The sequence below is a fragment of the Paraburkholderia sp. SIMBA_030 genome, from assembly GCF_046535245.1.
Lineage (GTDB): Bacteria > Pseudomonadota > Gammaproteobacteria > Burkholderiales > Burkholderiaceae > Paraburkholderia.
In genome coordinates, this window is record NZ_JAWRXB010000018.1 from 114,651 (window position 1) to 172,151 (window position 57,501).

The following is a 57,501-nucleotide window of genomic DNA, read 5'->3' on the forward strand; positions in this document are numbered from 1 at the left end:
AACGCGTGAAAAAGCGCCTAGAACAGCTCACGAATCCGGTGGTACATCATGCCGAGTTCGAGCGCCGGCCCGCGCAATGCCGGGCCGCCTGGAAAGCGCGCATGCCGCAACTGCGCGAACAGATCGAAGGCTGCCGTTTCGCCCGCCATCGCTTTCGCAACCACGCGTCCGGCGACGCCGGTCAACGCGACACCGTGGCCGGAAAAGCCCTGCACGTAAAAGTAGTTCGGATCGATCGAGCCGAAATCGGGCGCGCGATTGCGCGTCACGTCGACGAAACCGCCCCACGCATAGTCGATCCGCACGTCCGACAGTTGCGGGAACACACCGATCATGCGCTTGCGAATCTCTGCGCCGAGTTGCACGGGCGACGCGCCGGTCGAGCTCGCCCGCCCACCGAACAGCACGCGATGATCGGCCGAGAGGCGGAAGTAATCGAGGAAGAAATTGTTGTCGCAAATCGCCTCGCGTCCGGCGATCAGCGCGTCGGCACGCGCTTGACCGAGCGGCTCGGTGGCGACGATGTACGACGCGATCGGTGCGATGCGCGCGGCGACCGGCGCAGGCAACACGTCGCCGATGGTCGCGTTGCCGCACGCCGCGACGAAACGGCAACGCACCTCGCCGGCAGCGGTACGCACGATGGGCCGCGCGCCGCGCACCACCTCGATCGCCGGCGAATGCGCGAACAGTTGTGCGCCTTCACGTCGCGCCGCATCGGCAAGACCGAGGCAGTATTTGAGCGGATGCAGGTGGCCTGAAAACGGATCGTAGACACCGGCCAGATAACGTTGCGAAGCGACGCGCGCGCGTACTTCGTCGGTGTCGAGCCACGCGAGTTTCGTATAGCCCCAGCGCTGCGATGCCGAGTCCATCCACGCGCGCAAGTCCGGCACGCGCTTCGGTTTGGTCGCCACCGTCAGGTAGCCCGCGGTGAAATCGCAATCGATCCCGCAGCGTTCGATGCGCTCGCGCACCAGCGCAACGCCTTCCACCGACATCGCCCACGCGGCGCGTGCGCCGTCGAGACCGAGTTGCTTTTCGATGATTTCGTCTTTCGCGAAACCCACCAGCGTCTGCCCGCCGTTGCGGCCCGAGGCGCCCCAGCCCGGGCGATGCGCATCGAGCACGACCACCGACAAACCGCGCGCCCGGCATTCGAGCGCCACCGACAAACCGGCGAAACCCGCGCCGATCACGCAGACGTCGGCGTCCAGCGTGCCGTCGAGCATGGGATCGTCGACGAGCGGACGGGCGGCGCTCGCTTCATAGTAGGAGTTGGCGATCAGCGCATCGGCGCGGCGGTCGAGCGTGTTAAAGCCAGGCGTCGGCGCATTCATCAAAGCAGGTCCTTCATTCGATACCAGGCCATCGCGAGCACGAGGGCAGGGGTGCGCAGTGTAGCGCCGCCCGGAAAGTCACGGTGACGGATCTTGCCGAACAGATCGAAGCGCGACGCCTGACCGTCGATCGCCTCGGCGATCAGTTTACCCGCGAGACCGGTGGTGTTCACGCCATGGCCCGAGAAGCCTTGCGCGAAATAAACCGTCGGCGACAGGCGACCGAAATGCGGCGCGCGATTCATCGTGATATCGACGAAACCGCCCCATGCATAGTCGATTTTGACGTCGTCGAGTTGCGGGAAGGTTTTGAGCATGTCGCGGCGCATCGCTTCGCCCAGGTTGCGCGGCGCGAGAGTCGAGTAGCTGACTTTGCCACCCCACAGCAGGCGATTGTCGGGAGCCGGCCGGAAATAATCGAGCACGAAGCGGCTGTCGCACACCGCGGCTCGCGCGGGCATCAGCGCTTCGGCGCGGTCGGGGTCGAGCGGTTCGGTGGCGATCACGTAGGTGCCGACCGGCATGATTTTGCTGGCCACGCCGGGCGCCAGTTGACCGAGGTACGTGTTGCACGCGAGCACGACGAATTGCGCATGCACCTTGCCGCGCGCAGTCTCGACCGCATGCCGGCCGTTTTCCGCGCGCAACGCGGTGACGCAGCTGTCTTCGAAAATCCGCACGCCGGCCGCGCTTGCCGCGCGCGCAAGACCCAGCGTGTAATTCAACGGATGCAGATGGCCGCTGTCCGGATCGAACAAGCCGCCGAGGTAGCGTGACGATTCGACGTATTCGTCGAGGCCTTCGCTCTCGACATAACGAAAGCGGTCATAGCCGAAGCGCTGTTGTGCTTCGTCGCGCCATTTTCGCAGCGCGTCCGTGTCGCGCGGTTTGTTCGCAGCGGTCAGATAACCCAGGGTCAGGTCGCAATCGATCTGATGCTTCGCGATGCGTTCCCTGACGATATCCAGTGTCTCGAGCCCCATGTCCCAAACACGCTTCACGTCATCCGCAGGCATGAACTTCGCAAACGTATCGATATCGCACGCAAAGCCGCCGATCAACTGGCCACCATTGCGGCCGCTGGCCGCCCAGCCGACTTTCGATGCTTCCAGCACCGCGACCGAATGGCCGCGTTCAGCGAGGTTCAGCGCAGCGGAAATGCCGGTGAGTCCGGCACCGATCACGCAGACGTCGACGCTCAGCGTTTCTTCGAGCGGGGGATGGCGAGTGGTGTCGTTAGCGGTTGCTGCGTAATACGAGGCGACGTGAGGCTGGTTCGAGAATGGGAGCATAGGCAGAACATGCGGAAGAAGCCTGAACGCGCGGCCTTCGGTCAGGCCAGGCCGCGCGCTCAGGCGGCACGGATTAGAACGAGTAGATGAACTGCGTCGCGAGCAGGTCGTTGGACTTGCCGTACGAGCCGTCGTTCTTCAGGAACACCTGTTTGTTGGCCCAGTCGTGACGATATTCGACCTTCACCGTGATCTGCTGAGTCGGATAGAACAACAGATCGAGCGAAACGTCCTGACGGGTGGCGCCCTTGCACTCGAAGCCGAGACCGCCGTTCGCCTTCGAATTGGCCAGGCAGTCCGCGCCGATGCCGAAGCCGTCCGCCGTGTCCATGCCGTTCGAATTCAACGCGATGCCGCCGCCGCCGCCGCCGTTCTTGCTGTCGACCAGCAGGTCATAGCGCACCGTCGCGCCCATGCGGCCCACCACCGGCAGGTTGAACTTGCGGTGCGCGAGCAGCGACAGGCCGTACCACTGCGCCTGGCCTCCGTTGAACGCGGCGTTCTGCTGCTGGCCGTAGTCGAGTTCGGCGTTGTACTGCACGTCGGCGAGCGTGTAGGTCAGGTCGGCTTCGGTGAAGAAGAACGTACCGCCCGCACTCGGCGACTGGCCGCCCACGCCGTAGCTGACCGCGCCGGTAGTCGGATCGATCGCGCTAGGCAGGGTCTGCCGGCCGATGTTGAACGAACCGCCGATATCCAGTGCGCTCGACCAGGTGTAGTCCGTACGCGCTGTGAAGGTCGGGATCTTGTTGCTCGTGGTGATCGGATCGCCCAGCGAGTTGGTGCCGACCTGCGTGGTCGCGCCGTACGTACGGTACTGCTCGTTGCCGAGGAAGAACTTCCACGCCCAGTTACCCGCCGTGTAGTTCGCGCCGATACCGATGTAGCTGCCCGGATCGGAGAAGTCATACAGCAGGTTGTGCGTCAGCGTCAGCATCTGATTCGATTGCTGCACTTCGTAGCCGCCGAAGCTCGGAATCAAACCGGCAACGAGTGTCGTCGTCGCCGTCAACGGCACATTGACGACCGCCGTGTTCAGGATGTTGTTGCCGATATTGCCATGCTCGTTCGTCAACAGCGTAATACCGTTGCCTCGGTTCGGCATCAAGGTGATTTCGGCCGAGGGCGCCATCGGGCCGACACCGAAGGTCTTCTTGATGTCCAGGTACAGATCGCCGAACGTACTGTTGAAGTAGTTGTAGCTGCTCTCGTGGTTCGCGAACAGGAACGACGAGCTGCTCTGCGCGCGGTTATAGAGGTAAGTCGGATCGATATAGCCCGTGACCGACAGACCCGCGATCGGACCGGTATTGGCCGCGTCCACCAGCGAGTCGACCTTCAACTGCTGATTGGCGATCTGCTGCTTCATCGACGTGACTTCGTCGTTGGTCAGCGTCGCGCGGGCGCTGCCGTACTCAGGCGACGAGATGTCGACTGGCGCGGCTGCCGTTGCCGGGGCAGGGGCCGCTGTTGCAGCCGCTGCCGCCTTCGGTTTGCTGGCGACTTCCGCCCGCAGCTGCTTCACCTCCTTTTGCAGCGCGTTGAGTTGGGCCTGCAGCGCCTTGATCTGGTCGCTGGTGGTATCTGCCATGGCAAAGCCCGGCAAACTCCCCGCCACCAACAGACAGATGAGCTTCTTTCTCATGCAAATTCTCCTTATTGTTTGTATTGCAAAGGACTTCTTATGCGCGCGCCGGATCGAGCGATTGTCGTGCGGTGGCTTGTTGTGGTGCGGCAGGCAACGGGTCGGCGGCTTCGGCGAGCGCGAACGCCATCTGCATGTCGCGGTTACGCTTGCGTTCGCGCAGCTGCATCCAGCGGTTGACCGCGATCACGCCGATCGTCACCGTGGTGATGAAAATCGTGGCGAGCGCGTTCATTTCCGGATTCAGGCCGAGGCGCACCCGCGAAAACACCACGAGCGGCAGCGTGGTCGAACCCGGACCGGACAGAAACGCCGACAGCACGAGGTCGTCGAACGAGAGCGTGAACGACAGCAGCCAGCCGGACATCAGCGCCTGCGAGATCAGCGGCAGCGTGATCAGGAAGAACACCTTGAAGGGCGTGGCGCCGAGATCGAGCGCGGCTTCTTCGAGCGACTTGTTCAGTTCCTTGACCCGCGATTGCACGATGATCGCAACGTAGGACACGCACAGCATCACGTGACCGATCCAGATCGTGAAGAGGCCGCGGCCCTTCGGCCAGCCCAGCATCTGTTCGAGCGCGACGAACAGCAGCAGCAGCGAAATGCCCTGGATCACTTCGGGAATCACGAGCGGCGCGTTGATCATCCCGGCAAACAGCGTGAAGCCGCGAAAGCGGCCGAAGCGGGCGAGCACGAAGCCGGCCCACGTACCGATCACCACCGACGCACAGGCGGTCAGCAGGCCGATCTTCAACGAGAGCCACGCGGCGCCCAGCAGTTCCCCGTCCTGCAGCAGCGCCCCGTACCATTTGAGCGAGAAGCCGGACCAGATCGTGACGAGCTTCGACTCGTTGAACGAATACACCACCAGGCTGATGATCGGGATGTACAGAAACAGGAAGCCGAAAGTCAGCACACCCGTGGACAGCGTTCTATTCGGCTTGATCATTTCGTGCCCTCCAGTTCCTTGACCTGGTAGTACTGGAACACGGCCATTGGCACGAGCAGCAGCAGAACCATCGCGACGGTGACGGCGGATGCCATCGGCCAGTCCATATCGTTGAAGAATTCATCCCACATCACACGGCCGATCATCAATGTATCGGCGCCGCCGAGCAGTTCAGGAATCACGTACTCACCGACCGCCGGAATGAACACCAGCAGGCTGCCGGCGATGATGCCGTTCTTCGACAGCGGCAACGTGATGCGCGTGAACGCGGTCCACGGTTTGCAGCCGAGGTCGTAGGCGGCTTCGAGCAGCGTCAGATCCATCTTCACCAGGTGCGCATACAACGGCATCACCATGAACGGCAGATACGAATAGACCATGCCGATATACACGCCAATATCAGTGTGGTAGAGGCGCAACGGCGAATGAATCATGCCGATCGCCATCAGCGTGTGATTGAGCAGGCCGTCGTCCTTCAGAATGCCGATCCATGCGTAGACGCGAATCAGGAACGACGTCCAGAACGGCAGCATCACGCCCATCATCAGCAGGTTGCGCCTGGCCGGCTCCGAGCGGGCGATGTAATACGCAATCGGATAGCCGATCAACAGGCAGAAGAAGGTCGAGATTGCGGCCATCTTCAGCGAGCTGATATACGTCGCGACGTACAGATCGTCCTGCAGCAGGAACGCATAGTGGCTCAGCTGCATCGCGAAGTGCACCATGCCGTCCTTGACCGTCACGAGATCCGTGTACGGCGGAATGCCCAGCCGCAGATCGGCGAAGCTGATCTTCAGCACCAGCACGAACGGCAACGCGAAGAACACCGTGAGCCAGAGGAACGGCACGCCGATCACGGTCGAGCGGCCCGACGGCAGCAGCATCGACAGGCGTTTTTTCAGCGAGCCGGGCAGGCGGCTGCCGGACGGCGCGCCGAGCGCCGCGGGGGAGGAGGTAGTGGGATTGCTCATTGCGTCAGCACCACGCCGCTTGCCGGCGACCAGTGAACGAACACGTCGTCGTTATAGGAAGGCGCACCTTCGCTCATCAGGTGCGAGCTGGAGAGATTCGACACCACGGTCTTGCCGCTCGGCAGGCGCACGTGATACAGCGAATAGCTGCCCATGTACGCGACATCCGAGACCACGCCGCGCGCCCAGTTGTGCGGCGTGCCCGGCTTCTCGAGCGACACCTTCACGCGTTCCGGACGCACCGAGATGCCGACCGGCATGCCGAGCGGGCCGGTAATGCCGTGGCTCACATACATGCGCGTTTCGAGGTCTTCGCTTTCGACGAAGATATGGTCCGGTTCGTCTTCGACCACCGTGCCTTCGAACAGGTTGGTCGAACCGATGAACTCCGCCGAGAAGCGGCTGTTCGGGAATTCGTAGACCTGGCTCGGCGAGCCGATCTGCACGATGCGGCCTTCGCTCATCACGGCCAGGCGCCCGGCCATCGTCATCGCTTCTTCCTGATCGTGCGTGACCATCACGCAGGTCACGTCGACCTTCTCGATGATGTTGACCAGTTCGAGCTGGGTCTTCTGGCGGATCTTTTTATCCAGCGCCGACATCGGCTCGTCGAGCAGCAGCAGCTTGGGGCGCTTCACCAGCGAGCGGGCCAGCGCCACACGCTGCTGCTGGCCGCCGGAGAGCTGATGGGGCTTGCGCTGCGCGTATTTGCTCATCTGCACGAGATTGAGCGCGTCGGCGACGCGTTCCTTGATCTCGTTCTTCGGCGTGCCTTCCTGCTTGAGGCCGAACGCGATGTTCGCTTCGACGCTCATGTGCGGGAACAGGGCGTACGACTGGAACATCATGTTGACCGGCCGTTTGTACGGCGGCATGGCCGCGAGATCTTCGCCATCGACGAAGATGCGGCCGGACGTCACCGACTCCAGTCCTGCGAGCATGCGCAGGAGCGTGGACTTGCCGCAGCCGGAGCTGCCGAGCAGCGCGAACAGTTCGTTCTTCGCGATGCTCAGATTGACGTTGTCGACAGCGGTGCTGTCGCCGAATTTCTTCACGACGTTTTCGATGCGGACAAACTCATCCGATTTCGATTTCGATTTCGTCGTCTGCGCGGGGCGGGCTATCTGTGCGGCGCCGGCTGCGCTATTTAAGGTCGTCGAGTTCATGATGTAACCATTCCTTGCGGATCGCGGGCACACGTGTCTCCATACGGGACGCTGAAAGCGGCTCGCAAGATGCGCTGCGATCTGAAAACATGGGACTGCGCGCAGGTGGGACGCTAAAAGCGCGCAGGCTGACTACCGTTACTGCAATTCATGCTTACTGCAATTCATGCGCTCAGGGTTCGAGCGATCCCTGAGCGCGGGATCAATGCTTCGTCTGATTGGCCGGAATCAATGGCCGGTTTTGAGCTGCGCCCAAAGACGGTTTTCGAGGCGCAGGATGTCGGTCGGCATGGGCTTCATCAGCGTCATCTTGCCCAACACGTCGTCGCCCGGATAAACGGTCTTGTCTTCCGCGACAGCCGGCGTCACGAACTGGCGCGCAGCCTTGTTCGCGGTCGGGTAGAACACTTCGTTGGTGATCGCGGCGTTGACCTTCGGGTCTGAAATGTAATTGATCCACTTCAACGCGGCTTCAGGATGCGGGGCGTCTTTCGGAATCACCATCACGTCGAACCACAGCAGGCCGCCTTCTTTCGCGTTCGAGAACTTGATCTGATACGAGCGCCTGGCTTCCGCGGAGCGGCGGCTCGCAATGCCGACGTCGCCGGACCAGCCGAGCGCGACGCAGATGTCATTGTTCGCGAGGTCGTTGATGTAGCCCGACGAGTTGAATTGGGTAATGTATGGGCGGACTTTCTTCAGCACTTCGAAGGCGGCCTGATAGTCGGCGGGGTTCGTGCTGTTCGGGTCCTTGTGCATGTACTGCAGCGTGGCGGCGAACACGTCGACGGCCTGGTCGAGGAACGACACGCCGCAGCCCTTCAGCTTGGACAGATTGGCGGGGTCGAACACCAGCGCCCAGCTATCCACCGGCGCGTTGTCGCCGAGCGCCTTCTTGACGGCCTGTACGTTGTAGCCGATACCGTCGGTGCCGTAGGCCCAGGGCACACCGTACTGGTTGCCCGGATCGGCGTCGGCGATCATCCTCATCAGCACGGGATCGAGATTGGCGAGGTTCGGCAGCTTCGATTTGTCGAGCTTCTGGTACACGCCGGCCTGGATCTGCTTGGCCATATAGTTCGACGTCGGCACCACGATGTCGTAGCCGGAACTGCCGGCGAGCAGTTTGGCCTGCAACGTGTCGTCGCTATCGTAGTTGTCGTATTTGACGTGGATGCCGGCTTGCTTCTCGAAGTTCGGAATCGTGTCCTTCGCAATGTAGTCCGACCAGTTGTACACGTTCAGTTCCGTGTCGGCCGCAAGGGCCGGCGTGACCGACAGCGCCGCAAAACCCGTGAAGGCGAGAAGCGCGGCCCCCGCGACCGCATGACGAAGATGACTAACGCTCATGGTTTTTTCCCTTGATGTGAAGAACCGGCATGAACATGGATCGTGGGTTGCCCATGCCGGAACGAACTGCCGTTACGAAATTCCGAGTTGTTGTGCCGTTGCATCGATGGCTTTTTTGGCCTTCGAAACGATTTCATCGATTTCCAGCTTCGTAATCACGAGCGGCGGCGACAGCAGCATCCGGTCGCCGGTGGCGCGCATGATCAGGTTGCCGTTGAAGCAGAAGTCGCGGCAGATCGTGCCGACGTCGCCGCCATTGGCGAAACGCTTGCGCGTTTTCGGATCTTCCGCCAGTTGCAGGCCGGCCACCAGCCCTGCGCCGGAAATCTCGCCGACGATCGGATGGTTGGCGAAGGTGTCGCGCAACTGCTTCTGGAAGTACGGACCGGTATCGGCCTTGACGCGCTCGACGATCTTCTCGTCGCGCAGCACCTTCAGGTTGGCGAGCGCGACCGCGGCGGCCACCGGATGCCCCGAGTAGGTGAGACCGTGATTGAAGTCGCCGTTCTCGATGATCGCTTTGGCGACGCGATCGTGCAGACCGACCGCGCCCATCGGGATATAGCCGCTCGTCAGGCCTTTCGCGAGCGTGATCAGATCCGGTTCGAAGCCGAAGTGCTGATGCGCGAACCATTCGCCGGTCCGGCCGAAGCCGCCGATCACTTCGTCGGCGACCAGCAGAATGTCGTACTTGCGGCAGATGCGCTGGATTTCCGGCCAATACGTCGAGGCCGGGAAAATCACGCCGCCGGCGCCCTGGAAAGGCTCACCGATGAACGCGGCCACGTTGTCCGCGCCGATTTCGAGAATCCTGGCTTCCAGTTGCTGGGCGCGCGCGAGCGCGAATTCTTCCGGCGTCAGATTGCCTTGCGCTTCACCGAAGAAATACGGCTGGTCGATGTGCACGATGTTCTCGACCTTCGACGGCATCTGGTCATGCATGTAGCCCATGCCGCCCAACGTGCCGCCCGCGATCGTCGAGCCGTGATAGCCGTTCTTGCGCGAGATCACGAACTTCTTCGAATGCTTGCCTTGCGTCGCCCAGTATTGATGGACGATGCGCAGCACGGTGTCGTTGCCTTCCGAACCGCTGTTGCAATAGAAGAAGTGATTGAACGGCTCGGGCGCCAGCTCCGCGAGCAACGCCGACAGTTCGATCACCGGCGGATGCGTCGTCTTGAAGAAGGTGTTGTAGTAGGGCAGTTCCTGCATCTGCCGGTACGCCGCGTCGGCCAGTTCCTTGCGGCCGTAACCCACATTGACGCACCACAGGCCGGCCATGCCGTCGATCACCTTGTTGCCTTCCGAGTCCCACAGGTACACACCATGGGCTTTGACGATCACGCGGCTGCCGCTGCGATTCAACGATCCCATGTCCGAAAACGGATGGATGTGATGCGCGGCGTCGAGTGCGCGGTATTCGGCGGTGCTGCGTTGCTGCTGTGCGGCCTGTGCGCTGGCGGCGGGTTGTGCCGGCTGCACGTATGCGATTTCTTCTGTCCTATAGCTCATACTGCCTCCAATAGTTTTGCGTTTGCGTTGACGTTCCTGACGGTCTCAGACGCGGCCTCAGACCGGGCCCTTGAAGCCGGCCTTAGACGTGCAGCAGCAAATGCCGGCGTTCCCACGAACTGATCACGCGGAAGAACGCTTCGTATTCGGTTTCTTTCAATGCGAGGTAGGCTTTGACGAATTTCTCGCCGAGCACTTCGGCGATCGGTTCGCATGCGCCCATCAGCGTCAGGCCCTCTTCGAGATTGCGCGGCAGCTGGTACGGCAGTTCATAACCGTCGCTGAGCAGCGGCTCGGTGGCTTCGAGGTTCTGCGTCATGCCCAGGTAACCGGCGGCCAGCGTCGCGGCGATCGCCAGATACGGATTGCAGTCCACACCCGGAATGCGGTTTTCGATACGGCGCGCGGCCGGCCCCGAATGCGGAATCCGGAAGCCCACCGTGCGGTTGTCGTAACCCCATGCCACGTTGATCGGCGCGGCCATGAAGCGCGACAGGCGGCGATACGAGTTGATGTACGGCGCGAAGATCGGCATCAGCGCGGGCGTGTATTTCTGCAAGCCCGCGATATAGCCGGTAAACAACGAGGTAGGCTTGCCGTCCGAACCGGTGAACAGGTTGTGGCCGGTTTCTACGTCCACGAGGCTCTGGTGCATGTGCATCGCCGAACCCGGTTCGCCTTCCATCGGCTTGGCCATGAAGGTCGCGTACATCTTGTGACGCAGCGCGGCTTCGCGCACCGTGCGCTTGAACAGGAATACGCTGTCGGCGAGTTTCAGCGGGTCGCCGTGCATGAAGTTGATTTCCATCTGCGCGGCGCCGACTTCGTGAATCAGCGTATCGACTTCCAGTTCCTGCACTTCGCAGTATTCATAGATGTCTTCGAACAGCGGATCGAATTCGTTGACCGCTTCGATCGAATACGCCTGGCGTCCGGTTTCCGGACGGCCGGTGCGACCGATCGGCGGTTGCAGCGGCAGGTCCGGGTCCTTGTTCATGTCGACCAGGTAGAACTCCAGTTCGGGCGCGATCACGGGCTTCCAGCCCTTGGCCTTATAGAGTTCGAGCACGCGGCGCAGCACACGGCGCGGCGAGATCGCAACGGGCGTGCCGTCGAAGTGCACGCAATCGTGGATCACCTGGGCGGTCGGGTCGACGGCCCACGGAATCATGCGGATGGTGCTTGCGTCGGGAACGCAGACCATGTCCGGGTCGGTGACGCCGGTGAGCGTGCCGTCTTCCGGATAGTCCCCTGTGACGGTCTGGATCATCACCGCCTGCGGCAAGCGCATGGATTCGCCCGATTCGAACTTGCTGCGCGGGATGATCTTGCCGCGTGCGATTCCGGCCATATCCGGAATGATTGCTTCGATCTCGGTGACGCGGTTCTTCTTCAGAAAATCGTCGATGTCATGCATGATTGTTCTCTCTGTTTAGTGCGCAACCGGCTCAGGCATGCGTGGCGGCGGCGGATGCCGCGCCATAGCCGGCCCTGATGCGCATTCGATCGCGGCAGGCGTCGCCGAACGCACGAAAGATCGCGGTGGACAGCGCGTCGTTCGCGTGCTTCCACTCCGGGTGCCACTGCACACCCAGGGCGAAGGCGCGCGCGTCGTTCACGCTCACCGCTTCGATCAATCCGTCCGGCGCGGTGGCCTCGGCCACGAGGCCCACGCCTAGCCGCTCGACGCCCTGACCGTGCAATGAATTCACACGCGCTTCATCCACCCCGCCTGCAAGACGCTGCAACAAGCCGCCTTGCGTCAGCGTGAGCGAATGCGACGGTGCGTATTGCACGTCGAGGTCGTCTTCCTTGTTCTCGCGGTGGTCGTTGAGGCCCTCCACCGCGTGAACGCTTTGATGCAATGTTCCGCCGAACACCACGTTCATTTCCTGGAAGCCGCGGCATACCGCCAGCACCGGCACACCGGCCTCGATCGCCGCGCGCAGCAGCGGCAGCGTCGTCGCGTCGCGGGCGGCGTCGTGCAGCGTGCCCGGCGCGCTGGGGTGGCCGCCATAGCGATGCGGCTCGACATTCGAATAGCTGCCGGTAAACAGCAGTCCATCGACGGTAGCCAGCACATCCGCGGTGGACTGACGCTCGCCGAGCGCCGGCAACAACATCGCCAGTGCCTGTGAGCCGTCGACGATCGCCGCGATGTACTTCTCGCCGACCACATGCGACGGGTGGACTCCCATCATCGTTCTGTCGGCGCTGATGCCGACTAGAGGTTTGGTTCGCATAACGAATAGACGTGTGTGTGTCCCACAAGGGGACTTCCTTCGGGGCGTTCCCCGCGGGACGCGGCATGAACAACGTTAAACCCTGCGCGGCACGGTTCCGCAGCCGGGCGTAAGGCGCCAGGCCGCCGGGTAGTGCGGGCGGTCGTCAACGAAACGCGCCGCGCGTGGCAATCAGATAGGCTGTTCGATTCGATCCGCTGCGGTGCGCAACCAATCTGGATCCGCATGAAGCGCGCGGGCGGCAGACGGCACCGCACACGCACGAACGCCAGGCTCAATAGAGCGCGCTCACGCAAATGGACGAATCGAACGGCGAAAAGGAGGGAGGCGCTACGGCAGCAGCGAGGCGACTTCGTCCGTGCGCACAGCAATGAAGGCGCGCGCGGAGATGGAGTTGTGGCGTCGAACTGAACGGCGGGACAGGATCGTGAAGACGGACAGAAAGCGGCGGAACGCAAGGCTGCCGTTGCTGCCGTCGGCGATGGCGCCGTCAGCGCGAAGACATCTCGCCTGACTACGATTCCATCTCACCAAAGGGCCTCGGACTCTCACGATTACACTCGACTAACGACGTTGAAAGTATTGAACGGCTTGCTCGAAAAACGCACAGGCGTTTAAAGAAACATGACGCTGGCTCAGTCGCCGGAAACCTTGGCGAAGCGGATTTGCCGCGTCGAAAACAACTTTTCATGTTTTTTGACGCCGGTATGACGACTGCCTGAGAACCATCGTATACGAGCCAATAATGCCGTCAAATCATTTTTATAAAAGACTTATAAGGGCTTTCCCGGGGGGGCGTGGCCGAAATCCCAGCCGATGGGAACGTTCGTTGCGCAATTCATATTTCGGAATGCTTTCAGGGTTTTCCCCAAAGGCGCAACGATTAAAGTGATTAGAATATTCAACACTCGCGCACAGCGCATTGTTCTGGTCCACGCGTCCCGACCGCCTTCATATGTCAGAGAATTCAGCGATGTCTATAGAAGTAGCCACCCGCCTGCAGTACATCCGCAAGAAGAATGGTCTGTCGCAGCGTGAACTGGCCAAGCGGGCGGGGGTGACCAACGGCACGATCTCGTTGATCGAGCAGAACCGCGTGAGCCCGTCGGTCGGCTCGCTGAAGAAACTGCTCGAATGCATACCGATGAGTCTCGCCGAGTTCTTTACCTTCGAAGTCGAAGCGGAGCGCTCGGTGGTGTCGCGGCGCGCGGACATGCCGAACCTCGGCAATGAATCGATCGAGTTCTATCTGGCGGGCTCGAGCGTGAAAGACCGCAACATGGGCATTCTGCGCGAGGTCTACCAGCCCCTGTCGGATACGGGGCCGGAAATGCTGGAACACGCGGGGCACGAGGGCGGCGTGGTGGTCAGCGGGCAGATCGAATTGACCGTGGACGGCACCACGTGGCTGCTCGATCCCGGCGACAGCTACTACTTCGAAAGCCGTTTACCGCATCGTTTTCGCAATCCCAGCGCGGAGCATCTCTGCGAGATCGTATCGGCCAATTCGCCGCCAACGTTCTAGAGACTCCGCGCCAACGCGCTGCGACGCAGTTCAATGCCGCATGCAGTCGATGCTGCATGAAGTCGATGCCGAGATGCGTCGAGCGCACAACATTGAGGTATCCTGATGGACAAGAAAAATCTCGCCTTCTGGCAAGACAAGGCCGCTGCGCTTTCAATCGAAGGCCGTGCGTTTATCGACGGCGAGTATCGCGCGGCCGACGGCGGCCGCACGTTCGACTGCCTGAGCCCGATCGACGGCAAACTGCTGGCCAGGGTCGCCGATAGCGGCGCGGCCGATGTCGACGCCGCCGTGGCGGCCGCCCGCCGCGCATTCGATTCGGGCGTATGGTCCGGCCTGAATCCACGCCAGCGCAAGGCGATCCTGCTGCGCTGGGCGGCGTCGATCCGTGAACATCTCGACGAACTGTCGCTGCTGGAAACGTTGGACGCAGGCAAGCCGATCGCCGATACGACCACGGTGGACGTGCCGGGCGCGGCTTATTGCGTGGAATGGTTCGCCGAGGCGATCGACAAGGTCGGCGGCGAGGTGGCGCCCGCCGATCATCATTTGGTGGGGCTCGTCACGCGCGAGCCGATCGGCGTGGTCGCCGCAGTGGTGCCGTGGAATTTCCCGATTCTGATGGCGTCGTGGAAATTCGGTCCGGCACTAGCCGCGGGCAACAGCGTGGTGCTCAAGCCTTCGGAGAAATCGCCGCTCACCGCGATCCGCCTCGCGCAACTCGCTTTGGACGCAGGTATTCCCGCTGGCGTGTTCAACGTCGTGCCGGGCGCGGGCGAGCCGGGCAAGCTGCTGGCGCTGCATCAGGACGTGGATTGTCTCGCCTTCACCGGCTCGACCAACGTCGGCAAGCTGATCATGCAGTACGCCGGACAATCGAACCTGAAGCGCGTGTGGCTCGAACTCGGCGGCAAGTCGCCGAACATCGTGATGCCGGATTGCCCCGACCTCGACCGCGCGGCGAATGCGGCGGCCGGCGCGATCTTCTACAACATGGGCGAAATGTGCACGGCGGGTTCGCGCCTGCTCGTGCATCAAGACATCAAGGACGTGTTCCTCGACAAGCTGATCGCGGCAGCCCGCAGCTACACGCCGGGCAATCCGCTGGATCCGCAAACCTCGATGGGCGCGATTGTCGATAACGTGCAACTCGAGCGCGTGCTGGGCTACATCGAAGCGGGCCGCGCCGAAGCGAAGCTGCTGCTCGGCGGCGCACGCGTGAAACAGGAAACCGGCGGCTTCTATATCGAGCCGACCATCTTCGAGATCCCGGCGTCCGGCGCGAAGGTCGCACGCGAGGAAATCTTCGGGCCGGTGTTGTCGGTGATTACATTCGATACGGTCGAGGAAGCGATCAGGATTGCCAATGACAGCGAGTATGGTCTCGCCGCCGCGGTCTGGACCTCGAACCTGAGCACCGCGCACGAGGTGTCGCGCAAGCTGCGCGCGGGCACGGTCTGGGTCAATTGCTACGACGAAGGCGGGGACATGAATTTCCCGTTCGGCGGCTACAAGCAATCGGGCAACGGCCGCGACAAGTCGTTGCACGCGTTGGAGAAGTACACCGAGCTGAAGTCCACGCTGGTGCGGCTGCGCTAAAGGGTTCGCAAGCCAGCGCGGCGGCGTGCGGGAAAGGCGCCGCCGCGTTCCCAATGAATCCGAAGCCGGACGACGCATGCATCACCTGGAAGCCCCGCGTGCGGCGCCGGCATGTTTATCAGGTATCAGGTCATCCATGACTGAACTCGTTTACGGCGACGGCGCGATCCGCCGTTCGTCGCTCTATGGCTCGTCGATCGAAAACACCTATGCGGGTGTGTTGTCGTTCATGCGCCGCAAGTACACCCGCGAACTCGACGGCGTCGACGTCGTGGTCTCCGGCGTGCCGCTCGATCTGGCCACTACGTTCCGCTCGGGCGCGCGTCTCGGCCCGGCAGCGGTGCGTGCGGCCAGCGTGCAGTTGTCGGAGTTGCATCCCTATCCGTGGGGCTTCAATCCGTTCGAAGATCTCGCCGTGACCGATTACGGCGATTGCTGGTTCGATGCGCACAATCCCATGACGATCAAGGCGTCGATCGTCGACCATGCGCGCACGATCCTGCGCTCGGACGCGAAGATGCTGACGCTCGGTGGCGATCACTACATCACTTATCCGTTGCTGATCGCGCATGCGGAGAAGTACGGCACGCCGCTCTCGCTGATTCATTTCGACGCCCATTGCGATACCTGGGCCGACGACAGTCCGGACAGCCTGAATCACGGTTCGATGTTCTACAAGGCGGTGAAGGATGGCTTGATCGATCCGAAGACCTCGGTGCAGATCGGCATTCGCACGTGGAACGACGACTTCATGGGCATCAATATCCTCGACGCCGCGTGGGTCCACGAACATGGCGCGCGAGCGGCGGTGGAGCGGATCACGTCGATCGTCGGCGCGCGGCCGGCGTATCTGACCTTCGATATCGATTGCCTCGATCCGGCGTTCGCGCCGGGCACGGGCACGCCGGTGGCGGGCGGTTTGTCGTCGGCGCAGGGGCTCGCGATCGTGCGCGGGCTGGGGGCGTTGAATCTGGTGGGCGCGGATGTGGTCGAGGTGGCGCCCTCGTATGACCAGAGCGAGATCACCGCGATCGCCGCCGCGCATATCGCGTGCGATCTGCTGTGTCTTTGGCGGCAGCGGAAGGTTGCTGCGCGCTAGGCACGCTCTATCGGTTTGATGCAGAACCGGCTCAGCCCATCGACCGCGATCGATCGGGCTGACGCCGGCCTTCGCGCAAGCCGGGCGTGTAGGCGGCGAGAGCGCCGCTCATGATCGCCAGTTGCCACAACAGCATGTCGCTGCCCCGTGCTTTCATCGCGAAGCCCGCGACGAGCGGCCCCACGATCGAGCTCGCGGTGAAGGTGAGCGACACCAGCCGCATATTGCGTGTGAGCGCGGCTTTGTCGCTGCATGCCGCCGCGTACATGCCGAGCGTAATGAATGAACTGTTCATGCCGCCGAGCAGCAGCGCGCTTGCCGCGGCGAGCCACGACGCGGGCGCCGCAACCGCGAAACCGCAGATCGCCAGCGTGCTGAGCGCCGCGCAGACGATCACGGCGACCGCCAGACCCGCGCGATCGGCGAGCCAGCCGACCGGAAGTTGCAATGCCATCCCGCCGACACGCTCTTTTTTCGCCCCCCTTGGGCTGGAGCCGTCGTCAATCAGAAAAGGCTGAATCTATTTGAAGTGTTGCGTCCGCGGCGACATTGACGAATCTTTACATTCCGGGTGTCCGGGTTCAGCTCCGTTACGGAGTCTTTAATGTTGAGCGGACTGGCGAGTGTTCTGTTACGGCTTGCCGCACTTCGGGCCGCGGCACCGTCATCAGGTGAATGGGTCCCGCTTCTGCTTCGCGCAGCCGCGATGGGCTCTTACGGAATCGGCTTTGTGCTCTATGCGCTTGCGCTTCGCAAAGCCAGTTTGTTTCCGTTGGTAGCTCCTGCCTCTCTGGCGGGTCAGGCCGTCTATGTACAGCAGGCGCCGACTCCCGCAGACAAGTCCGCTGCGGCAAAGGCCAACGCCTTAGGCACAGCAATCGCGCCTCAACGCTTATACGTCAACGGCCGGATCATCGGCCGGATCATACGGCACCACCCGCTCATGTTCGTCAGGATGATTTCTCGCGACAATAGCTCTAGCAGCCGTGGTCTCATTCAGATTAAAGGGCTGATGCGGTACGCCAGGCGGAATGAACAGGAAGTCGCCCGCATCGGTAAAGACCGATTCGCGCAGGCCCGGGCCAAAGCGGGTTTCGATACGACCCTCGAGCACGTAAGTCGCGGTTTCATAGTCGGCGTGCAGATGCGGCTCGGCGTGCCCGCCCGGCGGGACTACGACCATGTACATCGACAAACCTGTTGCACCGGCCGTCCTCGCAGAAATGCCGACGAAGTACGGCAACCGCTGACTCGTCGCCATTTCCCGGTCAGGGTGCACCTTGATGACGGGCGCTCGCGCGTCGTGTGAAACGTCTGACATATTCGCTCCTGCTCATTCCGGACAAGGCGCCGTCGCTCTGATGCGCTGTGTTCAAGCGCTCATGAGTTGAAAGTCTAGGCGATGCACGCGCACATATCAGGTTTGGTCGGCGAGCGCGAAGGGCCGCCCGGTTATTGCACTCAGCGGCCCTCAGTGCGCGCAGTCGTCCCTGCCGGCAGCACGATTGCTACAATCGTCGTGCACTTACCTATACAAAGGAGACACGCCATGGCAAACCTTCAGCCGATCAGCAGCTACCCTGTGCCGGAGCCCGGCGAATGGCCAGAGGACATCAAGGCCCGCATCCTCGAAGTGCAGGAGAAAGCCGGTTTTGTCCCGAACGTGTTCTTGACGCTGGCGCATCGCCCTGACGAATTCCGCGCGTTTTTTGCCTATCACGACGCGCTGATGCTCAAGGAAGGGGGACTCACCAAAGGCGAGCGCGAAATGATCGTCGTCGCCACGAGCGCGGTGAATGATTGCCTGTACTGCGTGGTCGCGCACGGCGCAATTCTGCGCATTTACGAAAAGGCGGCGCTGCTCGCGGATCAGGTGGCCGTTAATCATCGCAAGGCCGATATCACCGCGCGGCAGAAGGCCATGCTCGATTTCGCGCTGAAGGTCTGCCGCGAGTCCGGCACGGTCGGCGATGCAGACTTTCAGACGCTGCGCGAGCACGGCTTTTCCGACGAAGACATCTGGGATATCGCGGCGATCACCGCGTTCTTCGGCCTGTCGAACCGGATGGCAAACGTCATCTCCATGCGTCCGAACGACGAGTTCTATCTGATGGGACGCGTGCCGAAAGCATCCGCCGACGCCACGAAAAAATAGCGGCGCCGCCTTCGCCGCGGAGCGGTTTCATACCAGCAGCGGCGTGCCGGCTCGTACCAGATTCAGTGCCATCGGTTCGCCCATCGAGCCGAGCCCGATGAAGCCGATCGGTGTGACTGCTTGATTCATCAATCATCCCCTGGTCGGATTCGTCGTTCGCACAATGGCGCTTATGCGCGTGCCGGCTCGGACGGAAGGGCCGGCGTGTGCACGGTGGCGTCGTCGATCGGGAAGTGCAGCATCGCCGCGACGAGTCCGGCCACGACCGTGGCCTCCCACAGCAGCGAATACGAGCCGGTCAGATCGAACACCAGACCGCCTAGCCACGCGCCAAGAAACGAGCCGATCTGATGGCTCAGAAAGCAGACGCCGAACAGGCTCCCCAGGTGACGCGTGCCGAACACCTTCGCCACGAGTCCGCTCGTCAACGGCACGGTCCCGAGCCACGTCAAACCCATGACGGCCGCAAAAATCACTACCGAAGCGGATGTTTTCGGCAGCAGAAAGAACGCGCCGATCGTCGCGCTTCGGATCAGGTAAAGCCATCCGAGCACGTGATGCTGGCGGAAACGTCCACCCAGCCATCCGCATCCCCAGCTACCCGCCATGTTGAACAGACCGATCAGCGCGAGCGCCGTTGCACCCAGCCCGATCGGCATATGGCAGAGCGACAGATACTCCGGCAAATGCGTGGCGATGAAGGCAAGCTGAAATCCGCAAGTGAAAAAACCGAGCGTCAGAAGCCGGTATCCGCGATGCCGGCAGGCCTGAGCCAGTACCTTGCGCAGCGGCATGGCGGGCGGCTCCTGCCCCGGCATACCGTTGCTCGCGCGGCGGTCGAGCACCATGCCGAGCGGCGCGACCACCAGCATCAGGAACGCCAGCACGAAGAGCGAAGTGGACACGCCGGAACTGAGTCGAACGCTTTGCACGAGCGGAACCATCAAGACCTGGCCGGCCGAGCCGCCGGCACTGACGAGACCCATCGCCATGCTGCGTTTTTCCGGCGACGCGATGCGGCCGACCGCCGGCAACACCACGCCGAAAGTCGTGCAACTGATGCCGATGCCGACCAGCAGGCCCATGCCGACAATCAGCATCGCGCCCGACGGCGCCACCGCCGCGAGCCCCAGTCCGGCAGCGAAGGTGGTCGCGCCGAACGCGACGACCGGCGCCGAACCATAGCGGTCCGCAGCGGCGCCGGCGAACGGTTGGGTGAAACCCCAAACCAGATTGTGCAGCGCGATCGCAAAGGCGATCAGTGTGACCGGCAGGCCGCGGTCGAATGAGAACGGCCCGATGAAGAGCCCAAAGGTCTGCCGGATGCCCATCGCGGCGCTCAAAATCAGCGCGCCGGCGACGATCACTAGCGTCGTCTGGTTGAAGGCGGGGGTGAAGCGTCTGCTACTTGTGGTGGACATGGTTCTGATCTCCTTCGACACCATGGTCGCAGCGAGCGTCAGAAGCGGCAAAAGAAAAGTTTTTGACGACAGGTGAGCGGTGCTCACCTGTCCTGGTCGAGCGGACTGAGTCGCCTGAGTCGGCTGAGTCAACTGTTGGCGCTGTCCAGCCCGGCAGCGGCGACGGCAGGCGAATCGTCGAAGTGCTCGGCCTCCGTGAGCAGCCACCGTTTGAAGTCGAAGAGTTCCGGGCGACGATCCACACTCTCCGAACTCACCAGCCAATAGGCGGTGGTGGAAGGGATCGTCTGTGGACTGGCTTCGACCAGGGCGTGGTTGGCGAGATCGCGGTCGACCAGCGGCCGTCTGCCGAGCGCGACCCCCAATCCCATCGCCGCGGCTTCGAAAGCCAATTGGATCGTGTCGACGCGCAAGCCATCGGACAGATCGATTCCGTTCGTGCCGGCCGAGCTTGTCGTATCGGTGGCGCCAGTGGTGCCGGTGGCGTCGAACCAGGCCTGCCAGTCTTCGCTCGCCGCGTTCACATGAATGAGCGTCGCGCGGCGCAGATCGAGGTTGCCCTGTTCGTCGAGCAGGCTCTCGCGGTAAGCGGGGCTGCACACCGGCACCAGCCGCTCGCCGAACAGCCGGGTCCACGCAGTGCCCGCGACCGGAGCCCGGCTCATGCGGATGGCGAAATCAAAACCGTCGACGGGAAAGCCCACCTGGCGATGCGACGTATCGACGGTGACGTTCGCATTCGGCCAGCGCGCCCGAAAGCTCTGCAAGCGCGGCAGCAGCCAGCGCGACGCCAACGTCGGCGCGCAACTCAGCGCAATTGTGCGATTCGCCCGGTTATTCGGCAGACGCTGCGTGCCGATGGCGATCAGCGAAAACGCTTCGGAAACGTAAGACAGGTAGTCGCCTCCTGCCGGCGTGAGCGACAGTCCGCGCGGCTCGCGCACGAACAGCTCGACGCCGAGCGCCTGCTCGAGTCCGACGATTCCGTGACTGATGGCGCTGGGCGTCACGTTCAATTCCGCCGCGGCGAGCTTGAAGCTCTGATGCCGCCCGGCTGCCTCGAAGAAGCGAAGCGCGGGCAGGGGTGGAAGACGAAGCGGCATGGCACATTCCCAAGGGCGGCGCGGCGGGCGCCGTGACGGTGTGATAGCGCGCCAGTGCGCGCGTGTTTTGCAGCAAAGCATACCTTGCAATCAGGTGCCGGTTCTCGTCCGCGTTGGGCATGGACACTGCCGTGCCGGGTTTGCGTTCCGCCGCGGCCACGATAATTTCGCCGAGGTTGTCGATTTGCCGTCGCGCTGTTCGTCGTCGCTACAGGGGAGTGAAAATGTGGGGGAGCGACAACGCACTTGCCGATCGCTCGGCCGCACATCGCGCCTTTTATCCTTTTTCTGCAAGAGGAGATCGCTGATGACTGACCCAAACGCATCCGCACAATCGCTGAAGCCGGCCAGGCTGCTGGCCGAATTGCCCCGCCGGTTTCCCGGGGAGAGCGCCGAATATCGCCGCGCGCGCAACGACCTGCTGGCCGAGGAAATCGAGTTGCGGCGCCACATCGAGCGAGTGGCCGCGCAGCGCCGTGCGTTGCCGCCCGGCGGCGTCGTGCCGCAAGATTACTGTTTCGAGGGCGAAGAGGGCACGGTGACACTATCGGAAATGTTCGGCCCACACGATACCCTCGTTACCTACAACTGGATGTTCGGTCCGAAGCGCACACGGCCCTGTCCGATGTGCACCTCGTTGCTGAGCGCTTACGACGGCGAAATGCCCGACATCCTGCAACGCGTGGCATTTGCGGTGATCGGCCGCTCGCCGATCGAAAAACTGGTCGCGTTCAAAAAGGAGCGAGGGTGGCGGCATCTGCGCTTGTATTCGTCGGGTGGCAACAGCTTCAACCGCGACTACGCCGCCGAGGATCCCGATGGCGACGACAACCCCGCTTTCAACGTTTTCACTCGCTCGGGTGGCACGGTGCGGCACTTCTGGGCCGAAGAGATGGGACCGTCGACAGCGGACCCCGGCCAGGACCCGCGGGGCGCGCCCGACCCGATGCCGATATGGACGGTGCTCGACATGACGCCCGGCGGCCGCGACAGCAACTGGTATCCGAAACTGGAGTACGGCAGCGCGCCGTGACGCGCTTTGCAGCGCCGGGCTAACCGGGCCTCGGTATGCGGTCGCGTCCGGCGCGCGCGGCCATCGCTTCGCACACCGCGTCGCAGGCGCGAGAAGAGAGGGGAATTTTGAAGATGCCAAGGATAACTGAGCGATGAAATTGAAGCGGTTTCCGGCTAACCGAACCCTTCGCAACCTTGCGACGTTCGCGCTGCACACGCAGCTTCATGTATCGGTGACCAAGGGTATCACCTTGAGTTCGTTCGACCGGATTTGAACGCGTTTTGAACAGGCGGTAAATACGCCCTGCGGGTTATCCATAACGAGCCATTTCTGCCGCCGGACGCGCCGGGGGCGTGGCTGAATTTGCCGTTCCGGCCCGCGTGGCGCACGCGGTGTCGTCGGTCGCCGCGAACGTGCAAAACGACTCGGCGACCAAAGCCGATGTTGCAATATGGCGAAAAATCATCGTTTTTTTACTCATCGATCTTTAATTTCCGCACGCGGCGCCAACGGCGAATGCCAAATATTGGCGAGCCACCGTAACATAGGCGGGAAAGCCCGCCAGCATTGGCTTGCCCACGCTAAAGCACTGAAATTGCAACGGATTGTGATGCGCGGCGGCGCTTTGTAAGGCGGCCAGAAATCGTAAGCTCGCGATTTTTATGGCGCTTTGCGACAAAAAAACGTCAAATTGGCGCTGGGCGCCTGATACAAGGCTTACACCCAAGGTTTGCGCGAATATGCGCCTATGCGTTAGTGTGTCGGTCCCGGCGCAACAGATGTGGCGCCGGTTCCATGATTACCATACGGGAAGTGCTATGAACAAACAGGAACTGATTGATGCAGTCGCCGCAGCGACGGGCGAAAGCAAAGCGGCCACCGGCCAAACCATCGACGCGATCGTCGACGCGGTAACCGCAGCAGTGGTGGGCGGCGAGACGGTGCAACTGGTCGGTTTCGGTTCTTTCTCGACTGGCGCACGCGCTGCACGCGTGGGCCGCAATCCGTCGACGGGTGCCGAGATCCAGATCGCCGCAGCCAAGACGGTGAAGTTCACCGCCGGCAAGGCGTTCAAGGAAGCCGTCAACGCGTCGTAATGCAACGCGCCTCGCGTCGGTGCATCGGCGCCCGCCGCTTGAAACGCGCGGCGAACGATGCATCGGGCGTGAGGAACAACGCGCAGCCCAACCCCGGTGACATAGGCAATCGGCGGTTGGTGCGGCGCGTGCGGTGCTTATAGTGCGCTCCTGGTGCTTGCCTTGCTGCGATCAGCCCGCGCGCCGTTGCCGGGTTGCTTCGGCCAGCGCTTCGAGCGCCGGTTCGGTTTGCGCCCAGCTGACGCACGCGTCGGTAATCGACACGCCGTGGCGCAACGGCACACCCGCCTTCAGATCCTGACGGCCTTCTTCCAGATGACTTTCCAGCATGACGCCGGTGATGCGGTGCTCGCGCTGCGATAGTTGCCGTGCGATATCCTGCACCACATCCAGTTGACGCAAGTGCGACTTGCCCGAGTTCGCGTGCGAACAGTCGATCATGACCTGCTCGCGCAACCCTGCTGATTTGAGTGCCGCGCAGCTTGCTTCGACCGATGCGCTGTCGTAATTCGGACCTTTCTTGCCGCCGCGCAGAATCACGTGGGCGTCGTCGTTGCCGCGCGTCTCGAAGATGGCGGCCATGCCCATCTTGGTCATACCCATGAACGCGTGACTCGCGCGTGCTGCGACGATTGCATCCGCGGCGATTTGCACGCCGCCGTCCGTGCCGTTCTTGAAACCGATCGGGCAGCTCAGTCCCGATGCAAGCTGCCGATGACTCTGACTCTCGGTCGTGCGCGCGCCGATAGCGCCCCACGCGATCAGGTCCGCGATGTATTGCGGGCTCAGCAGGTCGAGAAATTCGGTGGCGGTCGGCAGGCCGAGGCCGTTGATGTCCAGCAGCAGTTGCCGGGCGAGGCGCAGGCCTTCGTTGATGTGGAAGCTGCCGTCGAGGCGCGGGTCGTTGATATAGCCTTTCCAGCCCACTGTCGTGCGCGGTTTTTCAAAGTAGACCCGCATTACGATCAGCAGATCGTTCTTGTACGTGTCGGCGGCCTTCTTGAGCAGATGTGCGTATTCGATCGCCTGATCGTGGTCATGGATCGAGCAGGGACCGATGATCATCACGAGGCGGTCGTCGCGGCCGTGCAGGATATCGGCGATCGCCGCACGGCTTTCCTCGACAAGCGTCTGGACGGCGAGCGGGACGGGCAGTTCATCCTGCAACAAGGCAGGGGAAATGAGCGGACGTACCGCGCCGATACGAACGTCGTCGATGCGCGTGGTGTCCTGGGTGGCGTCGGCAGAGCCGACTTCCTGATCGTGCAGAGGATTGTCGATACCGCTCAAAATGTTCTCCCGGGCCTTGATGATGAGATGTGGATGCCTGCAGGCCTGATGCCTGTTCGTTGCCGGGATTATGACACTCGTGCGGTGTTATCGGGCCGTGGCGCGTCGGCGCCTGTTGTCAGAGGCGCTTGATGAGCGCCATCGCGGCCGCCGGATTGCGTTCCTTGAAGCCGCTGATGATGTACAGGTAGACGTCTCGTGCCGTGGTTTTCCCGGGTGCTTCGGCTGATGTTTCCAGGTCTTCCGGTGTTTTGCCTGCGGCGAGTTGGCGGGCGCGCTCGGCCCATGCGTCGAGGGCTTGAGTCGAATAGCCTTTGGCGTGTTTGTCTGTTGTGCCCATGATGCGGGCGTAGACGAATGGCGCGGTGATGTCCGCGATTTGCGGGTAGTCGCTGTCGCCGGCCAGCACGATTGCTACCTGGTATTTTTTTGCTAGCGCGATGAATTCCGGGGTTTTGAAGCTTTCGTGGCGGACCTCGATGGCGTGCCTCAGTTTTTGACCTTCGATGCTTTGCGGCAGCAGTGTCAGGAAAGCTTCGAAGTCCTCTTTGTCGAATTTTTTTGTCGGCGCGAATTGCCAGTTTATGGGGCCCAGTTTCTGTTTGAGTAGCAGTACGCCGCTGGCGAAGAAGCGTTCGATTGTTTCATTGGCGTCCGCGAGGATTTTTCTGTTGGTCGCGTAGCGAGGGGCTTTTAGGGAGAAGACGAAGTCTTCGGGGGTTTCCTGATACCACTTCTCGTAGCTCGAGGGCTTTTGCAAGCCGTAAAAGGTGCCGTTGATTTCTATCGAAGTGAGGTTTTGGCTCGCGTATTGCAGCTCGCGGGTTTGTGTCAGGTCTGATGGGTAGAAGGTGCCGCGCCAGGGGGCGTAGGTCCAGCCGCCTATGCCGATTCTGATAGTTGGTTTTTTTGCCGTTGGCATGGGGGCTCCTGGGGTTTTTTTGCTGCACCGGGGAGGGGATAGATTAGCGGATTTTTTTGCCTGTGCGGCGCTTTGGTTGTTGTGCTTGCGGTGGTGGCCTTTCCTTGATTTGTTAGTGGTCTATTAGGTGGTGGCCTTTCCCTGATTTGTTAGTGGTCTATTAGCGTTCCCCCTGTGCGGGGGGGCACCTACTTTTCTTTGCCGGCCGCAAAGAAAAGTAGGCAAAAGAAAGCGGCTTCACACCGCTAATTCTTAAGCGGGTCCCCTGGCTTGGAGGAGGTAGTGGAGCATCTGGAATCGGTGTTCTCGCACACTCCGCGCGGGTGACAAGGCAGTCATCCTTCCGGCGGCGCTGCGCGCGCCGTGGCGGTACTTCACAACACCGATAGCGGATTGGCGCCTCCGGCATCATTCTTCCCGCCTCGCACTACGTGCGCCGCGGGCGGGTCTGCCAGGGAAACCAGTGGCTTCGTTTGCGCATGGTGGGGGCCATCGGCTTCGCCTCGGCGAGGCGCCGGATTGTGGAAGTGCGGGTCACTTCGCCAAACTAAATGCAGCCGCGAATTACAAGCCACCTCGCCGAACAAAACGCAGCCGCGAATTACGCCAGCACAGCAAAGGCAAGCCGTTACGCTTGAACAGCCGCAGGCACCGGACGTGCCCAAGGGGCCCAACGAACCCGGCGGGTTTGTGAAGTACCGCCACGGCGCGCGTAGCGCCGCCGGAAGTATGACGGCCTTGTCACCAGCGCGGAGTGTGCGAGAACACCGATTCCAGATGCTCCACTACCTCCTCCAAGCCAGGGGCCCCGCTTAAAAGCTGGCGGTGTGAGCCGCTTTCTTTTGCCTACTTTTCTTTGCGGCCGGCAAAGAAAAGTAGGTGCCCCCCCGCACAGGGGGAATGCTAATAGACCACTAACAAAACAAGGAAAGGCCACCACCGCAGGCACACAGAAACAAAGCGCCGCACAGGCAAAAAAAACTATTCCGAGTCTTCAACCTTCCGCGCATTGCACACCCCAAAGCGCGCTTCCTTCGCAGAAGATTCCTCAAACCGCCTCGTGGCCTCTGCCACTTCCAGTCGAAACTGTTGCAAAGCACTAACCGCCACATCCGGCGGCATGAGCGCCGTCCACAGCACATCGATCAACTGATCCGCGGTAGCGTCAATATCGATATGCCGATTCGCCAGCGTAGCGTCCCACAGCACATGTTCCATCGGCCCAAACACCAACGAGCGAAGCAACCTCAACGGCATATCGGATCGGATCTGCCCCGTTTCCTGCCCCTGTGCCAACACCCGCATCAGCGGCGCGGTATACCGGCGCTGCAACTCGGTCAGCGCCTCACTCAGCTCATGATGCCGCGCCCGGCCCTCCGACAAAACCAAAGCACACAGGTCTGTGCCGTTGACCAGCATCAATCGCAAATGCGTCCGCACAATGAAAGCAAACTGCTGGCGCACACTGCCATCGCGCGGCAAGCCAGACTCGATCGCTTCAATAATCTCGTCATACCAGTCGCCAATCACGCGCGCGCATAACTCCCGCTTGCCGCGGAAATAACTGAACACGGTCGCCTCGGAAATGCCCAGGCGCTGCGCAATCTCCGCCGTCGTCGCGCGCTCGTATCCCCGCTCGGAGAACACCTCGCGTCCCGCCTGCAGAATCTCCTTCACGCGCTGCTGCGACTTGCGCCCGGCCGGCTGGCGGCGTGAGGCAGGTAACTCCGCCTTCAAGGCAACCGTCATATGAGTAAAGTTCAGATTTATGAGGCAAATCGCCCCGATAAGGTGGATCCTATCACGGCTGAGCACCGATAAACGCTCAAAAGAAAATTTCTGAGTAACACTCAAAAATATCTATTGACGCTTACGTAAATCTAGCGTGAAATGCACCCTGAACGTTTCGCGCTTCGTGCGTGACGATGGTGGCGGCCAACAAGGCCGCACCGTCCGCTGAGCCGCACTCAGACACGCCGGCGCCCGCCATGGCCGGCCGCCAACGAAATTCTGGAGACACAGCAATGAGTAACCTGCCCGGTTTGCAATTCCCGCTCGGCGAAGAAATCGAAATGCTGCGTGACAGCATCGCGGGTTTCGCGGCCAAAGAAATCGCCCCGCGTGCCGCGGAAATCGATCGTACGGATCAATTCCCCATGGACCTGTGGCGCAAATTCGGCGATCTGGGCGTGCTCGGCATGACGGTCGCGGAGGAATACGGCGGCGCGAACATGGGCTACACGGCGCACATGATCGCGATGGAAGAAATCTCGCGCGCGTCGGCGTCGGTCGGTCTGTCGTATGGCGCGCACTCGAATCTGTGCGTCAACCAGATTCATCGCAACGGCACGGAGGCGCAAAAGCAGAAGTACTTGCCGAAGCTGGTCTCGGGCGAACACGTCGGCGCGCTCGCCATGAGCGAGCCGAACGCGGGTTCGGACGTCGTCAGCATGAAACTGCGCGCGGACAGGAAGGGCGACCACTACGTGCTCAACGGCACCAAGATGTGGATCACCAACGGCCCGGATTGCGACACGCTGGTCGTGTACGCCAAAACCGATCTCGAAGCGAATTCGCGCGGCATCACGGCGTTTATCGTCGAGAAGGGCATGAAGGGCTTCTCGGTCGCGCAAAAGCTCGACAAGCTCGGCATGCGCGGCTCGCATACCGGCGAACTGGTGTTCCAGGACGTCGAAGTGCCTGAAGAAAATATCCTCGGTCAGTTGAACGGCGGCGCGAAAGTGTTGATGAGCGGTCTCGACTACGAGCGCGCCGTGCTCGCCGGCGGCCCGACCGGCATCATGGTCGCGGTCATGGATGCAGTCGTGCCGTATATCCACGACCGCAAACAGTTCGGTCAGCCGATCGGCGAGTTCCAGCTGATTCAAGGCAAGGTCGCCGATATGTACACCACGCTGCAGGCGTGCCGCGCGTATCTGTATGCCGTTGGCCGTCAACTCGACACGCTCGGCAAGGAACACGTGCGCCAGGTGCGTAAAGACTGCGCGGGCGTGATTCTCTACACCGCCGAAAAAGCCACGTGGATGGCCGGCGAAGCCATCCAGATTCTCGGCGGCAACGGCTATATCAACGAGTATCCGGTCGGCCGTCTGTGGCGCGATGCGAAGCTCTATGAAATCGGCGCGGGCACCAGTGAAATCCGTCGCATGCTGATCGGCCGCGAACTGTTCGCCGAAACCGCCTGATCGACAACACGGCGTAACAGCGCTGTCTCAGTGCTGGCCCATAAGAAAGCGGCTAACAGGAGAGCCACGCAATGCCGATCATCGAATCAAAGCTGAATCCGCGCTCGGACGATTTCCGCGCCAATGCGGCGGCGCTCGAAGCGCTGGTCGCCGATCTTCGCGCGAAGATCGAGAAGCTCGCGCTAGGCGGCGGGCAAGCTGCGCGCGACAAACATACGGGCCGCGGCAAACTGCTGCCGCGCGATCGCATCGAGAAACTGCTCGATCCGGGCACGCCGTTTCTCGAATTCTCGCAACTCGCGGCCTATGGCATGTACCACAACGATGCGCCGGGCGCGGGTGTGATCACCGGCATCGGCCGGATCGCGGGGCAGGAGTGCGTGATCGTCTGCAATGACGCGACGGTCAAGGGCGGCACGTACTATCCGGTCACCGTCAAAAAGCACGTGCGCGCGCAGGAAATCGCCGCGGAAAATCATCTGCCGTGCGTGTATCTGGTCGACTCGGGCGGCGCCAATCTGCCGAATCAGGACGACGTGTTCCCCGATCGCGACCACTTCGGCCGCATCTTCTATAACCAGGCGAATCTGTCGGCGGCGGGTATTCCGCAGATCGCCGTCGTGATGGGTTCGTGCACCGCGGGCGGCGCCTATGTCCCCGCCATGAGCGACGAGTCGATCATCGTCAAAAATCAGGGGACGATTTTTCTCGGCGGCCCGCCGCTCGTCAAAGCCGCAACCGGCGAAGTGGTGAGCGCGGAAGACCTCGGCGGCGGCGACGTGCATACGCGTCTGTCGGGCGTGGTCGACCATCTCGCGCAAAACGACGCGCACGCGTTGGCGATCGCGCGCAGCATCGTCGGCAATCTGAATCGCACGAAGCAGGTGCCGGTGGCGTTGCAGGAACCGAAGCCGCCGCGCTACGACGTGAAGAGCATGTACGGCGTGATTCCAGTCGACACGCGCAAGCCGTTCGATATCCGTGAAGTGATCGCGCGCATCGTCGACGATTCCGCCTTCGACGAATTCAAAGCCCGCTACGGCACCACGCTCGTGACCGGCTTCGCGCATATCTGGGGGCATCCGGTCGGCATCATTGCGAACAACGGCATTCTGTTTTCGGAATCGGCGCTCAAAGGCACGCACTTCATCGAACTGTGCTGCCAGCGCAAGATTCCGCTGGTGTTCCTGCAGAACATCACCGGCTTCATGGTGGGCCGCAAATACGAAAACGAAGGCATCGCGCGTAACGGCGCGAAGATGGTAACGGCCGTGGCGACGGCGAAAGTGCCGAAGTTCACGGTGATCATCGGCGGCTCGTTCGGGGCGGGCAACTACGGCATGTGCGGCCGCGCGTATTCGCCGCGCTTCCTGTGGATGTGGCCGAACGCGCGCATCTCGGTGATGGGCGGCGAGCAGGCCGCCTCGGTGCTGGCCACCGTCAAGCGCGACGGTATCGAAGGCAAGGGCGGCTCGTGGAGCGCCGAAGAGGAAGAGGCATTCAAGCAGCCGATTCGCGATCAATACGAGCATCAGGGCCACCCGTACTACGCGAGCGCGCGTCTGTGGGACGATGGCGTGATCGACCCGGCGCAAACGCGCGACGTACTCGGTCTCGCCCTCTCGGCAACCATGAACGCACCGATCGAAGACACGCGTTTCGGCGTGTTCAGAATGTGACGATGCGCTGAGCGCAGGAGCCTGAACCATGCAATACGAAACGCTGGATGTCGCGTTTAGCGGTCAGATCGCCACGGTCACGCTGAATCGTCCGGAGGTGCGCAACGCGTTCAACGAAACGATGATCGCCGAGGTGAACTCGGCCTTCACCGCCTTGAACGGTCGCGACGACGTGCGCGCGGTCGTGCTGGCCGCGAACGGCAAAGCGTTCTGCGCAGGCGCCGATCTGAACTGGATGAAGAAAATGGCCGGTTATTCCGACGAGGAGAACCGCGCCGATGCGATGCTGCTGGCGAACATGCTGTCGTCGATCTATCGCTGCAACAAGCCGGTGATCGCGCGTGTGAACGGCGATGCCTACGCGGGCGGCATGGGGTTGATCTCGGCGTGCGATATCGTCGTCGCCGTGGACAGCGCGCGTTTTTGCCTGTCGGAAGCGCGTCTCGGCCTGATTCCCGCGACGATCGCGCCGTACGTGATTCGCGCGCTGGGCGAGCAGGCTTCGCGCCGCTACTTCACGACCGCCGAGCAGTTCGATTGCGCGACGGCGTTCCGGTTGGGACTGGTGAGCGAAGCGGTGAGCACCGGGCAACTCGATGCAACGGTCCAGCACATCGCGGACACGCTCTGCGCGAACGGTCCACAAGCGGTACGTGCGTGCAAACAACTCGTGCAGGACATCGCAGGCCATGAGCTGAACGATGCAATGATCGAAGACACCGCAGCGCGCATCGCGCGCACGCGTGCCGGTGCGGAAGGCCGCGAAGGCGTCGCGTCGTTCCTCGAAAAACGCTCGCCGTCGTGGCGCAACTGAAGCGCGTCAGCACAGATTCCAGGGCGCTTGCAGGCCTTCACCAGAACAACAGTCCCAGAACGCGACACCTCATCGAGACATCTCATGTTCAACAAGATCCTGATTGCCAACCGGGGCGAGATTGCGTGCCGCGTCGCGGCAACCTGCAAGCGGCTCGGCATCGCGAGCGTGGCCGTGTATTCCGATGCGGACGCCAACGCGAAGCACGTCGCCGCCTGCGACGAAGCGGTGCATATCGGCGGCTCGACGGCGGCGGAAAGTTATCTGCGCGTCGAACGCATCATCGAGGCCGCGCGCGCCACCGGCGCACAAGCGGTGCATCCGGGCTACGGCTTCCTGTCGGAAAACGAAGACTTCGCGCATGCGTGCGAACTCGCGGGTATCGTCTTCATCGGACCGCCGGTCGAAGCGATTGCCGCGATGGGTTCGAAAGCCGCGGCGAAGGCGCTGATGCATGCCGCGGCCGTGCCGCTCGTGCCGGGCTATCACGGCGACGATCAGGATGCGCAGTTGCTGCATCGTGAGGCTGACGCGATTGGCTACCCGGTGCTGTTGAAAGCAAGCGCGGGCGGCGGTGGCAAAGGCATGCGCGTGGTCGAGCGCAGCGCAGATTTCGTCGCCGCGCTGGCCTCTTGCAAGCGCGAAGCGGCGAGCAGCTTCGGTAACGATCGCGTGCTGATCGAGAAGTATCTGACGCGGCCGCGTCACGTGGAAGTGCAGGTGTTCGCGGACCGTCATGGCGGCGCGGTCTATCTGTTCGATCGCGATTGCTCGGTGCAGCGGCGTCACCAGAAAGTGCTGGAAGAAGCGCCGGCGCCGGGCCTGTCGGCTGAAATCAAGCGCGAGATGGGCGAAGCGGCCGTGGCCGCGGCGCGCGCTGTGAATTACGTCGGTGCGGGGACGGTCGAGTTCATCATGACCGGCACCGGCGATTTCTACTTCATGGAAATGAACACGCGCTTGCAGGTCGAGCATCCGGTCACGGAAATGGTGACGGGGCAGGATCTGGTCGAATGGCAACTGCGCGTCGCCGCGGACGAACCGCTGCCGCTCACGCAGCAACAAATCACGATCGACGGTCATGCCATCGAAGCGCGTATTTACGCCGAGCATCCGGCGCGCGGCTTCTTGCCGTCGACGGGTACGCTCAAGTATCTGCGCATGCCGGAAGGCGTCGAGTTCAGCATCAGTGCGGCGGGCTCAGGTGACCCGGACCGCAAAGCGCCGGTACGCATCGACAGCGGCGTGCGCGAAGGCGACACGATCACGCCGTTCTACGATCCGATGATCGCCAAGCTGATCGTCCACGGCGCGACGCGTGAGGAAGCGCTGGCGCGTCTGAATCGCGCGCTGCGTGCCTGCGAAGTGGTCGGGCCGCACACCAACGTCGAGTTCCTGCAACGCATCGTCACGAGCGAGCCGTTTGCGACCGGCGACCTCGACACAGGTTTGATCGAGCGGCATCACGATGCGCTGTTCGCGCCCGTGAAAAAACCATTCAAGGAAGCGCTGGCGCTCGTCTGCGCCGCATTGTTGACGCGCGAAGGCGGCACCGCGCACGGTGCTTCGCCGTGGGATGCGCTGTCGCACTGGCGCCTGAACAGCGGCTACACGCAAACGCTCGGCTGGCGCAATGTCGACAATGACAATGCTTTCACGGTGACCTTCGCGCGCGACGGCAGCACGCAAACGCTCGAACACGACGGCGTGCGCGAGGACTTCAACTGGTCGGGCGGCGCGGGCCTGCATGAATTCCGCGCGACGATCGGCGATGCGCGAGCGACAGGCCGCGTATTCGTCGACGGCGATACCTTCCACGTCTTTTGCCTCGGCGCAGCACTCGAGTTCGAATGGCAGAACCTGCTCGCGCATGCGGCGGATGCAGAAGGCGGCGAAGGCCGCCTGACCGCGCCGATGCCGGGCAAAGTCATCGCGGTGCTGGTCGAACCGGGCACCGTGGTGGAAAAGGGCACGCCGCTGATCGTGATGGAAGCGATGAAGATGGAGCACACGATCGGTGCTCCGGCGGCGGGTACGGTGTCGGAAGTGCTGTATGCGGTCGGCGATCAGGTTGCAGATGGGGCGCAGCTTCTGGTGCTGAACGTGGAATAACGGCGAGGCTCAGGCGAGGCGCGGATAGCCAACGGCTTGCGCTTCGTTTTCGAGTTGTGTGATGCGGTCGTAGTCGGAAAGCGATAACGAAGAAAAACCCTTCAAACGCAGGCGTTTTGTGCAAGCAGGTAGTGCCGACAGCGCATTGTTCAGAGACTTGCGCAGTGCTTCGATCGTCGCCGAAGGCACGGTGTTGGAAGCAATCAACGGCAAACCCGGCGACAAAGCCGTCACACCGATCTGTCGCACTTTCCCCGCCAGTTCCGGCAATTCATCGCAGATAAAAGCGAACGTCAGGCAATCGATCGCGGCGATGTCCGCGCGATTGTCCACCACTGCTCGCAACGAGCCGAGATGCGAACCGGTGTGCAGGATAGCGCTAAAAAATGCCCCGCTAAGCGCAAGCGGCGCCACCGCGTGCCGGAACACATTCATGCCGCTATTCGAATCGTCCTGATTGCAGGCAGCGCATGCGCCACGGCAGTCCGCCAGCGAATCGAACGGCGCGTCCGCTCGCGTCACCAGCACGCTTGAATAAAGCGCGCCGTCACAACCCGGCGCGTCGAATTGCGGCGTCGCGATCAATTGCACATTCTCGCGCAAGCCATGCATCAGCGGATAGCCGCACGTCTGCGAGATCAGCAGATCGGGGCGTCGCCACAGCGCGTGCAGATCGTCATCCGGCTCTACGATGCGACACGCGGGTTCGACCGCCCGCAACACATCACCGAGCCACTCGCGCCAAACAGAGGCGAGGGCGGGCGTCACGTTGTACATCGGCAGGGTGGCAATCCAGGTCATGCAGGGGATTTTGACATATCGGATCCTTACGCGAGCATCTACATCGCAGCATGGCACTTGGGCAAAATGCCGCGTTTCCATTGGCCTCGGGGCGCCTGCGTTGTAGGATTAAAATATGGAGGCAATCGCTGCACCGAGTCCATGCACGACATGGGTTCTTCTGCGCGCAGTTAACAGCGTTGCTCTGTCCCAGTCCACCTCGCGGTCACAAGGCGCTCGCGGAAATGAGTTCCCACCCTCTAGTCACTGCAACGGAAGAAACAGCCGACCCAAGCGCGCCCTCCGATCGTGCCCGCGCAGGGCCGATAAAGTGTGAAACGCCGGTTGCCGACGCGTTTCTGCTTCTGGCTGCATCGACTGCTCATGATGCGATACAGCGAGTACGTAAGCTGGATTCGAAAGCCGACCCCGAGATTTTGCACAAACTTCGCGTCGCGTTACGCAGGTTGCGCTCGCTTTGGTGGGCATATGAACCGCTGCTCGACAAAAAGGACGCGAAATTTCAGCGTAGCGAGTTCAAGTCTCTGGCCGACGCTGCCGGCAAAACGCGAAACTGGGACGTCTTGCGCGATCTGCTCGCCGCCGACCCATCGACGAAGCACTCGTTTGCAGCACTTATCCAGTTGGTCGACGAACACCGGGCCGACGCGCTGTCGTTCAGCCGGAGGGCGATTGCAAATGCCGGCGTAGAGCAGATACTGGCGCGCGCGCTGGCAGGCGCCCGGCACCAACTGGATACGCGCGCCACCAGTCCGTCCCTTACTGCTTTTGCTGAAGAGCGTGTGAAACTGGCTGAGAAAGCCTTGAAAAAAAGAGTAGAACGCGCAGCATCGCAAAACGACGTAGCCTACGCCGTACTCCATGAAGTGCGCATTGCGGGAAAAAAACTGCGATATCTACTGGAGTTCTTTTCACCGGTCCTGGATGGCAGCCATCAGGCCGCGATCGAGCGTTTGAGCGGGGTGCAGGACGAACTGGGGAAGCTGAACGACCTGGTAACGAGCGAAACCCTGCTGCGGGAATATGCAGATCAGTTGGGCGAGCCGAAGCATGTCAAGGAAGCGGTCAGGTATCTGCAAGACCGGAAATCGCATCGCATGCGCAAAGTGCACGAGATATTGCGCACGGTATGCTAACCGTTCAGCCGCCGACCCGCACCAACCCGCAGTGTGGGTTATCTCCCGGCGGACTTTCGTTTCTTCGATTCTGCTCGGCGTGACAGATCGGTGAGCAGCCACTTTGCCACGACCTCGGGCCCATTCATGCCGTAGTCGGCAAACCCGCGAATGCCGGGACCCTGAAAAGTCTGACCGTCGAAAAGACGGGGCCATAACAGTAGGGTGGCGTCGCCAATGCCGTAGTGAAAACACCTTAAAACTGTATATACTGTTTGTATTGTTTTATTGATCGGAAGATGACCGTGAACGAGGCCGGCATCAGGAAGCCGCCGAGGCGAAACCGGTTTCGACCACGGGCGCAAAACAGAAGCGCGCTGTCGCATTGCGCGCTATCAATAGCTGAGGGTTGCGTCACGCGCGACTTGATGCGAGGAGCGAAGATGTCGGATAAGCATCTCTCCAGCAGGTTTGACGTCGACCTCAACCTGCTGCTTACCAGGTTGCTCGAAATGGGCGGTCTGGTCGAGGCGCAGATTGCGCGCGCGATGGAGGCACTGAACGCGTTCGATCTGACACTTATCGAGCAGGTCCTCGAGAGTGAACGACGGCTCAACGTGATGGAAATTGAAATCGACGAAGAAGTGAGCAACATCATCGTTCGTCGACAACCCACCGCTCGCGACCTGCGACTCCTGATGGCCGTCTCGAAGTGCATCACCAACCTCGAGCGTGCCGGCGACGAGGCTCGGAAGATTGCGAAACGAACCCGCCGCATTGACGAAAAACATGTGGGGTTGACCGTCAACATCGCTGAAATCAAGGCCTCCGGCGAAATGGCCGCAGATATTCTTCGCCGGGCGCTGGATGCCTTTGCGCGCATGGATACCGTTGCGGCAGCGCAAATTGTCCGGGACGACGAAGCGATCGATAACGCGTTCGCGGCCTTCGTGCGCAAGCTCATCACGTCCATGATGGAAGACCCGCGGACAATCCCGGTGGGGCTCGACTACCTGTTCATAGCGAAAGCCATCGAGCGTATCGGCGATCACGCGACCAACATTGCCGAGTTTGTCGTCTACGTTGTGAAGGGTACCGACGTTCGCCACACGCCCCGGGAGCAGATCGAGCGTTCCTGAAAAGTATCCGCGTCCGCCTGCTCAACTCCCCACCGGTGACGCAAGATAATCCCAGTCGTGCAGGAAGATCTGTTCGAAATAAGCCGCGGCATCGGCGTTGTGGATGATCAGTCCTGCGTCGCGATTGCGCAGCGTGCCATCCGCCGACCAGTTCTGGCTGCTGACCATCACGACGCTTCCGTCGACGACGATGCCCTTGTTATGAACGTTTGCCTGGCGCCGCAGTACGGACGAGGGGATGCCTGCTGCGACCAGCTTCTCGACCCACGCGTCGTTCTGGAACTGACTGGTAATCAGACGCACGTCGATCCCCCGGTCGATGAGCGCTTTCACGGCCGCGATCAATGCGTCATGCTGCGCATCGGCAGGATTTCCGCTCGGATGGATGTATTGAGTCTGCATGTAAAAGCGTCGCTGGGTGGACTCGATGAGCGCCTGCACATGCGGCTGATAGTTATCGGGCGTGAGTAGCGGCTGGATCTGGACGGTATCGGTGAGCGTCTTCGGGGCGAAGAACTGGCGCGGGGCCTTGCCGGCCGCGAGCGCTTCGATCGGCACGTCGAGGGCGGCGGCTCCATTCTCAGCTACGGCCATTCCCTGCTTCTGGGCCGCGACGATCGCGTTGTGAGAGACGGTGTAGTCGTGCTGCAGGAAAGCCCGAAACGTGTCCGCCAATGCCTTGCTGGTGACGATGACGTGCCAGTCCCGATCGTGGGTCGTGGCGAGCTTGCGTGCGGCCGTCACGTCCGATAGATCGATTTCCGGTTGATTGCTATTGTTCCAGTTGCCCGAAGAAAGCCAGAACGTATCGTCTTCGCGCACGGCAACCTTGATGTGATACGCGTTCGGATAGATCCAGACGGGGGCTTTCGGATCAGCGTTGGTGAGCGCCCAGGTGCCGGCGAAGTCGGCGCCGAGACCTGCCGACAGGTCAGCTTGCGTCTGTTCGTCCGTTTGATCGGCAGAAGGGTTCTTCGCCGGATGATCGAGCGTGAGCGTCAGTTTTTTGCCGCCGGCAAGCGCATTTTCGAGGGCGGTGAGAATGTGCGCCGAGGTGAAGTCGTACATGCCCACGACCAGTTCTTCGCGGATGCCCGCGATAAAACTCGATAGCTCAGTCCATCCCGCATCGGGGCTCGCGTGCAGGACGAGTGAAACTGGCGCGGTGACTGCGTCGAGACTCGCTTCAGGCGCGGGGGTGTACGGAATCTCTTCCTTACGCGCGCGTGCGACGGCAAAGGCAGTCAGCGGCACCGGCGAATTCGCGAGTGCGTTGCCTTGTCCGTCGAAAAAGACTTCGTCCGCAAAATCCGGTTGCCGGAGTTCGTGCCGTGCGCCGGCCAGCGCGAAATATCGCGCCGGGTCGAGCGTGCGCAGCGATTCCATCGGGCCGGCAGCGCGCACGTCGACGGGCACACCCTCGAACTGCTTCGGCAGCGAAGCGTCTACCGCGGCACGTTGGTCCGGCATCGTCGTAACGACGATGGCACGCGTGGCGCCGCTGGTCAGCGTCGACCATTGCAAGCCGCTCCGTACCGACAGGATGCCCGGTTGCCTGAAGGACTCGGCGTGCGCGTCGAGCATCGCTCGAATATTGATCGCCTGCGTGTCATGGGGTGCAGCGGTTGCGCCGGCTGGTCCACTCTTCACGCCGGCAAGCGCCGCGGCAAACAATGCCGCGCTGGTCGGCAAAGCGCTGGCGAACATCATGCGCCGGGCGTCGCGCCGGATCACGGCCGGTGCGCCTGCCTTGAGATGCGAGAGCGATCGTGAAAACGGCGTCAGGCTGTCGACGAAGCTGCGCAGGGAACGTCCACCCGTCAGCGAGCCGCTGCCGGGCTGGCCGGTCGCGAGGTCGACGATTTCGGGCGCGCCGAAATGCCGGACTTGCTGGAGTGTGTTGTTCCGCGGATTGAACCAGGTGAGGTAGCCGTTCGGCAGCACCTGGCGCGGACGGCTGATCCGGCCACTGAAACTGTACTGCGCGCCCGACGTGCCGGCGGGATCGAAATAGTGAGGCGTGTAGAAGTCCGAGACGAGCACGGTGTCGATCAGATAGGCGTTGCTGGCGTCCTCGGCTGGATCGCAGATCTCCACCAGGAATTCGACTTTGCCGTCGCTGTCCTGCACTTCGTTGTCGACTATCGCCACCGCATTGGCCGCGGTGAGCCGGTTACCGCTGGGATCGACCAGCATTTCAAGTACTTCGTGACTCGCCGACAGAGACCAGGTGTCGCCGGCAAGCACCACGGCGAACGGCTGGTTGTGCTCGGTCAGGTGAAAGCCGGCCGCGCCCGACTGAACTTCGTCCACGATGTAGACGGGCCAGACACCCGGATCGATATGGTCGGCCGATTCGAGGGCCATGACAGTGCCCGACACGCTCCAGATCGGGCCGAGATCGCGGCTGACCTGCAGATTGAGCGCCTGGGCGACGTGGACGACGTCGGTGTAAGGCACAGCGGCGGATTGCGAAACGATTCCAACGCGAGCGGTCAACATGGCATGTCTCCTTTGCTGGTTGTGCAGCAGCTGACACCCAGCGTGCCGCGCCGATATGGCGCGGCAATGACAGCAATGCGGAACGCATGAAGATGCTGGCGGTGAGACCAACACCTTCGGTACGATCGCATTGACGCAAGCGGTGCTGCCCCAGTTTCGGCAGCGCAAGGCCGGCGTCGTCGTGAACGTCACGTCGAGCGTGACGCTGAAGGCACTGCCCCTGATCGCCGCGTACCGCGCGAGCAAGGCAGCGGTGAACGCATTCACTGAGTCGATGGCGCTGGAGTTCGAGCAGTTCGGCGTGCGGGCGCGCCTGGTGCTGCCGGGCCGTGCGCCTGAGACCCGCTTCGGAGAGAACGCGCGCGCCCACATACACGGCTTCGACCACGAGGCCTATGCCGATCTCGTCAAGAACGTCCTCGCGCGGCTGGGGGATACGTCTGCCCCGATCACCCGTGCACAGGACGTCGCCGAAGCCGTGTGGCGCGCGGCAACCGACCCGTCATCACCGATGCGCATCCCGGCCGGCGCCGACGCCGAAGCATGGGCGACTGAGGTCCGTTGACCGACCGGCGCCACCGCCCTGAATTTCTGCGCGCTACTGCGCAATACGACAAGGAGATTGTCATGCATGACAAACCCGTCGCCCTGGTCACCGGGGCTAATCAAGGAATCGGTCTTCAGATTGCAAAGGATCTCGCGGCTCACGGCTTCACTGTGCTGGTCGGGTCGCGCAATCTCGAGCGCGGCGAGGCAGCAGCCAGGGAGGTTGGGCCGGACGCCCACGCGCTCCAGCTCGTTGTGACGGATCAGGCTTCGATCAAAGCCGCAGCGGAGCGCGTCCGGAACGAGTTTGGCCGCCTCGACGTGCTCATGCAGAACGCGGCCATCCCGAATACGAAAAAGCTGCCCGGGCAGTCCGTCGAGGAGTATGTGAAGACGACCCGCGCGAGCAACGTATCCCTCGAAGAAATGCGCGCGGTGTGGGACACCAACGTGTTCGGCGTTCTCGCCGTTTACCAGGCGATGCTGTCGCTCCTGCGCGAGACGCCGGGGCGCCCGCATCGTCGACGTGTCGAGCGGCGTTGGGTCGCTAACGGCGAACTCGGACCCTGCCTTTGCTTACCGCGCGATTTTTGGCCCCGTCTATCCAGCGTCCAAGACGGCTCTCAACGCTTTGACGATCGCCATGGCAATCGAGCTGGAGCCGGAGGGGATCAAGGTCAACGCCGTCTCCCCGGGCTTCACCAGGACGAACCTCAATGGATATGCGGGCACGCAGACTGTCGAGGAGGGCGCTCGCGAAGCGGTGCGCGTCGCGCTGCTGGGCCCGGACAGCCCCACAGGGACGTTCACGCGCTGGGAAAACGAAACGATCCCGTGGTGATGTAGGCTCGAGCGCCTGATCGAACGGATACGCGAAGGCGGTGCCGACAATCTGAAATCGTGATGCGTCCAGGCCTCGTCTACGGGAACGGCGGCAGCTATGACCTGCCCGGTCTCACCGAATCGAAAAGCTGATCGAGGTCGTACACGAGCAGGAACACGCACCCGGTCATGCTGCGGAACCCGCGCTCGACCGTTCCCGCTTCCGCCACTCCGACGCATCCACGCTCTAACGGTCTACCGTTCCAGGTCACTTCGCCCTCCAGGACATAGATGAACTCGGGGCCAGTATGAAGATGATCGGGAAAAGCCGTTCCGGGTGAAAACCTCACGAGCTGCATGGCGCGGCCGTTTGCCTTGCCCAGGTTTTTCACTTTAACGCCGTTCGCGAGCACCGACGGTATCCAGGGGACGTCGTTCGAATCGCTCCAGTGAAATTGTGGCACTGCCGATGGATCATTAGTCATATTGTGCCGCCTTGGCGGCGCTCCTCTGTTCAGCTCCAGGTGTCGATATTCCATGTCCTGGAACCCACCACCGAGACGGGCAGATACATGGAATCACGGTCACACGGAGCTTATAGGGCTTGTCTTGCGGTTTGGCGTTCAGCAGTAGCGCGTGGGTGAGCTTCATGGCGTTCTTTCCGATGGGTAACTTCCTTGAATTTGACCCGCCGGAAAGGCATGTCGACGAGTGTACTGCAGGGCACCGCGAGCGTAGGTCTGCTGCTTGCGCTTGCCATTGTCTCCATTCTGAAACTGTCTCTCGATACATCCAGTTTCGAGGCGTGGGGATGGCGCGTGCCGTTCATCATTTCCGCGCCTATCGTTGCAGTGGCGACATGGATCCGGCTCGGCATGACGGAGACACCCATTTTCTCTCAGATGAAAGAGGCGGGGCGTCTGTCAAAAAGTCCGCTGCAGGACACGCTGTCGAGTAAATCTTCGTGGAAAGCGATTCTGGTCGCCATGTTCGGAGCACAAGGCGGCACCTCGGTGTCGTTATACACGTCGATCGTGTACATGCTGTATTTTCTCCAGAACGTGCTCAAGGTCGAACCGACAACAGCCAATCTTTGTCTGGGTGCGGCCATATTGATCGCTGCGCCGTTCTATCCAGTGTTCGGGACGCTTTCGGATACGATTGGGCGCGCTCGTGTGATGCTGATCGGCATCGTGCTATGGATCGTTGCCGCATATCCGGCCTTTGCGGGCATCAAGGCAAGTGCATCGTCGGCCCAATGGGTGCAGGTTTCTCTATTGATTGCCGTGTTGGCGATCCTGACGGCGATGATCATGGCACCGCTGCCCGCATTCATCGCCGAATGCTTTCCTCCGCAAAGCCGCACCACGGGTTTCGGACTGGCCCAGCAACTGGGTAACGTTCTGTTCGGAGGATTTCTGCCGCTGATCAGTCTGACGCTCGTGGATTGGACCGGTAACCCGCTTGCAGGTGTCGGCTATTCCATTGCATCGCTGCTTCCTTGTCTTGCGGTAACCTGGGTCTGGGGGCTGAAGCAGGACGCCCGTGTCAGGAGCCTTGAGCGCCATGCAGGGAAGCCTGTTTCCAGAACCGAGCGATTGACGGCACGCTGATCAAGCGGCAGCAACAGGCGCGATTTTTCCATGGATCGCGCCTGTCGTCGGATTCAACTCAGCGTGGCCTATGGATCGACAGCCTCGTCTCCGTCAGCGGGGCGCTCAATCCAGCCCTGCCATCAGCGTGTACTTGACGTGCACGTATTCCTCGATGCCGTAGTAGCTGCCTTCCCGCCCATAACCCGATTGCTTGACGCCGCCGAACGGGACGGACGCTGTGCCCACGGAACCCGAGTTCAGGATGACCATCCCCGACTCGATATTTCGTGAGAGCCGGAACGCGCGGCCCAGATCGCGCGTGTAGGCATAGGCGACAAGTCCATATTCCGTATCGTTGGCTCGCGCGATGACTTCTGCTTCGGTCTCGAAGCGGTAGACAGGAAACACCGGGCCAAAAATCTCGGTTGACTGGATTTGCATGTCATCCTTCAGATCGGTGAGGATGGTCGGAGCGTAAAAGAGCCCGCCTTTTGCATGCAGATGGCCGCCGACTACCATCTTCGCGCCGTTCGCCCGGGCATCTTCGACCAGTTCCGTTACCTTGGAAACCGCCTTCTGGTTGATCAGCGGGCCCACTACGAAGCGGTCCTGCAGTCCCTGGTCGACGGGAATCTCTTCCACCAGTTCCTTCACGCATTGAACGAAGCGGTCATGGATTCCAGACTGCACATACACGCGATTCGGCGAAATGCACACCTGACCCGAGTTGCGCAGTTTTGCGGCGACAAGGCCATTGGCAGCCTGTTCAATGTCACTATCATCGAACACGATGAACGGCGCATTGCCGCCCAACTCCATCGTCATTTTCTTGAGCGTATCCGCGCTTTGACGAGCAAGCAGTTTGCCGATCGCCGTGGAGCCGGTGAACGAAATCTTCTTGATGCGGGCATCGCTCGTAATGATCTGTCCGATCTGTACCGGCTCTCCCGTCACCATTTCGAATACGCCCTCCGGAATGCCGGCGCGACGTGCGTATTCGAGAAGTTTGTAGGCGGTCAGCGGGGTTTCTTCCGCCGGCTTCATGATGATCGTGCAGCCGGCGGCCAATGCGGTAGCCACCTTCCGGGTAATCATCATGAACGGAAAATTCCACGGCGTGATCGAGGCAACGGGGCCGACTGGCTCCTTGGTGACGATGACTGCGGCACCCTGTGCATGTGTCGGGATAGTGTCGCCATAGACGCGTTTCGCTTCCTCAGCGTACCATTCGACGAAACCGAGTCCGTATTCGATTTCGCCAAGTGCTTCGCTAAGACACTTGCCGTTTTCCCGGCACATCAATTCGGCAAATGCGCGCTTATCCGCACTGACGAGATCGAACCATTTGCGCAGAATGTCGCTGCGTTGTTTGGCGAGCAGGCGCGACCACGCAGGAAATGCGGCACAGGTACGATCGATCGCCGCGCGTACCTGGGATTCGGAATGGTGCTCGACCTGTCCGACGACACTGCCGTCTACGGGGTTAAGAACGTCGATCATGCAGCTTTCTCCTTAGGATGATTCAGGGTCTCGCACCGGTACGCGTTGCGGCGTGGCGCCGGTGCATGATCGAATCCTATGCGCGCTAAGAAGATCCGCGAACGCGAGATCGTCTGCATTCCTTGCCTGATCCTATGAGGCGATCGTCATAGCGCAATGCAATGTGGCACACTGCCGTCTCGATAGAGATGACGCTAAACGGGTGATCTGCAATGGAAAGCGAAACGCAGGCACTGGCGCGTGTGCGCGCCGACATGGTGGGACTGCTTCTGGAACTGGCGCCGCGGGAGGGGTATAACCTGACTCCTATGGTCGATATCCGCTTCCTGCGCTCGAACCGGCCGCTTACACGCACGCCGGTGCTTTATGAGCCGGGTATCGTGATTGTCTGTCAGGGCAGAAAGCGTGGTTACCTCGGCGGCACGGTGTACGTCTACGATGCGCAGCACTATCTGGTCGTCGCCTTGCCGTTGCCTTTTTCAATGGAGACCGATGCGACTGACGAAGAACCATTACTCGCAATATATTTGAGACTCGATATGAGTCTTGCCGCCGACGTTCTGACGCAGATCGACAAGCGTGATGGCTTGGTCGCGGTCGAGCCTCGTGGCATGGCCACCACACGGCTCGATCTCGCGCTCGGCGAAACTGTGCTGCGATTCCTGCGTGCTATGCGTAATCCGCTCGAGGCCGCTGTACTCGGTCCGGCGTTGGTTCGGGAGATTTATTTCCGCGTCTTTGTGGGCGAGCAGGGCGGCTCGATGCGCGCCGCCCTTAACCGGCATGGCAACTTTGGCCGTATCTCGAAGGCACTCAGAAAGATTCATTTGAGCTATGCGGAAGCCTTGTCGGTTGAGGATCTTGCTGCTGAAGCAAAAATGAGTGTGCCGTCCTTCCATGCGCACTTCAAGGCAACGACCAATACGTCGCCGTTGCAATACATCAAGTCGACACGACTGCATCAGGCGCGTCTCCTTATGGCGAGGCAGGGCATGACCGCGGCCGCAGCGAGCGCGCAGGTCGGCTACGAAAGTCCTTCACAGTTCAGCCGTGAATTCAAGCGGCTATTCGGCGGTACACCGTCGGAGGAGATCGTGCGTATGCAACGGCATTTTGCAGTGCCTGACGCCAGTTTGTCGTCGCCCTTCGTGTCGTCTCATTGAAGGCACCAGCGAGAAACATCGGCTTGCCATCTTTTTCGGCGGATCACCTGGACATGTCCCCAACTGCTGGGTGGCGACGGTTACTGTTCGGCAGAACTGGGAAAGATCTCAAAATGCCCCGAAAATCCACCGCGTAAAAATTGATAACAGGTTCTCCGTGGGATCGCATGTCCCGCCTCCAGAGGCTCTCGACGAACGCATCAAGCGTGAGGCGAAAACCCGCAGATCTGACGAGTACTGACGCGGTTCAGCCCGGGCTAATCTTTCCAGCGCGGATTGATCCATACGTGACTTCCGGGTTGGGTCGGTCATTTGACCGATGCCTCAGAGATCAGTCGAATGCCATGCTTGCCGTTGGGGCTACGACGACGGTCGATGTGACGGAAGTCAGGTTCGCTGGTGTAAAGCACACATGAATCCCTGGAGGATGAGTGCAATGTCGGTTCATCAATTCGTTGTTGTCATGAGTGTGAGCTGGCTGCCCCGAGCATTCGGAGTTTGGGCCGCTTTTTCAGGATTTCTCCAGCTCTGCCATGCCGTCCGCCACTGGAAGCGCTCCGGCGCACAATGGGGAATGATCTCGAGCGGCGCACGGTCGGCGCTGGCCGGGGCGCTGCTTTTCAGCCAGGCCATGGGCGCTGTCTACTTCCTCATCGCAGGGTTGTGGTGGTCGGTGGGCGGATTACAGCGCAAGTGGGCCTGGACGTCGTGAACAACCAACGAACCTGACGGACGGTTGCCGCCCGGTTCGTCCGGCATTCCGCCAGGTCTTGACAACCAGAACCGCGAACAACACGCTATCGACTCGCATTGGAGAATGAGATGGATGACAAGGATATTCTGGATATTCCGCTTGCCAACGGCAAGGTGCAGTATAAGACGCTCTTGCGCGAGGAAGGCTGCACGATCCTGCAAACGACGGTTCAAGCCGGTGGTGAGACGCAATGGCATCACCACACGAACGTCAGTGATCGGTTTCTCGTGGTCCGTGGCGTCTTGACCGTTGAGTTGAATATCGACGGCCATGTTCAGAGCACCAAGGTGCGTGATTTTTACTCGGTCGATCCGGGCACCGTTCACCACGTCAAGAACGAATCGAACGATGAGGTCGTCTATATCATGGTCCAGGCGGGCGGCGAACCGGACATTGTGCTGGCCGGATTGTCTCGCTGAGGCACGCCGGGAAGGGGGCGCGCAGTGCAACGAGCGACGCGCGTACTGGATCACGCGAGTGCTGTCTATGGTTCGGGCACGCAACGCCATGCATCTAGATCAAGCCCATCGTCGACGCCTTGAGCGTCGCTGCCGCGCGTGTCGAACACTCGAGCTTGCGAAACACGCTCTCGACGTGGGTGCGCACCGTGCTCGGACTCATTGTCAATTCCTGCGCGGCTTCCTTGTTGCTCGCACCTCGCGAGATCGCGCGCAGGACGTCGATCTCTCTCGCAGACAGACGCGGACCATGCGGCGCACTCCTTGCCGCGCGCCTGGCGATGGGGACGCGTTCCGCCACCAGCGCATTCACCACCTCGCGGCATAGCCGGCCATTTGCAGCCTCGCCTTGCAACAGGTGTGCGGCAGCCTCGTCGGCCAGCGCGGCGCGCCAAGGCCGCGTCGAGCGCAACGCAACCCACGCCACCGACGCAGCCAGCACACGAGCCTCCAACGTCAGTGCCGGATCGGGCGCGCCGCGAAAATACCCCGAGCCGTCTTGCCGCTCGTACGCATATGACGCAAGTACGGCGGCTTCGCCCAGCGCGCCGGTCTGCTTGCCGGCGCGCTCTGTCCAGTACGGCACCAGCCGCACCTTTTCCCAGGCGCTCGCCGACAAAGGCGTGGGTAGGTTCCACACATCGTTGGGCACGGCGGCCCTGCCGATGCCATGAATCAATCCTGCCCGATATACGAGCGCGCGTGCTGCGTCATCCGACGTGAACCGAGCGTAACATTCGGTAGCCGTCATTGCGACCGCACGCGAAAAGCCTGTCATCCACGGCAATTTCAGATCGATGACGTCGGCGATCAATTCCGCCGACGTCGTCCGTTGCATATCGGATGTCGCCAGCACGACGTCAAAATCAGCCAGCGATGTGCGCTCCAGTTCCGTCAGCCAACTCCCTGCGTGGCGTGTCGCTGTCGCGACGAGGTGCGCCGGATACCGCGCGCCGGAGCGTTGTTCGATCAGCGCAAGCGCCGGTTCGACGCCGTACGTGCGGCTGAACACCTCCAGATCGCCGGCAAGCGCAACTATCAGCACGGATATCGGCACCCTTCGCGTGCGAGTTGCGCGGGCAGGCCTCTGCCGTCCCACGTTTCGAAAATGTGGCGCAGCGCCGTTTCGGTCGCTTTCGAAAGACCCAGTATTCGCGCGACCTCGCCGGATACTTCGCAGTGAGTTTGCGCAAGTGGCATCATCGCGGCGCCGACTCCGCCAATCGCCTCGGCGATGCCGGGCCTGCCCTCAAGCATCGCGGTCCGGATCGCGATGTCATCGCCGAACATTTTTGCGAACCCTGCCGCGTTTGCCGTGCAACCCGACCAACGTAGCAGCGACACCTCGCGGACCGTGTCGCAAGCCGAGGCCTCGAGTCCGGCCGCGTGCGCGAGCCGCGCTGCCAGCCACCCGGTGCGCAACGAATGGTCGGTCGGCTGTCCCATGCTCAGATCGCCGATGAAAGCGAGTGCTCTCACGGCATCGAATATACGCAGCGCGGCGTGGCTGGCCTCAAGATCGAACATCGGATTGGGTATGGAACGTCACGAGGATGGGCTAACAATCATACGCGACGATACGGGGGTGCTGCACGACAGTGCTGTCCGATAATATCGGCATTCGGGTCGAACGACCGATGCCAAACGGCATTGTCAGTCACAATACGAAGTACCCAAAATAAACAGGATGTTGGGCGATCTTTGTTGCAACGAGGCCAATGCGACCGACATCGGACCGCATTCAACCGGGCGGCTATACTCGTCGCCGCCGCAGACTGAAGTGAGTTGAAGCTGTCTAGAGGAAACCAGCCCGAAGGAAAGTGAGAGCGATGCGATCGAACGGGCAGCCATTTGCGTCTCCCGATTCATAGGGAAAGAAGCGGTCGCGGTCGGGTGTGTCTGGCAGATCCGGGCCGCAGCCGGTCCAGATTACCACCACTGACGTTCCGCGCAACGGGCCGCCGAGAACGCCCATCGAGCAGAACGCGCACCGGGCCTACGTCGGCTCTCCGGGCGTGACGATTGCTTGGTCGTTGGTGTCATTCCAAACAGTGAGGCGTTATGGCAGAGCAACACAAGTCCGGCGAAACCGTTAAAACGTCCGGGATTTACAAGGTGGTGAAGGACGGCGACGGCGGCCCGGAATTTGAGGTGACATGCGTGGAAGGCGAGCACTTTCCGCCAACCCGCTCCGGCAAAGGCGCGCACTACGAGTTGGTCCATGGCGCGACGCACTCGCACAAGCACAGCGAACTTGGCAGCGACGACAGGTAGATATCCGCCGGCAGGATGACGGAGGCTTCATTCGAGGGACGAAACGACTCGAGGTGGACGCTGGCCGCGGCGGCATGCCACCGCCCCTAGCGTGGTTGCAGCGAAGGACACGTACTATGAGCACACGGGAGACATTTCGGTCGACACTGTCCGCTCTGGCGCTTCTGCTCGCCGGTTGCGCGGCCGGCGGCATGCCGTACACCGGGCCGCACCTCAACCCGACAGAATGCCGCGACCTCGCGGCGCTAAGGACAAACGCGCCCCCGACGATGGCGCAACACCAGAGCGAACTGGCTGCCCTGAGGAAAGCCGGCTACGACCCGTCACCATGGAATGACGACCCGTACTACCCAGACGATCTACAAGCCGCACAACGCCTGGTCGACTATTGGTTCCAAACGGAGTGCTCCCAGTCTGAACCCAGCTGAGACGCCAAGGGTTCTGACCTGTAGTTCTCCCGTCGAAAGACGACGACGGGAAGGGGTACCTGGTACGGCGACCTGGGCCAATGCGAGAAGGCAACGCGTGAGGGTAAAAAGCTTTGAACCGCCAGGTCTGATCGTTCCGTTCAGCGACGACGTGCAGCCGAATTAGTAAGGCAGTCGTTACGGTCGCGCGGCCGTGAGCGACTGGCTCGCGTCGTCCAATGCCTTTTGCAGCAGCAGCGACCAGGCGGCAACATCTCGCGGGGCGTGGGACGCAGACCGGCCAGAAGGCGCCGTTCACGCGATAGCTTGATCGACGCGTCGCAACATCCGACCGATGTGCGCCCAATCGAGGATCCACTCATTATCGTATGGGAGGTCGTTGGCGACGCCGGCCAAATCTCGTGCTCCATCAGTTAGTACAACGACTTCATTAGGGTCCCCGTATCCACTGTCCTCCAGGAATCGCGTCATTTCTTCATTCAGTCGCTTGGTGCGCGGCATGGCGGAAGCCCACACTCGTGGTTGCTCACCGGCATGGCCCACAGCGGCAACGACGACTGCAATCGACGATGACCGGCTCCCGGCTTCTGCGCGATTGTCCTTGCCGGATCCCTTGCGATTGCACCGTGCGCGACGGACATAGCCGACGTCAATGTCACGCTCCGAATTCGGTTTCGTCATCTCGCACCACCGGCGCACAGGCTGTGCGTGCTGTATCGATGTTCCGATGGTCACGGTGTGGTTGCGGATGGTTACATGATTGTCGCGGCCTGAGGTGGGTAGCAGAAGGTCCATGACGGCCTTGGCTTGCCGATAGGGCATCGTGGCGCCAAGCTCCGCGTGCAGCCATCCCAGTTCACCGGTGCTTGCCTCCGTCAGGTAGTTTTTGAGCGGAGAAACATATCGTGAGCCGTCAGCACCACAATTGCAGGCCTTCCATCGTTCGCGGCAATAGAAAACCTTTCCCAGCGCGGTCTTCAGCTCCGAGCAATGACTATCGTGCAGGCGTACGCTGTACGCCGCAGTCCACACAGGATCTACGCGACGCGCAAAAACGTTCGATCTGCCCGACAACGAACTCCTGCTGCACACAATTGAGCAATGACTTGCCTTCGGCGAGCGACAGTCCCACGTCTCCGGTTGTCTGGTCTTCGAAAGGGCCTGCAAATTTGCACCCGAGCCAACTGAACAGGGGTAGCGCCCGTCGGGGTGATCGGCCTATTCTGGAAACATCCGCCGTTCGTCACGATTGAGCGCGTCCAGGGGAACATCATGAATATACAGAATGGTTTCGTCGACTGCATTGGCAGCACGCCGCTGATCCGGCTTGCCAAGCTCAGTGCGGAAACGGGGTGTGAAATTCTCGGCAAGGCGGAATTCCTGAATCCGGGCGGATCGGTGAAAGACCGCGCTGCCCTGTATATCATCCAGGATGCCGAGCGGCGTGGCGTGCTCAAGGCTGGCGGCACCGTGGTGGAGGGCACCGCCGGCAATACCGGCATCGGGCTGGCGCATATCTGCGCCACGCGTGGTTATCGCTGCGTGATCGTCATTCCGGAGACCCAGTCGCAGGAAAAAATGGACCTCCTTCGCGTACTCGGCGCGCAGGTGCGTCCGGTGCCGGCGGTGCCGTACAGGGATCCGAACAACTACCAGAAGATCGCCGGCCGTCTGGCGCAGGAGATGGAGAACGCTATCTGGGCCAACCAGTTCGATAACCTCGTCAACCGGCAGGCCCACTATGAAACCACCGGGCCGGAAATCTGGCGCGACACGGCGGGTACGGTGGACGCTTTCGTGTGCGCTACAGGGACGGGTGGCACGCTCGCCGGCGTCGCGCGCTTTCTCAAGGAACAGAATCCGGCGGTGAGAACCGTGCTTGCCGACCCGCACGGCAGCGGGCTGTACAGTTTCGTGAAAACGCGCGAAATCAAGGCGGAAGGCAACTCGATCACGGAGGGCATTGGCTCCAGCCGTGTCACTGCTAACCTCGAGGGCTCGCCGATCGACGACGCGGTGCGGATCGATGACCAGAGTTGCGTCACGATGGTGTACCGCCTGCTGCGGGAGGAGGGGCTGTTCGTGGGCGGCTCCAGCGGCATCAATGTAGCGGCAGCCGTCTGGCTGGCGCAGCAGATGGGGCCGGGCCACACCATCGTCACGCTCCTGTGCGATCGTGGGGACCTGTACTTTGCCCGGCTATTCAATCCCGCCTGGCTGATGGAAAAAGGGCTCGTGCCGGGTTGAGGCGGTGACTTCACGTTACGCATCTCCCGCGAACCGGCAGGGTTCTGCTACTGAACCAGACGATCGCCCGTTTCCGCAAAGACAACGGCAAAGCAATCCGGGCGGTCTGCCGCCAGTTTGTGAAGCTGTGCGAGCAGTTGGATCTTTTCTCCGATGCCCTCGTCGCGATTGATGGCAGCAAGTTCAAGGCGGTAAACAATCGGGGCCGCAAGCGCCCGATAAGCTGCGCACCATACTGCGAGGAGTAGCTGCCCGGCTTCGAATCACAAACGTTCGGACCAGCCCGGAATTCCTGGTCAGCCCCCATTGCAGACGGATTGGAAATGCAAAGGGGCGTGACCGCTGGGGCGGTGGGCGCGATGGGCCGTGGCGTACCTCGCGCTCTTATTCGAGCCTGATTAAGTCCTTGAATTCGACTTTCAGCTTGACTTCCGGAACTTCCAACGTAACTTTCGCGGGAAAAGATTCCGTTCCTGCGATGGCACCGCTAGCAATGGCCTTGGCCACTGCATGCTCGATCTCACGCTGAGAATTTACGCCAACCATTTTTAAGAACTTACGTACATGCGGACTGCTCTGCCGGCGCACGTCATCTTTACCGATGCTTCGTGAACAGCGTACGTTTTTCTGCATAGCGTTAACACCGCTTTAACCATCCGGCGGTTCTTCGATAGAGTGCGTCCTCTACGGCTACACACTCCAGCAGACATCGCCATCATCTGGCCATCGTCCCCTTGCGCGGGGGCACGCGCTGCGGAGAGATACGACTAGCGACGGTTGACTTCTGATGCAGGTCCGCCGCCACAACATCATCGTTGATATTCGGAGACGAAAATGCTCAGCCCGCATGAGTTCGCTACTCTATTGCTCGTCAAGGACACCCCAGATCAACTCCAAATGGATCGCGCCGAGCTGGACGCGCTCCTCGAGCGTCAGCTCGTCACGCTGGAAAGAATCGCGTCGGGGAATAAACGTCCTCAGTTGACCGACGGGGATTGGCTCGTCCAGGCCGTCGCACGGACCCATTAACCGGGCACGAGTAATTTGCCGAGTTTCGGCCTGCCGGGCGGGGCGGCAGCTCAGGGGGCAGTGTTCGTTTTATTTAACATCGCCCGCCGCGGTTTACAAGCGAATCATGCGCCGCTAACTAAATGCTGCGCATGAGATGTGGGGAAACCTTAGGTTCTGGCGCAGATTCCATATAGAGAGTATTTGGCTGCCGCCAGATTTCAGCGGCAGCTTCGTCGTCGCTGACTGCAACTGCCCGGCAGGAGCCCGACGAGATTGATGAACTCGATGTCGAGTTCTGAGCCGTACGGGGCGAAACGGCTTCAATCTCACGGCAACATCGCCGCCGTAGCCGACGGCGGTGCGCGGCGTGCCCGCTGGGCCGCCGGGATTCGCGCCCGGTTCACGGACTGACTCATCCGTTTCCCGAAAGACGTCGGTGACGGCGACCGGGCGCTGAATGGCAAATCCCAACACGAGGAGGCACCGGCAGACGATCAATACGCTCTACAGCGTCCGGGCGACGGCTGCTGCGCAAACGCGCGTCAATTGTTACTTCCTCGCGGCGCGCGACGCTTGCTCGACGGCCTGTTGCGTCGCTTTCGATGCAGCAGCCGCCGCCACGTTGAAGTTGCCTTCGACGATTTCAACCGCTTGCTGCGTGGCCTTGTGAACCGTTTCGTATGCGGTGTTGGCAGCCGTGATCGCCGACTGCATCACGGCAACGGCGGCTTCCGAACCCGTGGGCGCGCTCTTTGCGATGTCGTCGACGAGCGTTTGCACCCGGCGGCTCTGCGCCTCGTATCGCGCCTCGGCGACCTTCGCCGCCCAGCCGCCCGATTTGTGTGTTCTCACGCGCGATGTCTGAGTTGCAATCGCCTTGCCGCATACGGACCTGACGGTACCCAAACAATTCGAAACCCGGTTGGGCATGGGGCGCTCCGCCCAGCAGGGCAAAGCGTACCCAGTTGGGAAAGTTCGAACCGCGTTCTGCTACACGGCGACCGGACGCCGAGCCATCTGTCGGCGCTTCACGAAACGCTTGCTTACCCCTGGCGGTCGCCGACGGGACACATTCGCGCAACGCTGCCGCCAACCTATAATGATTGTGTTGGACGACCACTCTGTTGGGTCTTGGCGCAATGAGTGGCTACAGGCACAAAAGCGGCGGAGATGGGCATGCGCTTCGAAGCATTTTCCTTTGGTTCCATCCGTATTGATGGCGTCACCTACCAGCATGACGTGGTGATCGAGCACGGACAGGTTCGCAAACGCAAGAAGAATCCATCCAAGGCGTTCCGCGAGACCTTTGGGCACACACCGCTGTCATTGGCGGAGGACATACCCTGGAAATGCCGGCGGCTGGTGATTGGTACCGGCACCGGGGCGTTACCGGTAATGGAAGAGGTGAAGCTCGAGGCCCGGCGTCGGCAAGTCGAACTGGTCATCCTGCCGACAGCAGAGGCCATCGGCAATCTGAAGGAGCACCCTGACCAGGCCAATGCCATCCTGCATGTCACGTGCTAGGCCATTTGGCGTGGCAGGTTGCTCACGCTGACTCCCAGTCATGAACCACCAGGCCGGCAGCCGATGGTCGGACGCATTGGCAGGAAGTAGCTGGCTTACCCCAAGTGGTACCGATAAATCAGATCGCGTATCTGCGGATATATCTGCGTGCGCCAGCTACTCCCTGAAAAGATGCCGTAGTGACCGCATTCCGCCACCGTGATGCAGTGTTTGCGCGCTGCGTCGATTGCCGTACAGAGATCGTGCGCAGCGTGAGTTTGACCAGCTCCGCAGATATCGTCCCGTTCACCCTCGACCGTGATCAGAGCTGAGCCGCGAATTGCGTCCGGACGCACATGCTCGCCACCCACCCGCCAGGTACCGCGAGCCAGGCAAAATTCCTGAAAAACTACCCGGACGGTTTCCAGATAGTAGTCGGCTGTCATGTCGAGGACGGCGTTGTACTCGTCATAGAAGCGGCGATGTTTGACGCTCGCCTCCACGTTGCCCACCGACACATCGAAGTAGTAGTCGACGTGTGCTTTCAGGTGGCGATCGGGATTCATCGCCATGAAGGCCATATGCTGGCGGAATCCCGGGTACACACGCCGACCGGCGCCGGCGTGGCGACTCGGTACTGTATTGATCAATGTGCGCGCGAACCAGTTGAGTGGTTTGCTGGTGGCCAGCTTGTTGACCACGGTAGGACTGCGGCGCGCGTCGACCGGTCCGCCCATCAGGGTCACGCTCACGGGTGTAGGCTCGCCTCGCGCCGCTGCAAGGGCAACGGCGGCGAGGACGGGGACCGTGGACTGACACACCGCTACTACATGAACGTCCGGGCCGAGGAAGTCGATGAACTCACGCACATAGGCGACGTAATCATCAAGATGGAACGTTCCTTCGGAGATGGGGACCTGGCGCGCATCGAGCCAGTCAGTGATATAAACATCGAAATCCGGCAACATGGCCCGTACGGTGTCACGCAGGAGCGACGCGTGATGACCCGACAGGGGAGCGACAAGTAGAACGACGGGATGATTACAGGTGGACACGCGCTCGAAGTGAACAAGTTGGCACAGCTCTTTCTCCATCGCCACGGCCTCGATCACCGGCACCTGCTCGCCATCGACGACGGTCTCGGTCAGCCCGAACTGCGGTTTTGTATAGCGCTTGTACAGTCTCGCCAACAAGTCGCAGCCCGCGGCAATCTGTCGGGACGGTGTCGGGTGAAACGGGTTGCCGGCGTGTGTGAGGGTGTTCGCTGTGACTTGAAGCCAGGGAAGGAACGGAGCCCACACTGCTCTCTGCCATTCATGCAACTCATACAACATTCGGGGCCTCGAAAAGTCATGCAAATCGAAAGACCGATGAAACGTCTGTCGCGTTAATCGGTTGGCCATTGTTAGCGGCTTCACGGGACGTCTGCGCAAGCAGCTATGGACATGCCCGCCAAGCCTTCTCAATCGGCGGCATCGACGACGATCATACGTGTGCCGAGCGGTTGTATCGGTCGGGAAGGACGGATAGTGCAGCCGATATCAGCTGAATTTTTCGTAAGGTATTCCCTACGGCAGGGATGACGGAAAGGCCTGTTTGAGAGGGGTACGTCCTCCGTTTCGGGTCTGCACGTCCTGCTGGTACTGAACTGCCTGGTCGCCCGGCCCGGGATGGCGAAACCGCGAGCGGGGAATTTCGGCGATCGCCGCGATCTCGATCAGCAGTTCAGGCCGGTATAGCGCACTGGCGTTCCTTTTCTATCTGCTCGCCGCGCCTCGCGGCGCAAGCGGCAGGCGGACCTGGAACGTCGTGCGGCCCGGACGCGAATCGACGCGGATCTCCCCGCCGTGCTGCTGGACCACCGTCTGGTACGAGATGTCGAGACCCAGCCCCGTGCCCTGGCCCAACGGCTTGGTCGTGAAAAACGGCTCGAACAGGTGCGGCATCACTTCCGGCGCGATGCCGGGCCCGTTGTCGGTGATTTCGATCACGGCATCGTTCGCGTCGCGGCCAGTGCGGATGACGATCTCTCCCTTGCCCGCCATCGCGTCGATGGCATTGTCGATCAGGTTGGTCCATACCTGGTTCAGCTCGCTGCCATACACCACCAGCTGCGGCAGGCTGCGGTCGTATTCCCTGCGCACGGTGACCCCGTGCTTGAGCCGGTGGTGCATGATGGTGAGCGTATCTTCGATGCCGTCGTGGAGATCGACCGCCTGCTGAGGTGCCTGGTCCATGTACGAGTAGGACTTCATCGCTTTGACGATCTCAGAGATGCGCACCGCGCCGCGCCGCGTTTCCTCCACCAGCGAACGCAGCTCCAGGGTTGCCGCGAGCCACCGGATGCCGGCCGCAAACTGTTCCTCGTTCAGGCGGGCCGCAAGCGGTTCGAGGTCCGCGGGCCTGATCCCGATTCGCGCGAGGCACGGCGCCATCAGCCATGGCCTCGCGATGCCGAGCTTCGCCAGCCAGTCGAGAAGCGCGTCCTCGGCCTCGCTCTGCTGCAACGCGTCGGCGGCGGGGCCGTTCCCCGGTCCCTTGCGCGCGCCGAGGCTGTCGAGCGCGCTCATCGCGTCCGGCGGAATGGTGCTGTGACTGAGCGCGACCGCCGCATCCTTCAGCATCGCGAGTGTTTCGACCGCGCAATCCGCCGTGCGCGCCACCGCCGCCGACGGATTGTTCAGCTCATGCGCGAGCCCGGCCGCGAGGGTGCCTAATGCGGCCAGTTTCTCCCGGTTGCGCACGGTCGCCTCCAGGGCGGTGAGGCGATCGAGGGAGCTACGGAAAATCGACCGGCTGAAGGCCTCGGAGGCCACCAGCAGTTCCTTGAATGCGCGTTCCGGAAGCAGCGCCAGGTGGCCGTCGGTTGTGGCGGCGACCGTGCCCGGAGAAGGCGTACCCGCGAGCAGGGATGCGCCCCCAAAGAAGCTTGGCGCGATGAACCGGTTAGTGGGAATCTGCTTCGCTCCGGAAAACTTCGTGGCCTGGCACTCTCCTTCGAGCACGACGAAAAAGACGGGCTTCGTTTCGCCTTCACGTGCGAGAAGCTCCCCCGCTTTTACGTCGACTTCCGTCAGGTGTTCGCCCAGCCACCGCAACTGTTCGTCCGCCAGATCCGCGAAGGGCGGCACTTCGCGCAGTTTTGCAAGGTCGATCATAGGGTGGCCAGGTATTGATGAACCAGATGCACGGTGATCGAGCCTTCGCCCACGGCTGCCGCGACGCGCTTGATCGAGCCGGCGCGCACGTCACCCGCTGCAAAGATGCCGGGCACGCTCGTCTCCAGCAGGAAGGGGTCGCGAGCCAGCGGCCAGCCCCGCGGGCGCTTGCCGTCCGTGAGCAACGCGGGCCCGGTCACGACGAAGCCGTAGTCGTCGCGCTCCACGACATTGCCGAGCCATTCGGTGCAAGGCTCGGCACCAATGCAGATGAACAGGGCGCCGGCCGGGACGACTTCGATCGCGCTGGTGTTGACATCGCGCAACGCAATTTCCGATAGATGGCCTTGTCCGTCGACGCTGTCCACCAGGGTATGAGGGCGCACGCTGACGTTCGGCGTCTCGTCGATCTCGTCGATCAGGTAGCGCGAGACCCCGGCACTGAGCGACGGGCCACGGCACACGATCACCACATTGCGCGCGTACTTGCAGAGGAACATCGCGGCCTGGCCGGCCGAATTGCTCGCGCCAACCACATAGATGCCCTGATTCGCGCAGCAGACCGCTTCGGTCATCGCCGCGCCGTAGTAAACGCCCGCTCCCGTGAGACGCTCCACGCCGGGTGCGTCGAGCTTTCGGTACGACACGCCGCTCGCCACCACGAGCGCGTGGCAACTCACCTCCGAGCCGTCGGAAAGGGTGACGAACTTGTAGGGACCTTCCACCCGTGTGCCGACCGCCCGCTGGGTCAGGATGATCTCGGCGCCGAATCGCTTCGCCTGGGTGAGGGCGCGCCGCGACAGCTCCGCGCCGCTCACGCCGGCGGGGAACCCGAGGTAGTTCTCGATGCGGGAGCTGGTACCCGCCTGTCCGCCCGGCGCTTCGTGCTCGATGATGGCCGACCTCAAGCCCTCCGACGCACCGTACACGGCAGCCGCCAGCCCGGCCGGTCCGCCGCCCACGATCAGCATGTCGTAAAA

Annotated in this window: 49 protein-coding genes and 7 pseudogenes (1 of these 56 cut by a window edge); 26 read left to right on the top strand and 30 right to left on the bottom strand. The window is 61.6% G+C overall.

All coding sequences use genetic code 11. The features are described from left to right. Positions 1-17 precede the first annotated feature (17 nt). The 11 genes from SB772_RS28010 to SB772_RS28060 all read right to left on the bottom strand — a co-directional run bounded on the left by SB772_RS28010 (position 18) and on the right by SB772_RS28060 (position 13,020). The gene (locus tag SB772_RS28010; protein ID WP_410836422.1) at positions 18-1,340 is read right to left on the bottom strand and encodes an NAD(P)/FAD-dependent oxidoreductase; all 1,323 of its coding nucleotides are present in this window, start codon (positions 1,338-1,340) and stop codon (positions 18-20) included. Beyond that, positions 1,340-2,632, bottom strand: coding sequence for an NAD(P)/FAD-dependent oxidoreductase (locus SB772_RS28015; RefSeq protein WP_410836423.1), 1,293 nt, complete (start codon positions 2,630-2,632; stop codon positions 1,340-1,342). The genes SB772_RS28010 and SB772_RS28015 overlap by 1 nt, the downstream gene beginning before the upstream one ends. Positions 2,633-2,705: 73 nt before the next feature. After that, on the bottom strand, positions 2,706-4,277 hold the full coding sequence (locus SB772_RS28020) for a DUF3138 family protein (protein ID WP_410836424.1): 1,572 nt from the start codon (positions 4,275-4,277) through the stop codon (positions 2,706-2,708). 37 nt (positions 4,278-4,314) lie between these two features. After that, positions 4,315-5,226: an ABC transporter permease subunit gene (locus SB772_RS28025; protein WP_410836425.1), complete on the bottom strand. Its 912-nt coding sequence runs from the start codon at positions 5,224-5,226 to the stop codon at positions 4,315-4,317. Beyond that, positions 5,223-6,197, bottom strand: coding sequence for an ABC transporter permease subunit (locus SB772_RS28030; RefSeq protein WP_410836426.1), 975 nt, complete (start codon positions 6,195-6,197; stop codon positions 5,223-5,225). The genes SB772_RS28025 and SB772_RS28030 overlap by 4 nt, the downstream gene beginning before the upstream one ends. Continuing rightward, positions 6,194-7,363: an ABC transporter ATP-binding protein gene (locus SB772_RS28035; RefSeq protein WP_410836427.1), complete on the bottom strand. Its 1,170-nt coding sequence runs from the start codon at positions 7,361-7,363 to the stop codon at positions 6,194-6,196. The genes SB772_RS28030 and SB772_RS28035 overlap by 4 nt, the downstream gene beginning before the upstream one ends. Positions 7,364-7,591: 228 nt before the next feature. Next, entirely contained in the window at positions 7,592-8,713 is a 1,122-nt protein-coding gene (locus tag SB772_RS28040; protein WP_410836428.1) for a polyamine ABC transporter substrate-binding protein, read from the bottom strand. A 72-nt stretch (positions 8,714-8,785) separates the two neighbouring features. Further along, positions 8,786-10,225: an aspartate aminotransferase family protein gene (locus SB772_RS28045; RefSeq protein ID WP_410836429.1), complete on the bottom strand. Its 1,440-nt coding sequence runs from the start codon at positions 10,223-10,225 to the stop codon at positions 8,786-8,788. Between the two features lie 82 nt (positions 10,226-10,307). Beyond that, the gene (locus SB772_RS28050; protein WP_410836430.1) at positions 10,308-11,642 is read right to left on the bottom strand and encodes a glutamine synthetase family protein; all 1,335 of its coding nucleotides are present in this window, start codon (positions 11,640-11,642) and stop codon (positions 10,308-10,310) included. 31 nt (positions 11,643-11,673) lie between these two features. Then, positions 11,674-12,468, bottom strand: coding sequence for a gamma-glutamyl-gamma-aminobutyrate hydrolase family protein (locus tag SB772_RS28055; protein ID WP_410836431.1), 795 nt, complete (start codon positions 12,466-12,468; stop codon positions 11,674-11,676). 330 nt (positions 12,469-12,798) lie between these two features. Then, positions 12,799-13,020 (bottom strand): hypothetical protein, encoded by a 222-nt coding sequence (locus SB772_RS28060; protein ID WP_341318900.1) that lies wholly within the window; start codon positions 13,018-13,020, stop codon positions 12,799-12,801. 421 nt (positions 13,021-13,441) lie between these two features. On the opposite strand from SB772_RS28060, the gene SB772_RS28065 reads away from it, so the two are divergent. The 3 genes from SB772_RS28065 (at position 13,442) to speB (ending at position 16,691) form a co-directional block, all read left to right on the top strand. After that, positions 13,442-13,993, top strand: a complete 552-nt coding sequence (locus SB772_RS28065) for a cupin domain-containing protein (RefSeq protein ID WP_410836432.1) — start codon at positions 13,442-13,444, stop codon at positions 13,991-13,993. 105 nt (positions 13,994-14,098) lie between these two features. Continuing rightward, positions 14,099-15,592: an aldehyde dehydrogenase gene (locus SB772_RS28070; protein WP_410836433.1), complete on the top strand. Its 1,494-nt coding sequence runs from the start codon at positions 14,099-14,101 to the stop codon at positions 15,590-15,592. A gap of 136 nt (positions 15,593-15,728) precedes the next feature. Continuing rightward, the gene (gene speB, locus SB772_RS28075) at positions 15,729-16,691 is read left to right on the top strand and encodes an agmatinase (RefSeq protein ID WP_410836434.1); all 963 of its coding nucleotides are present in this window, start codon (positions 15,729-15,731) and stop codon (positions 16,689-16,691) included. A gap of 31 nt (positions 16,692-16,722) precedes the next feature. On the opposite strand, the gene SB772_RS28080 is transcribed toward speB, so the two are convergent. After that, complete coding sequence (locus SB772_RS28080; protein WP_410836435.1) at positions 16,723-17,145, bottom strand: MFS transporter; 423 nt, start codon at positions 17,143-17,145, stop codon at positions 16,723-16,725. Positions 17,146-17,583: 438 nt separating this feature from the next. Continuing rightward, positions 17,584-18,012, bottom strand: coding sequence for a cupin domain-containing protein (locus SB772_RS28085; protein ID WP_410836436.1), 429 nt, complete (start codon positions 18,010-18,012; stop codon positions 17,584-17,586). Positions 18,013-18,240: 228 nt separating this feature from the next. Between SB772_RS28085 and SB772_RS28090 the strand changes: the two genes are divergently transcribed. Next, positions 18,241-18,846, top strand: a complete 606-nt coding sequence (locus SB772_RS28090; protein ID WP_410836437.1) for a peroxidase-related enzyme — start codon at positions 18,241-18,243, stop codon at positions 18,844-18,846. Positions 18,847-18,876: 30 nt separating this feature from the next. Here SB772_RS28090 and SB772_RS28095 read toward each other — a convergent pair. The 3 genes and pseudogenes from SB772_RS28095 to SB772_RS28105 all read right to left on the bottom strand — a co-directional run. Beyond that, positions 18,877-18,975, bottom strand: a pseudogene (locus SB772_RS28095) (NAD(P)-binding domain-containing protein); the annotation flags it as partial. Between the two features lie 41 nt (positions 18,976-19,016). Beyond that, a complete protein-coding gene (locus SB772_RS28100) occupies positions 19,017-20,267 on the bottom strand; it encodes an MFS transporter (protein WP_410836438.1) in 1,251 nt (416 codons plus the stop codon). Between the two features lie 128 nt (positions 20,268-20,395). After that, positions 20,396-21,370 carry a LysR substrate-binding domain-containing protein gene (locus tag SB772_RS28105; protein ID WP_410836439.1) on the bottom strand — a complete coding sequence of 325 codons (975 nt, stop codon included), beginning with the start codon at positions 21,368-21,370 and terminating at the stop codon, positions 20,396-20,398. Between the two features lie 307 nt (positions 21,371-21,677). Here SB772_RS28105 and SB772_RS28110 point away from each other — a divergent pair, with 307 nt between their 5' ends. From SB772_RS28110 to SB772_RS28120, 3 genes are all read left to right on the top strand, one after another. Next, the gene (locus tag SB772_RS28110; RefSeq protein WP_410836440.1) at positions 21,678-22,403 is read left to right on the top strand and encodes a DUF899 family protein; all 726 of its coding nucleotides are present in this window, start codon (positions 21,678-21,680) and stop codon (positions 22,401-22,403) included. Between the two features lie 335 nt (positions 22,404-22,738). Beyond that, positions 22,739-22,876, top strand: coding sequence for a hypothetical protein (locus SB772_RS28115; RefSeq protein WP_410836441.1), 138 nt, complete (start codon positions 22,739-22,741; stop codon positions 22,874-22,876). A 327-nt stretch (positions 22,877-23,203) separates the two neighbouring features. Further along, positions 23,204-23,482 (top strand): HU family DNA-binding protein, encoded by a 279-nt coding sequence (locus tag SB772_RS28120; RefSeq protein ID WP_341318912.1) that lies wholly within the window; start codon positions 23,204-23,206, stop codon positions 23,480-23,482. 171 nt (positions 23,483-23,653) lie between these two features. Here the strand turns inward: SB772_RS28120 and SB772_RS28125 are convergent, their stop codons facing one another. From SB772_RS28125 to SB772_RS28135, 3 genes are all read right to left on the bottom strand, one after another. Further along, on the bottom strand, positions 23,654-24,772 hold the full coding sequence (locus SB772_RS28125) for a 3-deoxy-7-phosphoheptulonate synthase (RefSeq protein WP_410836442.1): 1,119 nt from the start codon (positions 24,770-24,772) through the stop codon (positions 23,654-23,656). A 118-nt stretch (positions 24,773-24,890) separates the two neighbouring features. Further along, positions 24,891-25,694 carry a DUF72 domain-containing protein gene (locus SB772_RS28130; protein WP_410836443.1) on the bottom strand — a complete coding sequence of 268 codons (804 nt, stop codon included), beginning with the start codon at positions 25,692-25,694 and terminating at the stop codon, positions 24,891-24,893. Positions 25,695-26,675: 981 nt separating this feature from the next. Further along, a complete protein-coding gene (locus tag SB772_RS28135) occupies positions 26,676-27,443 on the bottom strand; it encodes a TetR/AcrR family transcriptional regulator (RefSeq protein WP_410836444.1) in 768 nt (255 codons plus the stop codon). Positions 27,444-27,718: 275 nt separating this feature from the next. On the opposite strand from SB772_RS28135, the gene SB772_RS28140 reads away from it, so the two are divergent. From SB772_RS28140 to SB772_RS28155, 4 genes are all read left to right on the top strand, one after another. Next, entirely contained in the window at positions 27,719-28,900 is a 1,182-nt protein-coding gene (locus SB772_RS28140) for an isovaleryl-CoA dehydrogenase (protein ID WP_410836445.1), read from the top strand. A gap of 71 nt (positions 28,901-28,971) precedes the next feature. After that, positions 28,972-30,579 (top strand): carboxyl transferase domain-containing protein, encoded by a 1,608-nt coding sequence (locus SB772_RS28145; protein ID WP_410836446.1) that lies wholly within the window; start codon positions 28,972-28,974, stop codon positions 30,577-30,579. 28 nt (positions 30,580-30,607) lie between these two features. Continuing rightward, positions 30,608-31,393 carry an enoyl-CoA hydratase/isomerase family protein gene (locus SB772_RS28150; RefSeq protein WP_410836447.1) on the top strand — a complete coding sequence of 262 codons (786 nt, stop codon included), beginning with the start codon at positions 30,608-30,610 and terminating at the stop codon, positions 31,391-31,393. A gap of 84 nt (positions 31,394-31,477) precedes the next feature. Continuing rightward, a complete protein-coding gene (locus tag SB772_RS28155) occupies positions 31,478-33,505 on the top strand; it encodes an acetyl/propionyl/methylcrotonyl-CoA carboxylase subunit alpha (protein ID WP_410836448.1) in 2,028 nt (675 codons plus the stop codon). Between the two features lie 9 nt (positions 33,506-33,514). Here SB772_RS28155 and SB772_RS28160 read toward each other — a convergent pair whose 3' ends face one another. After that, positions 33,515-34,306 carry a phosphate/phosphite/phosphonate ABC transporter substrate-binding protein gene (locus tag SB772_RS28160; protein ID WP_410836449.1) on the bottom strand — a complete coding sequence of 264 codons (792 nt, stop codon included), beginning with the start codon at positions 34,304-34,306 and terminating at the stop codon, positions 33,515-33,517. Between the two features lie 224 nt (positions 34,307-34,530). Here SB772_RS28160 and SB772_RS28165 point away from each other — a divergent pair, with 224 nt between their 5' ends. Both SB772_RS28165 and phoU read left to right on the top strand, forming a co-directional pair. Next, positions 34,531-35,442 carry a CHAD domain-containing protein gene (locus SB772_RS28165; protein WP_410836450.1) on the top strand — a complete coding sequence of 304 codons (912 nt, stop codon included), beginning with the start codon at positions 34,531-34,533 and terminating at the stop codon, positions 35,440-35,442. A gap of 422 nt (positions 35,443-35,864) precedes the next feature. After that, the gene (gene phoU / locus SB772_RS28170; RefSeq protein ID WP_410836490.1) at positions 35,865-36,560 is read left to right on the top strand and encodes a phosphate signaling complex protein PhoU; all 696 of its coding nucleotides are present in this window, start codon (positions 35,865-35,867) and stop codon (positions 36,558-36,560) included. Between the two features lie 21 nt (positions 36,561-36,581). On the opposite strand, the gene SB772_RS28175 is transcribed toward phoU, so the two are convergent. Beyond that, positions 36,582-39,062, bottom strand: coding sequence for a phospholipase D-like domain-containing protein (locus SB772_RS28175; protein WP_410836451.1), 2,481 nt, complete (start codon positions 39,060-39,062; stop codon positions 36,582-36,584). 103 nt (positions 39,063-39,165) lie between these two features. Between SB772_RS28175 and SB772_RS28180 the strand changes: the two are divergent. The 3 genes and pseudogenes from SB772_RS28180 to SB772_RS28190 all read left to right on the top strand — a co-directional run. Continuing rightward, a pseudogene (locus tag SB772_RS28180) lies at positions 39,166-39,627 on the top strand (SDR family NAD(P)-dependent oxidoreductase); the annotation flags it as partial. 62 nt (positions 39,628-39,689) lie between these two features. Then, positions 39,690-40,052: pseudogene (locus tag SB772_RS28185) on the top strand (SDR family NAD(P)-dependent oxidoreductase); the annotation flags it as partial. A gap of 82 nt (positions 40,053-40,134) precedes the next feature. Continuing rightward, positions 40,135-40,449 carry an SDR family NAD(P)-dependent oxidoreductase gene (locus SB772_RS28190; RefSeq protein ID WP_410836491.1) on the top strand — a complete coding sequence of 105 codons (315 nt, stop codon included), beginning with the start codon at positions 40,135-40,137 and terminating at the stop codon, positions 40,447-40,449. A gap of 97 nt (positions 40,450-40,546) precedes the next feature. Here the strand turns inward: SB772_RS28190 and SB772_RS28195 are convergent, their stop codons facing one another. Next, entirely contained in the window at positions 40,547-40,915 is a 369-nt protein-coding gene (locus SB772_RS28195; RefSeq protein WP_410836452.1) for a cupin domain-containing protein, read from the bottom strand. Positions 40,916-41,248: 333 nt separating this feature from the next. Between SB772_RS28195 and SB772_RS28200 the strand changes: the two genes are divergently transcribed. Beyond that, entirely contained in the window at positions 41,249-42,043 is a 795-nt protein-coding gene (locus SB772_RS28200; RefSeq protein WP_410836453.1) for an MFS transporter, read from the top strand. Positions 42,044-42,148: 105 nt separating this feature from the next. Here SB772_RS28200 and SB772_RS28205 read toward each other — a convergent pair whose 3' ends face one another. Further along, positions 42,149-43,525 carry an NAD-dependent succinate-semialdehyde dehydrogenase gene (locus SB772_RS28205; RefSeq protein WP_410836454.1) on the bottom strand — a complete coding sequence of 459 codons (1,377 nt, stop codon included), beginning with the start codon at positions 43,523-43,525 and terminating at the stop codon, positions 42,149-42,151. Positions 43,526-43,737: 212 nt separating this feature from the next. Here SB772_RS28205 and SB772_RS28210 point away from each other — a divergent pair, with 212 nt between their 5' ends. From SB772_RS28210 to SB772_RS28220, 3 genes are all read left to right on the top strand, one after another. After that, entirely contained in the window at positions 43,738-44,688 is a 951-nt protein-coding gene (locus SB772_RS28210) for an AraC family transcriptional regulator N-terminal domain-containing protein (protein WP_410836455.1), read from the top strand. 436 nt (positions 44,689-45,124) lie between these two features. After that, on the top strand, positions 45,125-45,400 hold the full coding sequence (locus tag SB772_RS28215; protein ID WP_410836456.1) for a DUF308 domain-containing protein: 276 nt from the start codon (positions 45,125-45,127) through the stop codon (positions 45,398-45,400). A 110-nt stretch (positions 45,401-45,510) separates the two neighbouring features. Continuing rightward, a complete protein-coding gene (locus tag SB772_RS28220; protein WP_410836457.1) occupies positions 45,511-45,861 on the top strand; it encodes a cupin domain-containing protein in 351 nt (116 codons plus the stop codon). A 94-nt stretch (positions 45,862-45,955) separates the two neighbouring features. Here SB772_RS28220 and SB772_RS28225 read toward each other — a convergent pair. After that, positions 45,956-47,427 (bottom strand): annotated as a pseudogene (locus tag SB772_RS28225) (HD domain-containing phosphohydrolase). 534 nt (positions 47,428-47,961) lie between these two features. Here SB772_RS28225 and SB772_RS28230 point away from each other — a divergent pair. Further along, a complete protein-coding gene (locus SB772_RS28230) occupies positions 47,962-48,174 on the top strand; it encodes a hypothetical protein (protein WP_410836458.1) in 213 nt (70 codons plus the stop codon). 116 nt (positions 48,175-48,290) lie between these two features. Continuing rightward, positions 48,291-48,602 carry a DUF4148 domain-containing protein gene (locus SB772_RS28235; RefSeq protein WP_410836459.1) on the top strand — a complete coding sequence of 104 codons (312 nt, stop codon included), beginning with the start codon at positions 48,291-48,293 and terminating at the stop codon, positions 48,600-48,602. Between the two features lie 297 nt (positions 48,603-48,899). Here the strand turns inward: SB772_RS28235 and SB772_RS28240 are convergent. Beyond that, positions 48,900-49,761 (bottom strand): annotated as a pseudogene (locus SB772_RS28240) (ISKra4 family transposase); the annotation flags it as partial. Positions 49,762-49,874: 113 nt separating this feature from the next. Between SB772_RS28240 and SB772_RS28245 the strand changes: the two are divergent. After that, positions 49,875-50,849, top strand: coding sequence for a cysteine synthase A (locus SB772_RS28245; RefSeq protein ID WP_410836460.1), 975 nt, complete (start codon positions 49,875-49,877; stop codon positions 50,847-50,849). Positions 50,850-50,905: 56 nt separating this feature from the next. After that, positions 50,906-51,058 (top strand): annotated as a pseudogene (locus tag SB772_RS28250) (IS5/IS1182 family transposase); the annotation flags it as partial. A gap of 175 nt (positions 51,059-51,233) precedes the next feature. Here SB772_RS28250 and SB772_RS28255 read toward each other — a convergent pair. Then, on the bottom strand, positions 51,234-51,482 hold the full coding sequence (locus SB772_RS28255; RefSeq protein ID WP_410836461.1) for a DUF6494 family protein: 249 nt from the start codon (positions 51,480-51,482) through the stop codon (positions 51,234-51,236). Between the two features lie 201 nt (positions 51,483-51,683). On the opposite strand from SB772_RS28255, the gene SB772_RS28260 reads away from it, so the two are divergent. Beyond that, entirely contained in the window at positions 51,684-51,878 is a 195-nt protein-coding gene (locus tag SB772_RS28260) for a hypothetical protein (RefSeq protein WP_410836462.1), read from the top strand. A 531-nt stretch (positions 51,879-52,409) separates the two neighbouring features. On the opposite strand, the pseudogene SB772_RS28265 reads toward SB772_RS28260, so the two are convergent. Next, positions 52,410-52,682, bottom strand: a pseudogene (locus tag SB772_RS28265) (phasin family protein); the annotation flags it as partial. 354 nt (positions 52,683-53,036) lie between these two features. Here SB772_RS28265 and SB772_RS28270 point away from each other — a divergent pair. Next, positions 53,037-53,384 (top strand): MTH938/NDUFAF3 family protein, encoded by a 348-nt coding sequence (locus tag SB772_RS28270; protein ID WP_410836463.1) that lies wholly within the window; start codon positions 53,037-53,039, stop codon positions 53,382-53,384. A 95-nt stretch (positions 53,385-53,479) separates the two neighbouring features. On the opposite strand, the gene SB772_RS28275 is transcribed toward SB772_RS28270, so the two are convergent. From SB772_RS28275 to SB772_RS28285, 3 genes are all read right to left on the bottom strand, one after another. Further along, positions 53,480-54,697, bottom strand: coding sequence for a polyhydroxyalkanoate depolymerase (locus SB772_RS28275; RefSeq protein WP_410836464.1), 1,218 nt, complete (start codon positions 54,695-54,697; stop codon positions 53,480-53,482). A gap of 423 nt (positions 54,698-55,120) precedes the next feature. Further along, positions 55,121-56,521, bottom strand: coding sequence for an ATP-binding protein (locus tag SB772_RS28280; RefSeq protein ID WP_410836465.1), 1,401 nt, complete (start codon positions 56,519-56,521; stop codon positions 55,121-55,123). Continuing rightward, positions 56,518-57,501, bottom strand: the 3' portion of a protein-coding gene (locus SB772_RS28285; RefSeq protein WP_410836466.1) for an FAD-dependent oxidoreductase. Its footprint extends 678 nt past the window's final position; the window shows 984 of its 1,662 coding nt (coding positions 679-1,662); the start codon falls outside the window, past its right edge — the gene reads right to left on this strand; it ends in the stop codon at positions 56,518-56,520. Before SB772_RS28285 ends, SB772_RS28280 begins: the two co-directional genes overlap by 4 nt.

Bases quoted from the DNA above. Each gene is read 5' to 3' on its own strand.
- SB772_RS28010 (WP_410836422.1), bottom strand. From the start codon at position 1,340: ATGAATGCGCCGACGCCTGGCTTTAACACGCTCGACCGCCGCGCCGAT.
- SB772_RS28015 (WP_410836423.1), bottom strand. From the start codon at position 2,632: ATGCTCCCATTCTCGAACCAGCCTCACGTCGCCTCGTATTACGCAGCA.
- SB772_RS28020 (WP_410836424.1), bottom strand. From the start codon at position 4,277: ATGAGAAAGAAGCTCATCTGTCTGTTGGTGGCGGGGAGTTTGCCGGGC.
- SB772_RS28025 (WP_410836425.1), bottom strand. From the start codon at position 5,226: ATGATCAAGCCGAATAGAACGCTGTCCACGGGTGTGCTGACTTTCGGC.
- SB772_RS28030 (WP_410836426.1), bottom strand. From the start codon at position 6,197: ATGAGCAATCCCACTACCTCCTCCCCCGCGGCGCTCGGCGCGCCGTCC.
- SB772_RS28035 (WP_410836427.1), bottom strand. From the start codon at position 7,363: ATGAACTCGACGACCTTAAATAGCGCAGCCGGCGCCGCACAGATAGCC.
- SB772_RS28040 (WP_410836428.1), bottom strand. From the start codon at position 8,713: ATGAGCGTTAGTCATCTTCGTCATGCGGTCGCGGGGGCCGCGCTTCTC.
- SB772_RS28045 (WP_410836429.1), bottom strand. From the start codon at position 10,225: ATGAGCTATAGGACAGAAGAAATCGCATACGTGCAGCCGGCACAACCC.
- SB772_RS28050 (WP_410836430.1), bottom strand. From the start codon at position 11,642: ATGCATGACATCGACGATTTTCTGAAGAAGAACCGCGTCACCGAGATC.
- SB772_RS28055 (WP_410836431.1), bottom strand. From the start codon at position 12,468: ATGCGAACCAAACCTCTAGTCGGCATCAGCGCCGACAGAACGATGATG.
- SB772_RS28065 (WP_410836432.1), top strand. From the start codon at position 13,442: ATGTCTATAGAAGTAGCCACCCGCCTGCAGTACATCCGCAAGAAGAAT.
- SB772_RS28070 (WP_410836433.1), top strand. From the start codon at position 14,099: ATGGACAAGAAAAATCTCGCCTTCTGGCAAGACAAGGCCGCTGCGCTT.
- speB (WP_410836434.1), top strand. From the start codon at position 15,729: ATGACTGAACTCGTTTACGGCGACGGCGCGATCCGCCGTTCGTCGCTC.
- SB772_RS28080 (WP_410836435.1), bottom strand. From the start codon at position 17,145: ATGGCATTGCAACTTCCGGTCGGCTGGCTCGCCGATCGCGCGGGTCTG.
- SB772_RS28085 (WP_410836436.1), bottom strand. From the start codon at position 18,012: ATGTCAGACGTTTCACACGACGCGCGAGCGCCCGTCATCAAGGTGCAC.
- SB772_RS28090 (WP_410836437.1), top strand. From the start codon at position 18,241: ATGGCAAACCTTCAGCCGATCAGCAGCTACCCTGTGCCGGAGCCCGGC.
- SB772_RS28100 (WP_410836438.1), bottom strand. From the start codon at position 20,267: ATGTCCACCACAAGTAGCAGACGCTTCACCCCCGCCTTCAACCAGACG.
- SB772_RS28105 (WP_410836439.1), bottom strand. From the start codon at position 21,370: ATGCCGCTTCGTCTTCCACCCCTGCCCGCGCTTCGCTTCTTCGAGGCA.
- SB772_RS28110 (WP_410836440.1), top strand. From the start codon at position 21,678: ATGACTGACCCAAACGCATCCGCACAATCGCTGAAGCCGGCCAGGCTG.
- SB772_RS28120 (WP_341318912.1), top strand. From the start codon at position 23,204: ATGAACAAACAGGAACTGATTGATGCAGTCGCCGCAGCGACGGGCGAA.
- SB772_RS28130 (WP_410836443.1), bottom strand. From the start codon at position 25,694: ATGCCAACGGCAAAAAAACCAACTATCAGAATCGGCATAGGCGGCTGG.
- SB772_RS28135 (WP_410836444.1), bottom strand. From the start codon at position 27,443: ATGACGGTTGCCTTGAAGGCGGAGTTACCTGCCTCACGCCGCCAGCCG.
- SB772_RS28140 (WP_410836445.1), top strand. From the start codon at position 27,719: ATGAGTAACCTGCCCGGTTTGCAATTCCCGCTCGGCGAAGAAATCGAA.
- SB772_RS28145 (WP_410836446.1), top strand. From the start codon at position 28,972: ATGCCGATCATCGAATCAAAGCTGAATCCGCGCTCGGACGATTTCCGC.
- SB772_RS28150 (WP_410836447.1), top strand. From the start codon at position 30,608: ATGCAATACGAAACGCTGGATGTCGCGTTTAGCGGTCAGATCGCCACG.
- SB772_RS28155 (WP_410836448.1), top strand. From the start codon at position 31,478: ATGTTCAACAAGATCCTGATTGCCAACCGGGGCGAGATTGCGTGCCGC.
- SB772_RS28160 (WP_410836449.1), bottom strand. From the start codon at position 34,306: ATGACCTGGATTGCCACCCTGCCGATGTACAACGTGACGCCCGCCCTC.
- SB772_RS28165 (WP_410836450.1), top strand. From the start codon at position 34,531: ATGAGTTCCCACCCTCTAGTCACTGCAACGGAAGAAACAGCCGACCCA.
- phoU (WP_410836490.1), top strand. From the start codon at position 35,865: ATGTCGGATAAGCATCTCTCCAGCAGGTTTGACGTCGACCTCAACCTG.
- SB772_RS28175 (WP_410836451.1), bottom strand. From the start codon at position 39,062: ATGTTGACCGCTCGCGTTGGAATCGTTTCGCAATCCGCCGCTGTGCCT.
- SB772_RS28195 (WP_410836452.1), bottom strand. From the start codon at position 40,915: ATGACTAATGATCCATCGGCAGTGCCACAATTTCACTGGAGCGATTCG.
- SB772_RS28205 (WP_410836454.1), bottom strand. From the start codon at position 43,525: ATGATCGACGTTCTTAACCCCGTAGACGGCAGTGTCGTCGGACAGGTC.
- SB772_RS28210 (WP_410836455.1), top strand. From the start codon at position 43,738: ATGGAAAGCGAAACGCAGGCACTGGCGCGTGTGCGCGCCGACATGGTG.
- SB772_RS28215 (WP_410836456.1), top strand. From the start codon at position 45,125: ATGTCGGTTCATCAATTCGTTGTTGTCATGAGTGTGAGCTGGCTGCCC.
- SB772_RS28220 (WP_410836457.1), top strand. From the start codon at position 45,511: ATGGATGACAAGGATATTCTGGATATTCCGCTTGCCAACGGCAAGGTG.
- SB772_RS28230 (WP_410836458.1), top strand. From the start codon at position 47,962: ATGGCAGAGCAACACAAGTCCGGCGAAACCGTTAAAACGTCCGGGATT.
- SB772_RS28235 (WP_410836459.1), top strand. From the start codon at position 48,291: ATGAGCACACGGGAGACATTTCGGTCGACACTGTCCGCTCTGGCGCTT.
- SB772_RS28245 (WP_410836460.1), top strand. From the start codon at position 49,875: ATGAATATACAGAATGGTTTCGTCGACTGCATTGGCAGCACGCCGCTG.
- SB772_RS28255 (WP_410836461.1), bottom strand. From the start codon at position 51,482: ATGCAGAAAAACGTACGCTGTTCACGAAGCATCGGTAAAGATGACGTG.
- SB772_RS28260 (WP_410836462.1), top strand. From the start codon at position 51,684: ATGCTCAGCCCGCATGAGTTCGCTACTCTATTGCTCGTCAAGGACACC.
- SB772_RS28270 (WP_410836463.1), top strand. From the start codon at position 53,037: ATGCGCTTCGAAGCATTTTCCTTTGGTTCCATCCGTATTGATGGCGTC.
- SB772_RS28275 (WP_410836464.1), bottom strand. From the start codon at position 54,697: ATGTTGTATGAGTTGCATGAATGGCAGAGAGCAGTGTGGGCTCCGTTC.
- SB772_RS28280 (WP_410836465.1), bottom strand. From the start codon at position 56,521: ATGATCGACCTTGCAAAACTGCGCGAAGTGCCGCCCTTCGCGGATCTG.